This is a genomic window from Actinomadura sp. 7K507 (assembly GCF_004348425.1).
In the GTDB taxonomy this organism is placed as follows: domain Bacteria; phylum Actinomycetota; class Actinomycetes; order Streptosporangiales; family Streptosporangiaceae; genus Spirillospora.
Genome location: NZ_SMKK01000038.1, coordinates 1 through 47,626 on the forward strand (window position 1 = coordinate 1; position 47,626 = coordinate 47,626).

General features: G+C 71.4%; 41 protein-coding genes, 3 tRNA genes and 3 pseudogenes. 33 read left to right on the plus strand and 14 right to left on the minus strand.

Translation table 11 applies throughout. The features are described from left to right. From E1285_RS11370 to E1285_RS11385, 4 genes and pseudogenes are all read left to right on the plus strand, one after another. Positions 1–315, plus strand: a pseudogene (locus E1285_RS11370) (CHAP domain-containing protein); the annotation flags it as partial. A 43-nt stretch (positions 316–358) separates the two neighbouring features. Then, positions 359–431, plus strand: a tRNA-Gly gene (locus tag E1285_RS11375). Positions 432–458: 27 nt separating this feature from the next. Beyond that, a tRNA-Cys gene (locus E1285_RS11380) sits at positions 459–529 on the plus strand. A 5-nt stretch (positions 530–534) separates the two neighbouring features. Then, positions 535–609 (plus strand) — tRNA-Val (locus tag E1285_RS11385). Positions 610–768: 159 nt separating this feature from the next. Here E1285_RS11385 and E1285_RS11390 read toward each other — a convergent pair. The 3 genes from E1285_RS11390 to E1285_RS11400 are packed head-to-tail and all read right to left on the minus strand — an operon-like array spanning position 769 to position 3,135. Next, entirely contained in the window at positions 769–1,185 is a 417-nt protein-coding gene (locus E1285_RS11390; protein ID WP_207946533.1) for a hypothetical protein, read from the minus strand. Positions 1,186–1,235: 50 nt separating this feature from the next. Further along, a complete protein-coding gene (locus E1285_RS11395; protein ID WP_207946534.1) occupies positions 1,236–1,772 on the minus strand; it encodes an RNA polymerase sigma factor in 537 nt (178 codons plus the stop codon). Beyond that, positions 1,762–3,135, minus strand: coding sequence for an alpha/beta fold hydrolase (locus E1285_RS11400; RefSeq protein WP_132150954.1), 1,374 nt, complete (start codon positions 3,133–3,135; stop codon positions 1,762–1,764). The genes E1285_RS11395 and E1285_RS11400 overlap by 11 nt, the downstream gene beginning before the upstream one ends. A gap of 668 nt (positions 3,136–3,803) precedes the next feature. On the opposite strand from E1285_RS11400, the gene E1285_RS11405 reads away from it, so the two are divergent. The 4 genes from E1285_RS11405 to E1285_RS11420 all read left to right on the plus strand — a co-directional run bounded on the left by E1285_RS11405 (position 3,804) and on the right by E1285_RS11420 (position 5,763). Beyond that, the gene (locus E1285_RS11405; protein WP_132150956.1) at positions 3,804–4,073 is read left to right on the plus strand and encodes a hypothetical protein; all 270 of its coding nucleotides are present in this window, start codon (positions 3,804–3,806) and stop codon (positions 4,071–4,073) included. A gap of 114 nt (positions 4,074–4,187) precedes the next feature. Further along, positions 4,188–4,787: a sulfite oxidase-like oxidoreductase gene (locus E1285_RS11410; RefSeq protein ID WP_132150958.1), complete on the plus strand. Its 600-nt coding sequence runs from the start codon at positions 4,188–4,190 to the stop codon at positions 4,785–4,787. Then, the gene (locus tag E1285_RS11415) at positions 4,757–5,497 is read left to right on the plus strand and encodes a ferredoxin reductase (protein ID WP_132150960.1); all 741 of its coding nucleotides are present in this window, start codon (positions 4,757–4,759) and stop codon (positions 5,495–5,497) included. The genes E1285_RS11410 and E1285_RS11415 overlap by 31 nt, the downstream gene beginning before the upstream one ends. Before the next feature lie 2 nt (positions 5,498–5,499). Continuing rightward, positions 5,500–5,763 (plus strand): DUF6510 family protein, encoded by a 264-nt coding sequence (locus E1285_RS11420; protein WP_132150962.1) that lies wholly within the window; start codon positions 5,500–5,502, stop codon positions 5,761–5,763. Positions 5,764–6,906: 1,143 nt separating this feature from the next. Here E1285_RS11420 and E1285_RS11425 read toward each other — a convergent pair. After that, positions 6,907–8,946, minus strand: a complete 2,040-nt coding sequence (locus E1285_RS11425) for a SpoIIE family protein phosphatase (RefSeq protein ID WP_132150964.1) — start codon at positions 8,944–8,946, stop codon at positions 6,907–6,909. Between the two features lie 823 nt (positions 8,947–9,769). Here E1285_RS11425 and E1285_RS11430 point away from each other — a divergent pair. From E1285_RS11430 to E1285_RS11455, 6 genes and pseudogenes are all read left to right on the plus strand, one after another. Continuing rightward, a complete protein-coding gene (locus E1285_RS11430; RefSeq protein WP_132150966.1) occupies positions 9,770–10,591 on the plus strand; it encodes an alpha/beta hydrolase in 822 nt (273 codons plus the stop codon). A gap of 633 nt (positions 10,592–11,224) precedes the next feature. Beyond that, complete coding sequence (locus E1285_RS11435) at positions 11,225–11,665, plus strand: VOC family protein (protein WP_132151026.1); 441 nt, start codon at positions 11,225–11,227, stop codon at positions 11,663–11,665. 741 nt (positions 11,666–12,406) lie between these two features. After that, the gene (locus E1285_RS11440; protein ID WP_132150968.1) at positions 12,407–12,694 is read left to right on the plus strand and encodes a DUF3303 family protein; all 288 of its coding nucleotides are present in this window, start codon (positions 12,407–12,409) and stop codon (positions 12,692–12,694) included. A 189-nt stretch (positions 12,695–12,883) separates the two neighbouring features. Continuing rightward, positions 12,884–13,090: pseudogene (locus E1285_RS47250) on the plus strand (transposase family protein); the annotation flags it as partial. 514 nt (positions 13,091–13,604) lie between these two features. Beyond that, on the plus strand, positions 13,605–15,467 hold the full coding sequence (locus tag E1285_RS11450; protein WP_132150970.1) for a sulfatase-like hydrolase/transferase: 1,863 nt from the start codon (positions 13,605–13,607) through the stop codon (positions 15,465–15,467). A gap of 90 nt (positions 15,468–15,557) precedes the next feature. Beyond that, entirely contained in the window at positions 15,558–16,484 is a 927-nt protein-coding gene (locus E1285_RS11455; protein ID WP_132150972.1) for a formylglycine-generating enzyme family protein, read from the plus strand. Positions 16,485–16,587: 103 nt separating this feature from the next. On the opposite strand, the gene E1285_RS11460 is transcribed toward E1285_RS11455, so the two are convergent. Next, a complete protein-coding gene (locus tag E1285_RS11460; RefSeq protein ID WP_132150974.1) occupies positions 16,588–18,135 on the minus strand; it encodes an APC family permease in 1,548 nt (515 codons plus the stop codon). A gap of 147 nt (positions 18,136–18,282) precedes the next feature. Between E1285_RS11460 and E1285_RS11465 the strand changes: the two genes are divergently transcribed. After that, a complete protein-coding gene (locus tag E1285_RS11465) occupies positions 18,283–18,987 on the plus strand; it encodes a type 1 glutamine amidotransferase (RefSeq protein ID WP_132150982.1) in 705 nt (234 codons plus the stop codon). Here E1285_RS11465 and E1285_RS11470 read toward each other — a convergent pair. The 3 genes from E1285_RS11470 to E1285_RS11480 all read right to left on the minus strand — a co-directional run bounded on the left by E1285_RS11470 (position 18,964) and on the right by E1285_RS11480 (position 22,196). After that, the gene (locus E1285_RS11470; RefSeq protein WP_207946536.1) at positions 18,964–19,689 is read right to left on the minus strand and encodes a gamma-glutamyl-gamma-aminobutyrate hydrolase family protein; all 726 of its coding nucleotides are present in this window, start codon (positions 19,687–19,689) and stop codon (positions 18,964–18,966) included. The two genes, E1285_RS11465 and E1285_RS11470, sit on opposite strands and share 24 nt — an antisense overlap. Beyond that, positions 19,686–21,173 (minus strand): aldehyde dehydrogenase family protein, encoded by a 1,488-nt coding sequence (locus tag E1285_RS11475; protein WP_132150986.1) that lies wholly within the window; start codon positions 21,171–21,173, stop codon positions 19,686–19,688. Before E1285_RS11475 ends, E1285_RS11470 begins: the two co-directional genes overlap by 4 nt. Positions 21,174–21,239: 66 nt before the next feature. Continuing rightward, the gene (locus E1285_RS11480; RefSeq protein ID WP_207946537.1) at positions 21,240–22,196 is read right to left on the minus strand and encodes a TIGR03619 family F420-dependent LLM class oxidoreductase; all 957 of its coding nucleotides are present in this window, start codon (positions 22,194–22,196) and stop codon (positions 21,240–21,242) included. A gap of 129 nt (positions 22,197–22,325) precedes the next feature. Between E1285_RS11480 and E1285_RS11485 the strand changes: the two genes are divergently transcribed. The 5 genes from E1285_RS11485 to E1285_RS11505 are packed head-to-tail and all read left to right on the plus strand — an operon-like array spanning position 22,326 to position 26,908. After that, positions 22,326–23,774, plus strand: a complete 1,449-nt coding sequence (locus tag E1285_RS11485; protein WP_132150988.1) for an aldehyde dehydrogenase family protein — start codon at positions 22,326–22,328, stop codon at positions 23,772–23,774. Continuing rightward, a complete protein-coding gene (locus tag E1285_RS11490) occupies positions 23,762–24,667 on the plus strand; it encodes a 3,4-dihydroxyphenylacetate 2,3-dioxygenase (RefSeq protein WP_132150990.1) in 906 nt (301 codons plus the stop codon). The genes E1285_RS11485 and E1285_RS11490 overlap by 13 nt, the downstream gene beginning before the upstream one ends. Next, a complete protein-coding gene (locus E1285_RS11495; RefSeq protein WP_132150992.1) occupies positions 24,667–25,536 on the plus strand; it encodes a fumarylacetoacetate hydrolase family protein in 870 nt (289 codons plus the stop codon). Before E1285_RS11490 ends, E1285_RS11495 begins: the two co-directional genes overlap by 1 nt. A 4-nt stretch (positions 25,537–25,540) precedes the next feature. Further along, complete coding sequence (locus E1285_RS11500) at positions 25,541–25,729, plus strand: ferredoxin (protein ID WP_132150994.1); 189 nt, start codon at positions 25,541–25,543, stop codon at positions 25,727–25,729. 3 nt (positions 25,730–25,732) lie between these two features. Further along, a complete protein-coding gene (locus tag E1285_RS11505) occupies positions 25,733–26,908 on the plus strand; it encodes an FAD/NAD(P)-binding oxidoreductase (RefSeq protein ID WP_207946538.1) in 1,176 nt (391 codons plus the stop codon). 63 nt (positions 26,909–26,971) lie between these two features. Here the strand turns inward: E1285_RS11505 and E1285_RS11510 are convergent, their stop codons facing one another. The 4 genes from E1285_RS11510 to E1285_RS11525 form a co-directional block, all read right to left on the minus strand. Beyond that, positions 26,972–28,831 (minus strand): amidohydrolase, encoded by a 1,860-nt coding sequence (locus E1285_RS11510; RefSeq protein ID WP_132150996.1) that lies wholly within the window; start codon positions 28,829–28,831, stop codon positions 26,972–26,974. A gap of 32 nt (positions 28,832–28,863) precedes the next feature. Then, positions 28,864–30,741: an amidohydrolase gene (locus E1285_RS11515; protein WP_132150998.1), complete on the minus strand. Its 1,878-nt coding sequence runs from the start codon at positions 30,739–30,741 to the stop codon at positions 28,864–28,866. 173 nt (positions 30,742–30,914) lie between these two features. Next, complete coding sequence (locus E1285_RS11520; protein WP_132151000.1) at positions 30,915–31,487, minus strand: MarR family transcriptional regulator; 573 nt, start codon at positions 31,485–31,487, stop codon at positions 30,915–30,917. A gap of 120 nt (positions 31,488–31,607) precedes the next feature. Then, positions 31,608–32,411 (minus strand): acetoacetate decarboxylase family protein, encoded by an 804-nt coding sequence (locus E1285_RS11525; protein ID WP_132151002.1) that lies wholly within the window; start codon positions 32,409–32,411, stop codon positions 31,608–31,610. 163 nt (positions 32,412–32,574) lie between these two features. Between E1285_RS11525 and E1285_RS11530 the strand changes: the two genes are divergently transcribed. Both E1285_RS11530 and E1285_RS11535 read left to right on the plus strand, forming a co-directional pair. Beyond that, complete coding sequence (locus tag E1285_RS11530; protein WP_132151004.1) at positions 32,575–33,930, plus strand: glutamine synthetase family protein; 1,356 nt, start codon at positions 32,575–32,577, stop codon at positions 33,928–33,930. A 10-nt stretch (positions 33,931–33,940) separates the two neighbouring features. Further along, entirely contained in the window at positions 33,941–35,194 is a 1,254-nt protein-coding gene (locus E1285_RS11535) for a cytochrome P450 (protein WP_243722720.1), read from the plus strand. A gap of 43 nt (positions 35,195–35,237) precedes the next feature. Here E1285_RS11535 and gabT read toward each other — a convergent pair whose 3' ends face one another. Beyond that, positions 35,238–36,602: a 4-aminobutyrate--2-oxoglutarate transaminase gene (gene gabT, locus E1285_RS11540; RefSeq protein ID WP_132151006.1), complete on the minus strand. Its 1,365-nt coding sequence runs from the start codon at positions 36,600–36,602 to the stop codon at positions 35,238–35,240. 113 nt (positions 36,603–36,715) lie between these two features. Then, complete coding sequence (locus E1285_RS11545; RefSeq protein WP_132151008.1) at positions 36,716–37,219, minus strand: Lrp/AsnC family transcriptional regulator; 504 nt, start codon at positions 37,217–37,219, stop codon at positions 36,716–36,718. Positions 37,220–37,341: 122 nt separating this feature from the next. On the opposite strand from E1285_RS11545, the gene pdhA reads away from it, so the two are divergent. The 11 genes and pseudogenes from pdhA to E1285_RS11600 form a co-directional block, all read left to right on the plus strand. After that, positions 37,342–38,442, plus strand: a complete 1,101-nt coding sequence (gene pdhA, locus E1285_RS11550) for a pyruvate dehydrogenase (acetyl-transferring) E1 component subunit alpha (RefSeq protein WP_132151010.1) — start codon at positions 37,342–37,344, stop codon at positions 38,440–38,442. A 5-nt stretch (positions 38,443–38,447) separates the two neighbouring features. Continuing rightward, positions 38,448–39,473 carry an alpha-ketoacid dehydrogenase subunit beta gene (locus E1285_RS11555; RefSeq protein ID WP_132151034.1) on the plus strand — a complete coding sequence of 342 codons (1,026 nt, stop codon included), beginning with the start codon at positions 38,448–38,450 and terminating at the stop codon, positions 39,471–39,473. Then, positions 39,470–40,798, plus strand: coding sequence for a dihydrolipoamide acetyltransferase family protein (locus tag E1285_RS11560; RefSeq protein ID WP_132151012.1), 1,329 nt, complete (start codon positions 39,470–39,472; stop codon positions 40,796–40,798). The genes E1285_RS11555 and E1285_RS11560 overlap by 4 nt, the downstream gene beginning before the upstream one ends. A 256-nt stretch (positions 40,799–41,054) precedes the next feature. Beyond that, positions 41,055–42,044 (plus strand): sigma-70 family RNA polymerase sigma factor, encoded by a 990-nt coding sequence (locus tag E1285_RS11565; RefSeq protein WP_132151014.1) that lies wholly within the window; start codon positions 41,055–41,057, stop codon positions 42,042–42,044. A 129-nt stretch (positions 42,045–42,173) separates the two neighbouring features. Continuing rightward, positions 42,174–42,401 (plus strand): hypothetical protein, encoded by a 228-nt coding sequence (locus tag E1285_RS11570; RefSeq protein ID WP_132151016.1) that lies wholly within the window; start codon positions 42,174–42,176, stop codon positions 42,399–42,401. Continuing rightward, the gene (locus E1285_RS11575) at positions 42,398–43,471 is read left to right on the plus strand and encodes a MoxR family ATPase (protein WP_243722721.1); all 1,074 of its coding nucleotides are present in this window, start codon (positions 42,398–42,400) and stop codon (positions 43,469–43,471) included. Before E1285_RS11570 ends, E1285_RS11575 begins: the two co-directional genes overlap by 4 nt. Then, entirely contained in the window at positions 43,468–44,427 is a 960-nt protein-coding gene (locus E1285_RS11580) for a DUF58 domain-containing protein (RefSeq protein ID WP_132151018.1), read from the plus strand. The genes E1285_RS11575 and E1285_RS11580 overlap by 4 nt, the downstream gene beginning before the upstream one ends. Next, a complete protein-coding gene (locus tag E1285_RS11585; RefSeq protein ID WP_132151020.1) occupies positions 44,424–45,386 on the plus strand; it encodes a VWA domain-containing protein in 963 nt (320 codons plus the stop codon). The genes E1285_RS11580 and E1285_RS11585 overlap by 4 nt, the downstream gene beginning before the upstream one ends. 55 nt (positions 45,387–45,441) lie before the next feature. Beyond that, a complete protein-coding gene (locus E1285_RS11590; RefSeq protein WP_207946539.1) occupies positions 45,442–46,416 on the plus strand; it encodes a trypsin-like peptidase domain-containing protein in 975 nt (324 codons plus the stop codon). Between the two features lie 77 nt (positions 46,417–46,493). Next, positions 46,494–47,171 (plus strand): annotated as a pseudogene (locus tag E1285_RS11595) (response regulator transcription factor); the annotation flags it as partial. A gap of 149 nt (positions 47,172–47,320) precedes the next feature. After that, positions 47,321–47,626 (plus strand): hypothetical protein (locus E1285_RS11600; RefSeq protein ID WP_207946540.1); only part of this gene is annotated, 306 nt, incomplete at its 3' end.

Below are 47,626 nucleotides of genomic sequence, written 5' to 3' on the forward strand. Positions count from 1 at the left end.
ACACCGCCCATCCGCGTCCGCAAGCGCGGCAAGCACCACCGCCCCTCCACCCCGGTCGCGCTGCCCGCCGACGTCACCCCCGCCGACCTGGAGTCCGCGGACGCCGGCACCGCCGTCATGCCCGCCCTCTCCCTCGCAGCCGCCCACCAGGCCGAGGACCGCGAGTTCTGGGGCCGCATCGCCCACCTCGAGGAGGACAGCGAGCTCGCCTTCTGGAACTCCCTGCACGACGAAGTCAGCGACGACGAAGTCGACCACGGGGAATTCAGCGGGGCCGCACCCGCCTCGTACGCAAGCACGCCAGGATTCCGCTAGAGTTGTCGGTGCAAGCCCGGAGGCCGACACCTCCGGTCCGCACGCGGACGTGGCTCAGTTGGTAGAGCATCACCTTGCCAAGGTGAGGGTCGCGGGTTCGAATCCCGTCGTCCGCTCTGAGGCCCCCGAACAGGCCTCGCTCTGGTGGAGTGGCCGAGAGGCGAGGCAACGGCCTGCAAAGCCGTGTACACGGGTTCAAATCCCGTCTCCACCTCGCAAGGGCGATTAGCTCAGTGGGAGAGCGCTACCTTGACACGGTAGAGGCCACTGGTTCAATCCCAGTATCGCCCACCATCGAATCCCCAGGTCAGGCACCATACCCGGCCTGGGGATCTTGCGTTCCGGGGGCCGTTGGACGCGGAATCGGGAGCACATCGGGAGCAGACCGCTCCCCCGGCACGGGGAGGCCTGATACGCCGCCGGGGGCCCCGCCTGTGCCGGGCCGTTTCGCCATCACCCATCGGATCGGGCAACGAGCCCCTCGAGCCGCTCAAGAGACCTGCGTGACTCGCGCCTGACCCCGACCGGCACGACGGCGGCCATCGTCGGTACCCGTACACCTCCGGTGAGGGCTACGCGTGTGCGCCCGTCGGGCTGGGCGGCCGCCGCCATGCCGATGATCAGGAACCGGCTCTGCAGCCAGCACCATCCGGGGCGGACGATCCCGCGCAGATGGGCGCGCTGACCGAGCCTGCCACGGGCGTGGAGCTCGACCCGGTCGCCGGCTCGGGTGAGCACGCGAACGCGGTGCATGTCCGGCTGCACCGTGGTGAACCCGTTCTCGAAGTCGGTGAGGATCTCCCAGACCTGGTCCAGTGGGGCATTGACGACGCGTTCGCTCACCGCGGCGCCGGGCACGCCGGCGGCCATGGCACGGAGTCGGCGCACGGGGTCGACCGCGGCAGAAGGCCAAGTCGGGGTCATGCGATCCACGCCTTCCTGAAGGACTCTCGGGCTCGGTGAAGTTGGGATTTCACGGTCCCGACCGGCACGTCGAGCAGGGCAGCCGCATCGTCCTCGGTGAAGCCGTGCAGGTCACGCAGGACGAGCACGGCGCGATGCCGGGGACTCAGGCGCAAGAGCACATCCCGTATGTCGGCGGCGAGCTGCGGGTCGCCGCGTGCCGGTACCCGGTTCAGCGTCTCGTCGCCGGTGGGACGAGTCCGGGCATCTCGTTCGGCGTGGCGGACCGCTTCGCGGACCGCGATGGTGCGCACCCAGCCGAACAGCGCAGCGGGCTCACGCAACGACCGCAACGACCTCATCACCACGATCAGGGTGTCCTGAGCGGCGTCGGAGCCACTGTGGAGGGCGATCGACCCGCACACTCGTGCGACGTAGGGCGTGAGCATGTCGAGCAGGTCGCCCATCGCCAGGGTGTCACCCCTCTGCGCCGTCCGGACCAGGGTGACCGTGTCGATCGGGTCCTGTGCGGGATGGGGCCGATCAGTACCCACGCAGGAACTCTCTCATGTGCGCGTTCACCTGGGACGGGCAATCGAGCGGCAGCCCGTGGCCGCAGCCGTCGAGGACGTGGAGCCGCACCGCCGGGAGCCGCTGTTCGAACGTCGCCGCGTACTCGACCGGGAGGATCGAGTCCTGGCTGCCCCACAGCACCAGCGTCGGTGTCGTCGTCCGCGGCATGGCGCGCTGGGTTTCGCTCCAGTCCAGCCGGGCTTCGAGCTCGTGGGTGGCTCGCACGTTGTCGGGGAACGTGCTCGGGACGGCGAGAGCGTTGATCAACGCTTGGCTGACCTTATCGGGGTTCACGAGGAGGCCGCGGACGGCGCTTTCCAGCGAGGGGAGGCTTGATGACCCGAGCTGCGCCATGGCGAGGCCGACGACCGGGAGCTTGAGGATCTCCCATTCGACGGGGTCGGGGCGGTCCGCTCCCGACGGGGCGAGCAGCATCAGGCGGTCGACCCGGTCTGGGTGGGACTGGGCGTAGGCCAGCGCCCATCCGCCGCTCCAGGAGTTGCCGGCCAGGACGGTACGGGGGAGGCCGACCGCGTCGAGGTAGGTGTCGATCGCCCGGGTCATGCCGTTCAGGTCGAAGGTGAACTCCCGGTCGTGGAGCTCTGTGTAGCCCTGTCCGGGCAGGTCCACGACGTAGACGGTGTGCTCCGCCGAGAGTTCCGTGAGCTGCGGCGTCCATGCCGCGGCCCACGACGAGCCCGGCGACAGGAACACCACCGGCGACCCGGAGCCCTGTTTGACATGGTGGAACCGGGCCAACGGGGTGTCGACGAACGCCGATGCGGCCTGGCCGAGAATCGCTGTCGGGACGTCCCGGCTCCGGGCCGTCGGCGAGAACGCGAAGGCCCCGAGCAGTGCCAGGGTCACCACGGCCACGGGCGCCCCGGCGGCTGCCGTCCGCGACCAGCGGGCCCCAGGACGGCAAGCCGCGGAGCGACCGGCCCCGGCGCCGAGGAGCCGGAGGCCGCAGCCGGCGAGGCCCAGACACATCGGCGTGTAGACGAGAAGGTTCATCCAGTAGAAGACACCTGGCGTATGGCCGAGGGCAGGCACGCACCACAGCAACCCGAGCAGGCCGCGGGTGAGCAGCCCGGCGGTGATGGCGAGCGTGCCCAGTTGCCAGAGCCACCCCAGCCGGTGTGCCCGTCCCAGACGCCCACGAGCCAGAACCAGCCCCGCCGCGACGATGAGCAGCCCGGCGAGCGGCAAGACGAGTCCGGGCCTGAAGTCGGAACCGAAGCCGAGGACGGCGCGGGAAAGGTCGTAGGAGTCGTCCGCAGGCCACACCGCTCCGGTGGCCCAGTACACGTGGACTGCGGCGTCGCAGAGAAGAACCGATGCCATGATCGTCGCCCAGAACGCGGCCCGGGCTCGCCACGGTGGCGAGCCCGGCGATCGACGGACCGCGGTGAACTGATCATCAGTGGTGAGCGCCATACCCGACAGAGGACGTGGACGCCGCAAACGTTCCACTCGGTTCTAAGAACGCGACAGCCGCGTATCGGGTCAGGGGGCCGGTGCCCATGACAAGGGCCTCATCCAGCCCAACAGCTGAACCGAGGAACCGGGAGTCCTGATCGAGGTGCTCATCGGCTCGATCGGTGCCCTGCTGGTGCGGGCGTTCTGGTCGCTGCCGCTGCCCATGAGGAGGCGACGGGACTGGGTTTCGGAATCCTGCTGGACGCCACGATTCAGCCGGTACCAGGACGGCCCCAGTTTCATCCCGTACGCGAGCGGCGCCCCCGCGATGCTTGAGCCGGACTCACCGTCCTTCACATAAGCGGATGCCGACGCACTCGTGCTCGGCGCTGACATCGTTAGGCGCCCGCCGACGCCCAGGTGAGTTCGGCGTTCTGTTCAGCGAACCCGGCACCGGCCGCAACCGGTCATTACCTGAGGTGCGAGGGAGCCGGCGTGACGCCCGGCCGCCTTCGCGTTGTGTTGGCATCGCTGACCTGTGCGTCCCGGTGGGCGAACCGCGTCGATTTGCGCGGCACCGTAGCCGTTCGACGATGAGGCCCAACGTCTACTACGAGACCGTCGCGGACGGGGACACGCAGTTCATCCCTGCCTGCACTCCCGGCCCGGACAACCCGACCTGCGACCCGCGCGGGGCAGGGAGCAAGCTCATCTCGACCGGTTCCCTCTCCTACACCCAGGGCGGTGCCACCATCGGCTCCGTGCACACCGAGTGCACCACGACCAGGAAGGTGGGAGCCGACTGCTGCCTCGTAGCAACCCGGCGGCTCACCCGTCCCACTTTCGCTGTTCAGGCAGGTTGATCATCCCGCGACCGGTGGGCCCGAGGTGCGTGTGCGGACTGGTTTCGGTGACGACGCCTGCGGGAATGGCGTCATCCGTCGCTTTCCTCGAATGCCCCTGGGAGGGGGTTGGTGATGGGCATTGTGTCACCGGGTTTCCATGGCCGACGGCCCGGGACGGGTGTCAAGCTCCCTCCCGGCCAATACCTGACTGAGGACTTCCCGGTCCTGTCGGCCGGTCCAACGCCGCGCGTCGGCAAGGAAGACTGGAAGTTCACCGTCACGACCGAGACCGGGCGGGAGTACAGCTGGGACTGGCAGCAGTTCATGGAGCTGCCCAGCGAGACACCGACCGTCGATATCCACTGCGTCACCAAGTGGTCCAAGCTCGGCACCCAGTGGGAAGGCGTGTCGCTGGACACCCTGCTGGCCGATGTGGACACCGCCGCCGACTACGCGCTCGCCCACTCCTATGGCGGCTACACCACCAACCTTCCGCTGGAGGACGTCCTGGACGGGCAGGCGTGGGTCGCCTACCGCTTCGACGGAGAAGATCTCCCCGCTGAGCATGGGGGCCCGGCCCGGCTGCTGGTACCGCACCTGTACTTCTGGAAGTCGGCCAAGTGGGTGCGCGGCATCCGCCTGCTCGATCAGGACGAGCCGGGCTTTTGGGAGACGGCCGGTTACCACGACTACGGGGACCCATGGCGCGAACAGCGGTACCAAGGCGACTGACCTGGCGCGTCGCCCGGCTCGCCGGGACGCGGATCGAGACGCCCACCGCCGAGACGCTGGTCTTCGACGTGCCGGGCTGGCCGGGCCACACGGCGGGCCAGCATGTCGACGTGCGGCTCACCGCCGAGGACGGCTACAGCACCCAGCGCAGCTACTCGATCGCCGCGCCGGCCGACGGCGACCGGGTCGAGCTGACCGTGCAACGCGTGCCGGACGGCGAGGTTTCCTCCTACCTGGTCGGGGGCCTTTCGCACGGCGACCCGGTGGAGATCCGCGGGCCGGTGGGCGGCTGGTTCGTCTGGCGTCCCGCCGCCACGGCGCCGGTGTTGCTGGTCGCCGGCGGATCGGGGATCGTGCCGCTGATGGCGATGATCCGCGCCCGCGGGCAGGCCGGCAGCCGCACGCCGTTTCGGCTCGTCTACTCGGTGCGGACGCCCGCCGACCGGTACTACGCCGCCGAACTGCGCCGTGGAGCCCCCGGACTGGACGTCACCCACCTCTATACCCGCGAGGCGCCCGAAGGCCGGCGGCCACCCGGGCGGCTCATGGCCGCCGACCTGAACGCCCACGGCTGGCCCGCCGACTTCGAGCCGGACTGCTACGTCTGCGGCCCGACCGGTTTCGTGGAAACGGCCGCCGACGTGCTGCTGGCCCTCGGCCACGCCGCCCGCAAGATCAAGACCGAGCGATTCGGCCCGACAGGAGGCTGACGATGATCGACGACTACGAGGACGGGAACGCGCTGGCCGGCCCGCTGAGCGAGATCCTCGCCTTCGACGTCACCACCGCCGACGCCCGCTGCGCGTGCTGCGCCCGCACCGGCCCGGTCGCGACCCTGCGTCTCTACACCCGCGCCCCGGGACTCGTCGCCCGCTGCCCCGCCTGCGAAGAGGTCGTCCTACGCATGGTCCGGACACCGGAGGCCGCCTGGCTCGACATGCGCGGCATCACCGCACTGCGCATTCCCCTTCCCTGATCTTGGGAACGCGGAAGCGAACAAGGCCATACCGCTGCGCTGAAAGGCCGGGAGCCGGAAGTCGGGCGGCGGCATGCCCCGCCGATCGTCTGCCTGACTTCTGCACACGCCGACACCGGCCGGATCAGGACATCGACGGCGGTCATGACGCGTCGGGGGTTCAGGAAATGAGTACCCTCTCTGCAAGGATCCAGGCATCGCTCCCCGCCTGGGCTGAAAGACCGAGCCACGCACCGCCGCCCCCTGCGTGCTCCCGTTGCTCCCGCCCGGAGCGGGGGGTGGCGGGAGCACGCAGGGTTCCCGGACCGTCCTGAACGGGACCCTTCGGCAACCAAGTCTCCAGCACGTACCGCGCGAATGACTGCCTGCCGCGACGCAGGTCCACGCCACGCCCGCAGGATGTCAGTGCCCGCGCATAGCGTCGGCTCACCCCTGAAAGCCAACGACGACCCAGTTTCGGGCGGATCGACACCACGCTCACCGACCTGGGTCAGGGGTTGGAGTGGGAGAGTGTCTACCGGACACGACCCCGGATCAGGCTCACCTGCCCCGAGTGTGGCCACGGGCGTGCACGCCAAGCTGTCCCGGCGGCGGACACGGTACTTCACGCACAACCCGGCCGCTCGCCGCACTGCCACCTGTCGGCCGAATCAGCCGATCACCACCTGCTCAAGCACGTGCTGGCCGAGGCGATCCGCCGCGCGGGCTGGTCGGCCGAATTAGAACTGCCGGCATCCGACGGATCCTGGCGGGCCGACGTGATGGCCACCTCCGCAGACGGCGACCGGATGGCATGGCGTGGGAGGCGCAGCTCTCACCGATCACCGACGCCGATATCCAGATGCGCACCGACCACTACTACGACGACGACATCGACGTCTGCTGGGTCAGCCCCCGTGACCGCGTGCCGTGGATGTGCACGGTTCCCACGATCGCCGTGACCCGGCCGACCCGCCAACGGACGCCGAGCGGTGGATGGTGCACGACGGACCGACAAGGTTCGACTACACCCGCGGCAGTTGGGTCCAGGTCGACGACGTCACCCTGCCCACCTTCGTGCGGTGGGTACTGGACCGCAACCTAGCCTTCCACCCCATCGGCCGCCGTTACCGCGAATCCTGTGTGGCCGGTGATGGACGCCGACTATTGGTCGCGGGGTGCGGGCCGGTTTTGGGAGTCCTTGACGCGCAGGGCGATGACGGCGATGTCGTCGGTGCCGTTCGGTGGGGGGTGCTCCAGGAGGCCGTCGCAGAAGTGTTCCAGGGGTCGGGTTGCGAGGGCTGCTGCTCGGCGGCGGAGCCGGTCCAGGCTCGTGTCGGGGTCCTCGTCGGGGCGTTCGATGAGGCCGTCGGTGTAGAGCAGCAGGGTGGAGCCGGGTGGCAGTGGTTCTGTCGCGGTGCGGTAGGGCTGGTTGATCGAGACGCCCAGCAGGGGGTTGGCGGCGTCGTTCAGGAAGCGGCAGTGGCCGCCGGGGGTGATCAGGAGTGGTGGGGGGTGTCCGGCGGTGGCGTGGTTGCACTGCCATCGGCCGGGTTCGGGTTGTTCGATGCTGGACAGGATGCAGGTCGCGGTGGTGTCGGGGGCGACCGTTTCCATGGCGGTGTTGAGGCGGCGCAGGATCTCGCCGGGCGGGGCGGCGCGGTCGGCGGTCAGGGCCCGCAGCATGTTGCGCAGCCGGCTCATCTCGACGGCGGCGGCCAGGTCGTGGCCGGCCACGTCGCCGATGACCAGCACCATCGCGCCGCCGGGCAGGACGAACGAGTCGTACCAGTCGCCGCCCACCTCGCCCGCCGCGGGGCTGGCCCGGTACCGGGCGACGATATCCAGGCCGGCGAGTTCGGGCGGGTCGGCGAGCTGGCCGTACTGCATGGCCAGGGCTACCTGCTGGGCGCGTTGGAACCGGACGGCGCCGCTCAGCGAGTCGTGGGTGTACTCGAAGACCTGCCCCATGAGGGCGATGTCGTCCGGCCCGAGGGGCGCGCGGTCCTCGCGCCGGGACGCGGTGACCGCCGCCGCCACGGTGCCGTCCACGATGACCGGTATCAGCACGACGCTGGTGGCCTTGTTCTCGGCCAGCCAGGTGGCGGTGCGCTCGGGCAGCAGATCGGCCGGTGGCTGGCCCGGCGGGAACGTGCGGTACAGCGGACGGCGCTGCCGCAGCGCGCGGGCGAACCCGCTGTCGGGGGCGAACCGCTCCTCACCGGACGGGGGTTGGCGGCCCAGGCCGTCCCGTGCGGCGGTGGCGATGCGCCGGACGGTGATCGGGGCGCCCCGGGGACGGTCGACCAGATCGGGGAGCAGGTGCACGGCGCAGCCGTCGGCCAGCGCGGGGACGAGTACGCCGGCGAGCGCGGCGAACATCTGGTCCAGTCCGGCCTGCTCCATGGCCACCGCGGCGGCGCGGTCGAGCAGCCGCTGGCGCTGCCGCTGCCGCCACTGCTGCTCGACATCGCTGCAGGTGCCGATCCATTCCACCACGGCGCCGTCCTCGAACACAGGCGCGGAACGGATCTCGAAGTGCCGGTACTCGCCGTCCCACGTCCGCACCCGGTAGGTGTAATGCCAGGGGAGGGCCTGCCGGCACGTCTCCTTCCACGACCGGAGCGCCGGCCGGCGGTCGTCCGGATGCAGCGCCTGCGACCAGCCGTCGCCGCTGAAGTCCTCCCGGCTCTGCCCGGTCAACCGCTCCCAGCTCGCGCTCGCCTCGAACACCCCACCCGCCGGATCCGCCACCCACACGATCTGCGCGCTCATCCACACCAGGCTCTCGAACCGGCGGCGCCAGCGCCGCTGCTCCTCGGCCGCCCGCTTCGCCCGCAGCGACGCCGCGGCCTGTTCGGTGACGTCCGCCGCGATCACCAGCACCCCCGGCCTTTCGTGGGTGAACCGGGACAGGCTGAAGGAGAAGGACCGCTCCTCGACGCCCCCGCCCGCGGGGGCCAGCTTCACCGGCGCCTCGACCAGGTTGACCGGCTCCCCGGTGGCCAGCACATGGTCGAACAGGGCGCCGTAGTCCCGCTGCGATCGATTGTCGAACGCGTCTGCGATCGGCCTGCCGAGCGGACGGCCTCCGACGTAGGCCTGGTAGGCGAGGTTGGTGTACACCAGCCGGTGCTCGGGCCCGATGGTCAGCGCGACCGCGACCGGCGCCGGATCGAACGCCTCCAGCGCAAGCCATCCCATCGCATACTCGCTAGCGTCGTGCACCAGACATCCCCCCGTTGGCCCGCCGCACCCGTAATGCCTAGGCCTACCCCGCAACGCTGGGGCATAGCTTGGTCACCGACCCGAATTCAGTGACCGTGTGTTTCGTGTGCGCACTACAAGTGAAGGCGTGGAACCCTCAAGCCGCGCAACCGCCGGATCAGGGAGAACAGGTCGGGGTCCACGCTGCAGAACTGCGCTTCGATGTTGATCCACCGCAGCCCCGGTCGCTGAAACACAGGGTGCCGTCGGCGTTTCTGCCTCGATGTCCTCGCCCTCGGCGATCTCCGGGGAGAACCCGATGCCCACGAACCCGTCGGTCACCACGGTGGCGCAGTCACCGGCGACGTGAGACCACAGGCGTTCAGGCGAGTCGCCGCTATCACCAGCAACGACTCTGAGACCTTCGCTCCTTAGAGTGGCCGGTCACCTACGCTACGTCTGAGGCGTGGAACGGTTCGAAGACGGCGCCGCTCGATACCCCAGCATCGGAGGCTGGCCATCAGCCTCGAACCGACGACCACGGTTTCAGCAAAGTGCCAACAAAGTTTCGACATCGACTGGCGGAGAGATTTCGGTGACGCATTGCTGGCCTCGGCGCGCACGGCCCCATCGGCGGGCCGACTGGCAATGGTAAAGCCGCTGTGACCGGACCTCGCCGACCTCTTTGCGTCACTGCTCGGGCCAGATTAGGGACATGAGGTGGCGGGCACAGGAGGAGGACATTCCACGGACTCGACCGGCATCGCGTCGGCGCCTGCGGTCGGCCGTGTGAGCACATCGTCCGCAAAGAGGAGACGCCATGAGCACCATAACGGCCAAGGACGGCACCGAGATCTACTACAAGGACTGGGGTGAGGGTCCCGTCGTGACGTTCTCTCACGGCTGGCCGCTGAATTCCGACGCGTGGGACGGGCAGATGCTGTTTCTCCTGCAGCACGGTTTCCGCGTGGTCGCGCACGACCGGCGCGGTCATGGCCGGTCCAGCCAGGCAACCTCGGGCAACGACATGGACGGCTATGCCGACGACCTCGCAGCCTTGATCGAGTCGCTCGATCTTGATGATGTCAGCCTGATCGGCCACTCCACGGGCGGCGGCGAGGTCGCGCGCTACATCGGGCGTTACGGAACGGGACGAGTCGCCAAGGCAGTCCTGATAGCCGCAGTGCCTCCGATCATGTTGAAGACCGAGGCCAATCCCGAAGGCCTGCCGATCGAAGTCTTCGATGGCCTGCGCGAATCCCTTGTCAAAGACCGCTCGCAGTTCTATCAGGATCTAGCCCTCCAATTCTACGGCGCCAACAGGCCCGGCGCCGATGTCTCACGAGGAATCCTCGACCAGTTCTGGCTCTGGAGCATGCAGTCCGGCCTCCTCAATGCCTACTACAGCATCAAGGCATTCTCAGAGACCGATTTCACCGAAGACCTCGCCAAGTTCGACGTTCCGACCCTGGTGCTGCACGGCGAGGACGACCAAATCGTCCCCGTCAAGGATTCGGCGAGGAAGTCCGCCCAGCTCATCAAGGGCGCGAAAGATATCTACTACCCGGGCGCTCCGCATGGCATCACCGCCACGCATCAGGACCAGGTCAACACCGAACTGCTGAACTTCCTGAAAGGCTAGCCTCGATCTTTCGTGTGCTGGTTGGGGGGCGTAGCGGCCCCAACCAGTTCGTGTTTTCTGTGGGTAGTCAGGCCGATGGCCCGGATGTCGCTTCGGGTGGGCGGGGCTCCACGGGCCCTGGTGGTTTCCTTTCGGCCCTGGCGGTGGCCTCCTTGCAGATGGCGGCCACCACCAAAGACGGGAATGTGGACGGGGTGATCTTTATACCGACCGCGGGTCGGAGTACACCGCGGCGGCCTGGACAACGCCGCCGCCGAGGCGTTCAACAGCACCCTGAAGGTCAAGTTCGTCCGCGGGCAGCGCTTCGCTTCGAGTCACACGTGACTCACCCGTCTTGAAAAGGGCAAACACAGAAGTCCCGGTTCACCCCTCGCCGGAAACGCCCCGGTTCGTCCCCCTGGCTGCCCGATGGCTGCTCGACGGCCCGAGCCGCGCCACCGGTGGACGCTCGCTGAGCGGCCCGTGTCACCAGCCGCGGCGGAGCAGATCTTGCCGATCGGTTTGGGCTGGCTTTGTGAACTTCGCCCATGGGCGATGCGAACGTGAAGTTGCTGATCAGAGCCCGGTCTCCCGGCTGCGATGGATGCCTGACCGGCCACCGGCGCCGCACTGGAAGGGAACGACATCGTGGACATGAAGCTGGAGGTCGTCGTGCTCCCCGTCGCCGACGCCGACCGGGCCAAGGACTTCTACACCGCGCTGGGCTGGCGCAAGGACGCTGACGTCGGCACCAACGAGGACTTCCGAGTGGTGCAGCTGACGCCGCCCGGTTCGGCGTGCTCGGTGATCTTCGGCACCGGGCTCACCGACGCCGCGCCAGGTTCGGCACAGGGCCTGCACCTGGTCGTGAGCGACATCGACGCGGCGCGGGCCGACCTCGCAGAGCGCGGCGTCGAGGTCGGCGAGGTGTTCCACGACTCGGGCGGCGTCTTCCACCACGCCGGCGCCCGGGAAAGGGTTGCCGGCCCGGCCCCCGACCGCGCGAGCTACGGCTCGTTCGCCTCCTTCCGCGACCCCGACGGCAATGCCTGGTTCCTACAGGAGATCACCACCCGGCTGCCGGGACGGGACTGAACGACCCGACTCACGGCCATCCGGCGAGGACTGAAAGACCACGCCACGCACCGCCGCCCCTGGGTGCTGAACGGGCGTCAACAAGCGCCAACGACCTCCCCTGACCTGCGGCATTTCGATAATGCGCAGGTCGGGGGGTGGTCGGGACGACCTTGACACCGCGGTCATGGCCGGTTGCTCGTCAGGGCGGTCCATCGCTGCTGGAGCCGCTCTCGCAGACCCTGCCGCATCGGTTCGGTGGCGTGGCTGTAGACGCCGGCGATGCCGGGCATCCGGTGTCCCATCCGCTCGGACTTCAGTGCTGTGCCTGCCGAAAAATTACGTCCGTGCAGGTGGGAGGTGCGGAGGGTGACGGGCTCCGACGCAGGCTTGATCAGTCGCAGAGCAGACAACGGCAACGGCGTTCGCCACGGAATGATGAACGGTTGTGCTCGCGCGACTGGCTTACTCGACCGCGGTGCAGGGACGGCTACCGCCGGACGTATCGACCGCCCGCCAACGGGACGCCCCGCTCTGTCCCGGGGGGCGATGGAACACCAGAGGCCTGCGTCTGCCGCCCGGTGGCCGGTTGGCTCTTGGTGGCGGGTCCGCCGCGTGAGCCCTCCCAGCCGCGTGGGCCTGGCGGGACGCGATGTTTGCCCCGAGGATCCGGGGTGATTAATGGAGACAGCGTCGGGTCTGGGGGAGCGCGGACAGGGCCGCGTCGGCCCGGAACGCGTGGGGGCAACTGCGATGAGAGTCATGCTGAGAGCGCGACTGGACACCGAGGTCTCGAACGAAGCGCTCAAGAACGGCAAACTGCCGGAGGTCATGGAGTCGATGCTGGAACGCCTCCAGCCCGAGGCGGCCTACTTCGGCCCCAGCGAGGGCGGACGATCCTGCACCTTCGTCTTCGACATGCAGGACAGTTCAACCCTTCCGGCGATCGCGGAGCCTCTTTTCCAAGAACTCGGCGCGAAGATCGACATTGAGCCCGTGATGAACCCAGAAGACATGCGGAAGGGCCTCGCCGCCTTGCGGCAAAGCTGAGAACAAGCACCGGGCCAGGCACGGGTGTGCCGCTGCCCTGCAACCTCGGCGCACGCCTCAAAGGCTGTTCCCGTAGCGTGGATTGAGCGAGATCCTTGATCTTGTTCTATCCGCCATGCCCGACCCGGACCGAACGCCTTGTTCTGGCCGCCGCCGGCCTGCGCGGCGCCGCTGCCGGCGCCCGGCACCGGCCGGAGGTGGAGCCTGCCGCTGGTCGGCCGGGTGCTGCTGATCGCGGTGTACTAGCGCACCAACCTCACGCTGCGGCAGGTCGCACTGCTGTTAGGGGTGCCCGAATCTGCCGCGCACCGGGTGGTCGACCACCTGGCGCCACTGCTCGCGCTCGCCCCGGTCACCCGCCGGCACGGCCCCGACACGGTCCTGATCGTGGACGGCCGCTCGTCCCCGTCCACACCGGACGGTCACCGCCTCGTCCAGGTAGCCGAACTTCGAACTCGACGTGCCCGAGCGGCTGTTCGCCCGCAGTTACCAGGACCGCGCCGGCATGCTCCACGACGGGCGGCACGGCTGGCTCCGCCTCACGTCGGCAGCCCGCCCTTCAGCGGCCGAGCGCAGCGAATCCCCAGGTCAGGCACCATGCCCGGCCTGGGGATCTTGCGTTTCGGGGGCCGTTGGACGCGGAATCGGGAGCCACCGGCGCTCAAGTTCTCGCACCGCCCGGCCGGCGCACGGTACGGCTACGGGCGACGGCTTGCGAGCGGGGAGGGTCTGAAGGAGATCGGCTCAGCGCGTCCCGTAGGCGGTCCCCGGACGACGGCGGCAGGCATGGATCGGCGGCGGTCCGGCAATCGGTGCACGCAATCGCCGCTCGACTGTAGACGCTGCCGCCGTCGGCCGGGATTGTGGGGTCATCGCCTTCGCAATTCCATTTGTTAAAGGTAGGGATAGTATGGTCGCACGCGAGGTGCCCCGTCGACGGATGCTGGCCGCGGGAGCGGGCGGAGTGCTCGCGGCGGCCCTGCCCGCCCGGCCGGCCGCCGCACAGCAGGCCGGACCGAACATCCTGTGGCTGGTAAGCGAGGACAACAACCCCTTCATCGGCGCCTACGGGGACCCGCTGGCACGCACCCCCGCCCTCGATCGCCTCGCCCGCGAGGGAGTGCGGTACGACAACTCCTTCTCCAGCGCGCCGGTCTGCGCCCCGTCCCGGTTCGCGATCCTCACCGGCGTCCCACCGGAGAGCTGCGGTCCCGCCGAGCACATGCGGGCCGAGGGCAAGATCCCCTCGTTCCTGCGGGGGTTCCCCGAGTACCTGCGCGAGGCGGGCTACTTCTGCACCAACAACAGCAAGACCGACTACAACGCACCGTTCGATCCGGCGCAGGTGTGGGACCAGTCCGGCATCTTCGCGCACTGGCGGTGGCGGCCGAAGGGCAGGCCCTTCTTCTCGGTGTTCAACTACATGACCACGCACGAGAACGCACTGTTCTACGCGGGCCCGGGTAAGACCCGCCCCGAGGACGTCCGGGTACCGGCCTACCTGCCGGACACTCCGCACATCCGCACCGACAGAGCCCGTTACTACGACCTCATGGCGAGGATGGACACCGAAGTCGCCGCGCGCCTGGCGGAACTGGAACGGGACGGGCTCGCCGAGGACACGATCGTCTTCTACTACTCCGACAACGGCGGCGTGCTGCCGCGCAGCAAGCGCTACTGCTACGACAGCGGCCTGCGCACCGCCCTGATCGTCCGCTTCCCCCGAAGATGGGCACACCTGGCGCCCGCGGCGCCCGGGTCGGTCATCGATTCGCCCGTGACCTCTCTGGACCTGGCACCGACAGTGCTATCGCTGGCCGGCCTGAAAGTACCGGACCACATGTCCGGCGCCCCTTTGACCGGGCGGCGCCGGCCGGCACCGGCGTTCGGCGTCCGCAACCGCATGGACGAGCGGTACGACATGGTGCGCACCGTCCGGGACGAGCGCTACCGCTACATCCGCAACTACAGCCCGCACCGCCCGTACGGTCAGCACCTGGCGTACGCCTGGCAGCAGAAGGGCTACCAGGACTGGGAGAAGGCGCACGTCGACGGCACTCTGACCGAGATCCAGGACCGGTTCTGGCGGACCAAGCCCGCAGAAGAGCTCTATGACCTGCGCTCCGATCCCGATGAGGTGCACGACCTGACGGGCGACCCCGGCCACCGCGCCGTCCTGGAGCGCTTGCGGACGGCCCTGGACGACCACATCCTCCAGGTCAACGACAACGGCTTCATCCCGGAGGGCTCGCCGCTGGAAGGCTACGACCAGAGCCGCGCACCAGGCGCCTATCCCCTGCGCCGTGTTCTTCGCCTGGCCGCCGTCGCCATCCAGCGCGATCCCGCCCGGATCGCCCTGCTCACCCGCGACCTGGACGACGGCAACGAGGTGATCCGCTACTGGGCCGCCTCCGGCCTGCTCATGCTCGAGAGCGGCGCGGGCCCGGCCGTGGGAAGGCTGGCCGACCGGCTGGAGGCCGAACCGTCCGTGCGGGTGCGCATCGTGCTGGCGGAGGCACTGGCCCGCTTGGGGCGCACCGACCCCGCAGTGCCCTTCCTGGCCGACACCTTGCGCGACCACCGCGACCCGAGAGTGCGGCTGCAGGCCGTCAACGCTCTGACCTACATCGGCAAGGCCGCCGCGCCCGCCCTGCCCGCGATCTCCCGCTCGACGCTGTCGAGCGATGAGTACGTGCGCAACGCCGCGCGCTATCTGTGGCTCGTACTGACAGGCATCTATCGTCCCGGTACACCGGTCTATCTGCCCTTCTAGGCCTTCCCGGCCAGAACAGAGGCAGCCGCGGAGGCACTTCTCGCGGCCATTCGGCCTCGTCCCCGTCCGATCGAGATGTAGGGGTGGAGCATGAGTCATTCCAGCGGCCGGGCTTGCTGTGCCGCGGCACGGGACGCGAACGGGACGCCGCCGGTGGCGCCCTCGCCGGTCCCTCCGTCCAGGCGCGACCGCGGCCCGGGACCCCGGCCGCCCGGCACCAAAGGCATGATCCGCCTGCCCGGCGGCACGTTCCGGATGGGCAACGAGGACGAGACGGCCAACCCCGGGGACGGTGAGGGCCCGGTCCGCGAGGTCGCCGTCGGCCCTTTCCTGATCGACGCGCACGCGGTGACCACCGCGCGGTTCGCCGCGTTCGTCAAGGCCACCGGGTACGTCACCGAGGCCGAACGGTTCGGCTGGTCCTACGTCTTCGCCGGTGCCCTGCCGCCGCAGATCGCGCGAGCCAGCCCTGCCCCCGCCGGGACTCCATGGTGGAGGGCCGTCGAAGGCGCCTGCTGGCGTGCACCCGAAGGTCCCGGCAGCACGGTCGACGGCAGGCGGCGGCACCCGGTGGTCCACGTCTCGTGGAACGACGCCGCCGCCTACGCCGGCTGGGCGGGGCGCAGGCTCCCCACCGAAGCGGAATGGGAGTACGCGGCACGCGGAGGCCTGGATCAGGCCCGCTACCCGTGGGGCGATGACCTGACACCACGTGGCCACTGGCGGTGCAACATCTGGCAGGGCGAGTTCCCCCGATACGACACCGCCGAGGACGGGCACGCCGGAACGGCTCCCGTCGACGCCTACCGGCCCAACGCCTTCGGCCTCTACAACACCGTCGGCAACGTCTGGGAATGGGCACAGGACCGGTGGTCCGAAGGACAGTCCCGAGTGATGCGCGGCGGCTCGTACCTCTGCCACGACTCGTACTGCAACCGCTACCGCGTCGCGGCCCGCACCTCCAACACCCCCGACTCCTCCACCGGCAACATCGGTTTCCGCTGCGCCGCCGGCTGAAGGCACCATGGCGCCTGAGCAAGCATGGACCTGGACGGCCCGCACCGGCGGCGGACGCGGAACCCCGCACGCGGTTGCCGCGTGCGGGGCGGGGCGAACGGTGTCAGGTCACCAGGTCGGCCATCGCTTCGGCGTTCCTGTTGCGCCGCAGCGCGCCTACCACGGCCCCGGCGGCGAGGACGATGAACGGCAGCGCCACCAGGAGCCAGCCGAGCATGGACAGGCCCCACGACTGGGTCGCGGGGTCGACGCCCTCGGCCGCGGTCCCGGCCAGCAGGCCGAAGCGGGACACGAGGAGGTACATCCCGAGCACGAGGCCGACGATGGCGACGATGGGCGCGACCAGGGTGCTCCACACGCGGCGGGCGCCGGCGTCGGGCTGCCGGCGGAAGTATGCGATCACGGCGACGGACACGAGGACCTCCACCAGCACGATCGCCAGTACCGCCAGGGCGCTGAACCAGGAGAACATGTGCAGCACCGGGTCACGGTCGGTGAGCCGGAACGCCACAATGACGATCAGCGAGGTCGCCGCGACGGCGGCGGTGCCGAACACCGGTGCGCCGCGCCGGTTGACGCGGCCGAGTACGGCGGGCAGCACGCCGCCGCGCGCCATCGAGAAGAAGTAGCGCGCCGCGCTGTTCTGGAAGGCGAGCAGTCCGGCGAAGAGGCTGGACAGGACGAGCCAGCTCATCACCGTCGCCAGCCAGCCGCCGACGTACTCGGTGGCGACGCCGAAGATGACCGCGGCGGGGTCGGCGAGCGGGGTTCCGTCCACGGCCGAGATCTCGGCGACGCGGTCGCGGACCGCGCCGCTGCCGAGGCCGCTGACCACCGCCCACGAGGTAAACGCGAACAGGACCGCGATCAGGGAGACGGCGATGTAGGTCGCGATGGGGACGTTGCGCTTGGGGTCCTTGGTCTCCTCGCCGTAGATGGCGGTCGCCTCGAAGCCGATGTAGGAGGCGAAGGCGAAGGTGAGCGCGATGCCCGCCGAGCCGGCGAAGCCGCCCTCGAAGACGCTGCCGGGTGAGAACGAGGCGCCGAGCGACATGCCGTCCGGGCCGCCGCCGTGGAGCAGGACCGCCACGGCCACGATCGCGAGCGACAGCACTTCGAGCAGCATGAGCAGGCCCAGCACCTTGGCTCCGACGTCCACGCTGAGCGCGGACATGGCCAGCACCAGGGCCCAGGCGATCAGGGCCCACACCCACCACGCCAGGTCGATGCCCAGTTCGGCGTTCATCTGGCCCGCCATGACGGCGCCGAAGAACCCGTAGACCGCGAGCTGGATCGTCAGGTAGGCGAGCAGGGAGACGAAGGAGGAGGCCACGCCCGGGACGATGCCGAGCCCTCGTCCGACGTAGGCGAAGAACGCCCCGGTGTTGGTCACCTGTTGGCTCATCGCGGAGTACCCGACGCTGAAGACGAGCAGGATGAGGCCCACGACGAGGTAGGCGCCGGGCACCCCGGCGCCGTTGCCGAGGACGATGGCGATGGGAACCGCCCCGGTCATGCCTACGAGGGGGGCGGCCGCGGCGACGACGAAGAAGACGATGCCCGCGATTCCGAGCTTGTTCCTTGCGAGGCGGCTTCCGTCTCCGTCGATCGGGCCGGCGTCCCGCAGGCCCGTTCCGCTCTGCTCGCTCATACCCCTCACAGTCCTTTCGATCGGCCGCGCACGGCGTATGCGTGACGGGGATCATACGGGGCCAAACGACTTTTGGAAATACCTCGCCCGCTCGCGATCGGATATTGTTTGGGAGCAAATGAACGACGGCGGTGGATGGAGGGTCGCATGCGTGCGCTGGTGATCGAGCACGACGCGTTCTCCCCGATCGGGCCGGTCGGGGAGAGCCTGCTCCAGCATGGGTTCGACGTCACCGAGATGGTCGTCGTGCCGCCCGAGCGTCATCAGGACCCCGGCGTGCAGATCACCTTCCCCGAGCCGTCCGAGTGGGACCTCGTCGTGACGATGGGCGCGCCGTGGTCGGTGGACGACGAGGCGGCGATCGGCAGCTGGATCTCCGGGGAGCTGGCCATGCTGCGCAAGGCGCAGGCTATCGGCGTGCCCGTTCTCGGGATCTGTTTCGGAGGCCAGGCCCTGGCGACGGCACTCGGCGGCAGGGTCGAGCGCGCACCGCGTCCCGAGATCGGATGGGTCGGCATCGAGACGGAGGAGCCCTCGCTGGTCGGGCCGGGACCGTGGTTCCAGTACCACTTCGACCGCTGGATCACGCCGCCCGGCGGCGTCGAGATCGCCCGGAACGATGTGGCCCCGCAGGCGTTCCGGATCGGGCGGAGCCTGGGCGTCCAGTTCCATCCCGAGCTCACCGTGCGCGAACTGGAGTCGTGGCTCGCGAACGGCGGCGAGAAGGACATGCGGCGGCTGGGGCTCGACCCCGAATCGGTGCTCGGCCAGACCCGGGCGCTGGCCCCCGCCGCCGAGCGCCGCGCCCATCGCCTCATGGACGCCTTCCTACGCCACGCCCGCCTCCAGTGAGCGGGACTCCGCACCGCCGGACGCCCGCACGAGGGCGCCGAAGAGGCCCTGCTGGGCCGGGTCACGGGCCGCCGTGTCCTCCGGATGCCATTGGACGCCGAGGAACCATCCCGCCGCGCCCGGCAGTTCCATCGCCTCGATGGTGCCGTCGGCCGCCCGCGCGGTGACGACCAGCCCGGCACCGGAAGCTTCGATTCCTTGGTGGTGGTAGCAGGAGACGGCCGGCTCCCGGTCGTCGATCGTATTGTGCAGCAGCGAACCGTCCTCGACGGTGACCCGGTGCACGACGTGGCGGTGGTCGGGCTCCACGTGCTGGTGCAGCGTCCCGCCCGCCACGACGTTGACGACCTGGAGGCCCCGGCAGATCGCCAGCATCGGCAGCCCGGCGGCGAGGGCGTGCCGCGCGACGGCCAGATCGAAGGCGTCCTGCTCCTCGTCCACGTCGTACAGGGTCTCGTGCTCGCCTGCCGCGCCGTAGTGGCGCGGGTGCAGGTCGCCGCCGCCCGGCAGCAGGACGCCGTCGCAGCGGGCCAGGCGTCCGGCGACGTGCCTCGGATCGGCCGGGTGCATGACGAACGGCTCGCCGCCGCCGCGCCAGACCGCCTCGACCAGCGCACGCGCGGCGACCTCGGCGGCGTGGCGCAGCGCCGAAGCACTCGCGGAGAAACGCGCCGGGACGGCGATCAGCGGGCGTGCCGTCACAGCGCGATCCAGGTGGTCTTGAGGTCGAGGTACTTGTCCAAAGCGTGCAGGGACTTGTCACGGCCGTTGCCGGACTGCCCGACGCCCCCGAACGGGACGCTCATATCGCCTTCCTCGTAGCAGTTGACCCAGACGGTGCCCGCCCGGAGCGCACGGGAGACGCGGTGCGCGGTCGTCAGGTCGGAGGTCCAGAGCGCGGCGGCCAGGCCGTAGTCGGTGTCGTTGGCCAGGCGCACGGCCTCGTCGGTGTCGTCGAACTCCAGCACGGCCAGCACCGGGCCGAAGATCTCCTCCCGGGCGATTCTCATGCCGGGTTTCACCCGGTCGAAGACGGACGGGCGCAGGTAGTACCCGTTCCGGTCGACCGGTGTGCCCCCTGCGCGCAGGCGGGCGCCCTCGGCGCCGCCGACCTCGAGATACGACAGGACGCGGTCGCGCTGGCGGGCCGAGACCAGGGGGCCCATCTCGGTCGCGGGGTCCAGCGGGTCTCCGACCGTGAGGGACCGCGCGCGGGCGACGATCCGGTCGAGGACCCGGTCGGCGACGGAGCGGTGGACGAGCAGGCGGGACGGGGCCGTGCACATCTCGCCGGCGTTGAAGAAGATCCCCCAGGCGGCGGTGTCGGCGGCGGCGTCCAGGTCGGGGGCGTCCGGCAGGATGATGTTGGGCGACTTGCCGCCCAGCTCCAGCCAGACCCGCTTGAGGTTGGAGTCCGCCGCGTACCGAAGGAAGCGGCGGCCGACCCCGGTGGAGCCGGTGAAGGCGATGACGTCGACGCCGGGGTGCTCGCCCAGCGCCCGCCCGGCGATCTCACCGCGTCCGTTGACGACGTTGAGGACCCCGTCCGGCAGGCCCGCCTCGGTGGCCAGCGCCGCCAGGTGCAGGGCCGACAGCGGCGATTCCTCGGCCGGCTTGAGCACCACGGCGCAGCCCGCCGCGAGCGCGGGCGCGAGCTTCCAGGCGGCCATGGTGAGCGGGAAGTTCCACGGGACGACGGCGCCGACCACGCCCACCGGCTCGCGGGTGACCAGGGCGAGGGAGCCCGCGCCGGTGCGGGGCGACTCGTCGATGAGCTTGTCGGCGGTCTCGGCGTACCAGCGCAGGCAGCCGAGCAGGGCGCGCAGTTCGATGCCGTCCGCCTCGCTGACCGGTTTGCCCATCTCCAGGGAGATCAGCAGGGCCAAGGTCAGGCGGTCACGCTCGACGAGGTCGGCCAGCCGCAGGAGAGCGGCCTTGCGGTCGGCGGGGGCGAGCCTTGGCCAGGGCCCGTCGTCGAACGCGTGCCGCGCCGCGGCCACCGCCCGGTCCACGTCCGCGGCTCCGGCCGCGGCCGCGTCGGCGATCGTGCGGCCGTCCCGTGGGGAGACGACCGGGAACGTCGCACCGTCGCGGCTCGGCACGAAGGCACCGCCGATGTGGTGCAGGGTTTGCGGTGCGAGCCGGGCCGCCCGCGCCCGCCACTCGTCGTACGAGACGTCGGTCATGGGCTCTCCCTCCGGGAATCGAGCAGGGTCATGGGAATCGAGCTGGGTCGTGGGAATCGAGCAGGGTCATGAACTGAGAAGGGCGTCGGTGCGCTTGATGACGTCGCGGCAGAAGGCGCCGACGCCGTCCGGGTCGTCGATGAACTGCGAAGGCTTGATGCAGAAGGTGGTGAATCCTTGGGCGCGCTGTTCCGGGATGCTCTCCAGCGCGGGCGCGAGCGGGGCGCAGGAGTGGTCGTCGGGGAAGGTGGGACGGGTTCCGCCGATCATCTCCAGGCCGGCCGCGTCCCGGTCCGCGGCGGCCATCGCCGTCCGCAGGCGGGCGAGCTCCCCGGGGGACGGCCTGCCGAGGGGGTGGAAGCCGTGCCCGTACCGCACCAGGCGATCGAGGAGCCTGTCGTGCAGGCGCTGCCCTCCGAACCACATGCGCGGGCCGTCGGGCCGGTGGGCGCGCGGCTCGAAGTAGACGTCCTCGAAGCCGAAGTGGCGCCCCCGGTAGGAGACCGGGGACCCCCGCCACAGCAGGTTCCAGATTTCGAGTTGCTCGTCCAGGAGGGCGCCCCGCTTTTCGAACGGCACGCCTAGGGCGGCGTACTCGTCGCGGCTCCAGCTCACCGTCGGCTGCACGACCAGGCGTCCTTCGGAGATCAGGTCGAGCGTTCCGAGGTCGCGTGCGAGCGCGAGCGGATGCCGGAGCGGGGCCAGGACCGCCGCGGCGGCGAGCCGCAGCCGGGAGGTGACCGAGGCGATCGCCGAGAGGAGCACCAGCGAGGACGGCCACGGCATGCGGGGATCCTGGTTGCCCGGCAGCGCGTACTCGCGCGGGTTCCCCATGATGCCGCCGGCGACGGCGTCCGGGCCGAGCACGACGTGCTCGCTGATCATGACCGCGTCGAAGCCCGCGTCCTCGGCCTCACGGGCCCAGCGGACCAGGACGGGCAGGTCCCGCCCGGCGGTCATCGTCCAGTTCTCGCTCAACACGAGCACGAAGCGCGGAGGCTGCACTCCCCGTTCCCCTCTCACAGCCGGACTCTGGATGACACCCAAGAATGTTCGGGCTCAAACGAACTGTCAAGGAGACCTCCGCCGAGTTGACCCCGCGGGCCGCGCTCTTCTATTTTATTTGGGACCAAACGAACTGGAGGTGCCGCTATGGCAGAGGTCGCGGGCGTCACCGTCGACACCGGCCACTGGATCGGCGGCGAACGGGTCGCCTCGGCCGCCGCGTTCACCGACGTCTCCCCCATCGACGAGCAGCCGCTCGCCGAGGTCGCGCGGGGCGGGGCCGCCGAGGCGGAGGCCGCCGTGACCGCCGCCGCCCGGGCGTTCCCGGGCTGGGCCCGCACCGACAGGGAGGAGCGGGCACGGCTCCTGCACGCGATAGCCGACGGCGTCGACGAACGCGTCGAAGAGCTCGCACAGGTCGAGACGGCCGACAACGGCGCGCTCATCCGCTCCCACCGGCGCGGCGTGATGCCGCGCGTGGCGCACAACTTCCGGTTCTTCGCCGACCGGCTGCTGCGGCTCGGCCACGACGACTTCGAGACCAGGGGCCACCGCAACCACGTCGACTGGGACCCGGCCGGGGTCTGCGCGCTGATCACCCCGTGGAACGCGCCGCTCATGCTGGCCACCTGGAAGGTCGCCCCCGCACTGGCCGCCGGGAACACCGTCGTGCTCAAACCGGCCGAGTGGACCCCGCTCACCGCGTCCCTGCTGGCCGGCATCGCCGCCGAGGCCGGATTGCCCGACGGCGTCCTCAACGTCGTGCAGGGATTCGGCGCGGAAGCGGGCGCGGCGCTCGTCGCGCACCCCGGCGTGCGAAGGATCAGCTTCACCGGGTCGGTGGCCACCGCGCGGAGCATCGCCGCCGCCGCGGCGCCCAACCTCACCCCGCTGTCGCTGGAACTCGGCGGCAAGTCCCCGCTGCTGGTGTTCGCCGACGCGGACCTCGACCTCGCCGCCGACCTGGCCGTGGAGCAGTACGACAACGCCGGGCAGGTCTGCCTGGCCGCGACGCGGCTGCTGGTGGACGCGAGCGTGGCCGACGAGTTCACCGAGCGCTTCCTCGCCCGCGCTGGGCGGCTCGTCCAGGGCGACCCCCGGAAGGAGAGCACCGACATCGGGCCGCAGATCCACCGCCGGCACTTCGAACGCGTGGACGGATTCGTGCGCCGCGCGGCCGGCGACGGCGCGCGGGCCCTGGCCGGCGGCGGCCCCAACACCGGCCTCGGCGGCCTGTACTACCGGCCGACGCTGTTCGCCGGGGCCCCCGAGGGCAGCGAGATCCTGACCGAGGAGGTCTTCGGGCCCGTCCTGACCCTCCAGACGTTCGAGACCGAGGACCAGGCCGTCGCCATGGCCAACGGCACCCGGTTCGGCCTCGCCGCGACCGTCGTCACCGGCGACCCCGACCGCGCGGCCCGCGTCTCCGAGCGCCTGGTCGCCGGGACGGTGTGGGTCAACTGCTTCTTCGTCCGCGACCTGCGGGCGCCCTTCGGCGGTTCCCGCGAGTCCGGCATCGGGCGCGAGGGCGGCGACTGGAGCTTCGATTTCTACTGCGACCTGAAGAATACGGTGATGGCCCCATGGGCGAAGTAGTCGGCGCGGGACTGCTGGCGCACGTCCCCACGATCGTGCTGCCCGAGGTCACTCGGCGGGAACTCAACGACGGCGACGACTTCACCCTCGTCGACGGCCTGAAGCGGCTGCGGACCGAGGTGTTCGACCGGGAGGACGACTACGACACCGTCGTCGTCCTCGACTCCCACTGGGCCACCACGGTCGAGTTCGTGACCACGGCCCACGACCGGAGAGCGGGGCTGTTCACCTCCGAGGAACTGCCGCGCGGCATGTGCCGCATCCCCTACGACTTCCCCGGAGACCCCGAACTGGCCCGGGCCGTCGCGCGCTACGCCGACGAGCACGGCACCTGGATCACGCCCATCGACGACCCGTACCTGCCGATCCACTACGCCACCGTCAACCTCTGGACCTACCTGGGCGTGCGCGACGACCCGTACCTGGAGAAGCCGGGGAAGCGGTGGATATCGATCGGCGTGTGCCAGACCGCCGGCACCGAGGATTTCCTGCGGCTCGGCGGGGCCCTGCGCGCCGCGATCGCCGCCACCGACCGCCGGGTCCTGCTCATCGCCTCGGGCGCGATGTCGCACACGTTCTGGCCGCTGCGGCAGATCCGCGACCACGAGGGCGCCGACCCGTCGCACATCTTCACCCCCGAGGCCCGCGCCGCCGACGAGGAGCGGATCGGGTGGCTGGCGCGCGGGGACCACGCCCGCGTCCTCGACACGATGCCGGAATTCCTGCGCTTCAAGCCGGAGGCGCAGTTCGGCCACTACCTGATGATGGCCGGCGCCCTGGGCGGGCGGGCCTGCACCGCACCGGGCCGCCTGTACAGCGACTACGAGAACTCCGTCGGAACCGGCCAGGTGCACATCTGGTTCGACCGGCCCGAGAACGGATGGACCGCCTGATGACCGACCATCGGGCCGAGCGGCCCACCGAGTACCGCAGGATCCTGCTGGACGGCGCCGACGTCCAGACCGTCCGGGACGGCGACGACCTGGTCGCCGCCGACGGGCGCCGGGTGCGCGCCGAGGACGCCGTGCACCTGCCGCCGTGCAGGCCGACCAAGGTCGTCGCGGTGCACCTCAACCACCGCAGCCGCGTGACGGAGTTCCAGGCCAGGCTGCCCGCCGCGCCCACCTTCTTCCACAAGCCGATCTCGGCGCTGAACGCCCACGGCGGCGCGGTCGTCCGCCCGCAGCGGTGCAAGTACCTCAACTACGAGGGCGAGATCGCCATCGTCATCGGCCGGACCTGCCGCAACATCGCGCCCGCGGACGCGGGCGCCCACATCGCCGGCTACACGGTCGCCAACGACTACGGCCTGCACGACTTCCGCGACACCGACGCCGGCTCGATGCTGCGGGTCAAGGGTTCCGACACGCTGTGCCCGCTCGGCCCCGGTCTCGTCACCGGCTGGGACTTCCGCGGCAAGTACCTGCGGACCTACGTCAACGGGGAGCTGGTCCAGGACGGCGACACCGACGAGATGGAGTGGGACATGCACTACCTCGTCGCCGACATCGCCCGCACCATCACCCTCTACCCCGGGGACGTGCTGCTGTCGGGCACACCCGCCGGCTCGCGGCCCGTGCAGCCGGGAGACGTGGTCGAGGTCGAGGCCGAAGGCCTGGGGCGGCTGCGCAACCACATCGTCGAAGGCCCGGTCCCCGTCCGGGACGACGTCGGCGCGCAGCCCACGGAGTCCGAAGAGGTCATCTCCACCGCGTTCGGCGGTGACTGGGAACTGCGCGGCGTCCGCGCCCCGAGGAGGTAGTGACATGAAGGTCATCGTCGACATGGACAAGTGCCAGGACCACGGGCAGTGCGTGTTCTCCGCGCCCGAGGTCTTCAGCCTCAACGACGAGGGGCACCTGGAGTACGAGAGCGCGCCCGACGACTCCCTGCGCGACGCGGTGGAGGAGGCGGCCGACGTCTGCCCGCTCCAGGCCATCACCGTCGAGGACTGAACGGTGCCCGACGGAGCGGGGGGACGGATCGTGGTGGTCGGTGCGTCACTCGGCGGCCTGCGCGCCGCCGAGCAGTTGCGCGCCGCGGGCCACACCGGCGAACTCGTGGTCATCGGCGACGAGCCGCACCGGCCCTACAACCGGCCGCCCCTGTCCAAGGAGGTCCTCGCCGGGGAGGTCTCCTTCGACCGGGTGGCGTTCCGGATGCGGTCCAGTACCGCGGGCGTCGACTGGCGTCTCGGGACCGCCGTCACGCGGGCCGTCCTCGCCGCACGCACCGTGCGCCTGGCCGACGGGACGGAGATCTCCTACGACGGCCTGGTGATCGCCACCGGGCTGCGCCCGCGGCGGCTGGACGCCCCGGGTTCGGGGCCGTCGCGGCACGTCGTGCGGACGCTGGGCGACGCCGCCGCCCTGCGCGAGCGCCTGCGCCCGGGGGCGCGGGTGACCGTGGTCGGGGCGGGCTTCATCGGGTGCGAGGTCGCCGCGACCGCCCGCACGCTGGGCGCGGACGTCACCGTGGTCGCGCCCGAGAGCGAGCCGATGCTCCGGCCGCTCGGTCCCGCTCTCGGGGCCGAGCTTCGCCGTCGCCACCGGGAGCGAGGCGTGCGGTTCCTGCTCGGCCGCACGGTCGCGCGCTTCACCGAGACCGGGCTGGAGCTGTCGGACGGTGCGGCGGTGCCCGCCGACGTCGTCGTCGAGGCGGTCGGGTCGGTCCCGTGCACGGAATGGCTGGAGGGCAACGGGCTCGACCTGTCCGACGGCGTGCTCTGCGACGGCGCGCTCCGCGTCGAGGGGCGTCCGGACGTGGTGGCCGTCGGCGACGTCGCCCGGTTCCCCAACCCCCGGTACGACGACGTCGCCCGCCGGGTGGAGCACTGGAGCATCCCGGCCGACACCGCCAAGCGGGCGGCCCGCTCGCTGCTCGGGCGGGAGGAGGGGCCGTTCATGCCGCTCCCCTTCTTCTGGAGCGACCAGTACGACATGCGGCTGCAGTCGTTCGGTGCGCCGGGCCTCGGCTGCGACGACATCCGCGTGCTGGAAGGCGGCCTCGGCGGCGAGGCGGTGCTGGGATACCACCGCGGCGGGCTGGTCGGCGTGGTGATGCTCGGTTGCACCCGCCGCCAGGCCCACTACCGGAAGCTGCTGCTGGACGACGTCCGGGTCGCGGCGTCCTGACAGGACGAACGTGCCCCCGGCGCCGGATCCGGCCGGCGTCGGGGGCACTTCGCGTCGCGGACCTCAGATCTCGGCGAGCCGGCAGCAGCACCGTCCCGCCTGCAGGCAGGCGGCGCCGTGGGCCTGCTTCCCGGCGGACATGCCGGCGTTCACGATCTTCTTCGTCCGGGCGTCGGCCTTGCCGTCGTACACCACCCGGCCGCCCTGGACGGTCGCGGCGATGGGGAGGTCGACCAGGTCGTGCGGGGCGGCGCCCAGGAGGTCGGCGTCGACGACGCACACGTCGGCCGCGTTCCCGGGCTCCAGCGTGCCCTTCCAGCGCTCGGCGTGGTCCTGCCAGGCGGGCGTCCGGGTGTACGTCACGAGCGCCTCCTTCACCGTGATGCGCTCCGCCTCGCCCGCCACGCCGCCGAACCTGCCTTCGCGCAGGACGGCCGACTGCACGCCCTGGAGCCAGCTCGGGAACGTCACCGACGCGTCCGACGCGCTGCTCACCCGCACGCCGAGGTCGAGCGCGCTGCGGTACGGCCACTGGTAGTCCGTGCGCTCGGGGCCGAGGACCGGGTCGAGCGTCCGGCCCAGCAGGTACTTGATCGTCGCGTTCATGTTGACGCCGATGTCGTTGCGCGCCATCTTCCGCAGCGTCTCGCGCGGCGTCAGGTCGCCGTGGATGACGTAGTGCCGCAGGTCGCGGCGGCGCCGGTTGCGCCGCATCGCCGCGAGGTAGCCGGCGACCACCGCGTCGATGGTGGCGTCCCCGGTCGCGTGCGTCCCGATCTGGAGCCCGGCGTCGTGGGCGGTCCGGATCAGCTCGTGCAGGTTCGCGACCTGCTCCGCGGAGGTGTCCCCCTCCATCATGAGACGGCCGTTGCTGCCGTCGAGGTAGGGCTCGTGCAGCCACGCGGTCTGCGCCGCGGTCGGGACGCCGTCACCGAAGACCTTGACGCCCGCGACGCGCAGGATGCGGGGGTCCACGCCGCGCAGCGGCTCGTACGCGTCGAGCATGTCCCGCAGCTCGTCCAGGGTCGTCCCCGCGGACAGCAGCGCGTTGACCCGCAGGCCGAGGGCCCCCGAACGCGCCTTCCGCTCGTACAGGGCGAGCCGGCCGAGGCCGATCCCCGGATCGGTGACGCTCGTGATGCCCAGGCTGTGCAGGAGGTCGATCGCCCGGTCGAGGGCGTCCGAGACCTCCTCGTCGGTGAACGGCGGGACGTGCCGGCCGATGAGGTCCCGCGCCGTCTCGCGCAGGACGCCGGTGGGCTCGCCGTCGGCGTCCTTCTCGATCACCCCGCCGGTCGGCGGCACGGTGTCGCGGGTGATCCCGGCCATCCGCAGCACGACGGAGTTGACCGCGACCGCGTGGGCGGAGAAGTCCCTCAGGACCACGGGGTGGTCGCCGGAGACGGGGTCGAGGTCGGTCCTGCGCGGCGGGCGGGGCAGCCGGTTGTCGTTCCAGCCCTGCCCGCGGATCCAGGCGCCGGGCGCCGCGTCCTCAGCCGCGGTGCGCACGGCCGCGACGAGCTCCTCGATCGTGGCCGTGTCGACGTCGATGGTGAACGGCGGGTAGTCGAGCCCGAAACCGCCGAGATGCAGGTGGGAGTCGTTGATGCCGGGCAGCACCGTCCCGCCGCCCGCGTCGAGCGTCTGCGTGCCCCGGCCCGTGAACCGGCGCATGTCCTTGTCGCGTCCGGCGGCGACCACGACGCCGTCGCGGATCGCGATCGCCTCGGCGGTGCGGAAGTGCCTGTCCAGGAGAAGGACCTTGCCGTTACGGATGATCAGGTCGGCGGGGCCTCGCCCCGGCCCGCGCCCGCCGGGGTCGGCCATGGCGGCGTGCGCGGGCAGGGTTCCGGCGATCGCGGCACCGGCCGCCGCGGCGGCCGATCCCTGCAGGAACCGGCGTCGGTCGAGTCGGTTTCCCATCTACGGGCTCCGTTTCATGAGCAGTGGGAGGTTCATGAGCAGTGGGCGCACATCTGGCGGGGGTCGGGACGGCGCGCCCAGCCGGCCGCCTGGGCGCGGGCGGCGGGGGCACGCTGGGATGCGTTCGCGGCGTCGTAGGCGATCTCGCCGTTGACCACCGTGAGCGCGACGGGGACGTCGGTGATGGCGTGCGCGTCATGGGTCAGGCGGCCGCGCGCGTCGAACAGGGTGCCTTCGAGGACGCACAGATCGGCGGCCATTCCGCGGGCGAGAGCGCCCTTCCATCGGTCGGCGTGGTCCTGCCAGGCTCCGGCGGTGGTGTAGGTGCGCAGCGCCGGGCGGACGCCGATGATCTGGTCCGGGCCGGAGACCTCTCCTGAGCCGCCCTCGCGCAGGAGCATGGTCTCCAGGCCCTGCCGCCAGTCCGGCGCGACGTTCGGCGCGTCGGAGGCGCTCGTCACGGCGACCCCCGCGCGCAGGGCCGACCGGTAGGGCGTCTGGTACGCCGCGCGCTCGGCGCCCACGACGTCCGGCTGGGAGTCGGCGATCAGGTGCTTGATGTTGGGGTTCAAGCTCACTCCGCAGCGGTTCTCCGCCAGGAGGCGCAGCGTCTCGGGCCAGGCGAAGTCGCCGTGGATGAGGTAGTGCCGCGGGTGGGTGCGCGGCCGCCGCCGGAGCGCCCTGGCGTACGCCGCGGTGACGGCGTCGATGGCGGCGTCGCCCGTGGCGTGGGTCCCGATCTGCATTCCGTGCCGGTGCACCAGGCCGACCATGGCCGTGAGCTCGTCGACCTTGTCCTGATCGGTCCCGCCGTCGGTGACGAGGCCGCCCCGGCCGCCGCCGACGTAGGGTTCGCGCATCCAGGCCGTCCGGCTGGCGATGGGCACCCCGTCGGCCCGCAGCTTCACGCCCGTGATGTTGAACCAGCGTGGGTCCACGTCTTCGGGCGGGCGGTGGCCGCCGAGTATCTCGCGCACATGGTCGGCGGAGGTCGGGTACGTGTCGTCGGGTCTGCTGAGCAGGGCCGTGACCCGGATGCCGAGCGCGCCGCGGCCGGCCTTGCGGGCGTAGACCCGCTGGGCCTCGGCGCCGATGCCGGGCTCGGTGAAGCTGGTGATGCCGTGGCTCAGTAGCAGGGCGACGGCGGTGTCGACGGCATCGGCCTGTTCCTGTTCGGTGTAGGGCGGTACGTGCCTGTTCACCAGGTCCATGGCGGTCTCGCGGAGGAGGCCGGTCGGTTCGCCCGAGGAGTCCCGCACGATGACCCCGCCGCTGGGGTCGGGCGTGTCCCGGTCGATGCCGGCCAGTTCGAGGGCCTTGCCGTTCACCCACAGCACGTGGTTCGACCAGTCGAGCAGTACGACGGGGTGGTCGGGCGACACCGGGTCGAGATCCTGGCGGGTGGGCGGCCGTCCCTCGGCGAAGGCGTTCTCGTTCCATCCCTTGCCGCGGATCCACGTGCCCTGGTCCGCCTGCCGCACGGCCTCACCAACCGCGGCGACGGCGTCGGCGATGGAGCGGACGGCGGGCTCGCCGACGTCGACGGTGTACGGCGGCAGCGCCAGACCCGTCCGCAGGCCGTGCAGGTGCGAGTCGTTGATGCCGGGCAGGACCGTGCGGCCCCGGAGGTTCACGACCTGCGTCCGGCGGCCGACGAGGCGGCGCACCGAAGGGTCGGGGCCGGCGTGGACGATCCGGCCCGCCTTGACCGCCAGGGCGGAGACGATGCGGAATCCGCGGTCCATGGTCAGTATCTGGCCGTTGTGCAGGACGAGGTCGGCCGCCTTCGAGGACGGGTCCGCGTCCTGAGCCCAGGCGTTCGCGTGGATCAGGGGCTGAGCGGCCGCGCCGGCGGCCAGGCCGGCGCCTCCCCGCAGCAGTCCCCGGCGGCTCAGCGGGCTGTGCTCCATGAAGGCTCCTCTCCGGCGGCATCCCAAGAAGTTCGGGCCCAAACGGCTTTTAGAATGTTCGGGCTCAAACGATCTGTCAAGGGTGCCGGAGAAGAGTCAGGGGCCGGGAACGCGGCGACCCCGCCTCGAAACGAGGAGGCGGGGTCGTCCGGGGTCGCCGTGCGAGGCGGGCTTCAGCCGCGCGCGCGGCGGCCCGAGCGGCGGGGCGGGAGGGGTGCGTCGCCGCGCAGCGCGTCGCGTCGCGTCTCGCCCTCGCCCTCCAGGTGCTCGACGATCGTGCCGAGGATCTGTGCCAGCGACGCGTTCTGCGCCTGGTCGAGCCCCTCGACGACGAACGCCTCCTCGGCGTTGAACTGCGGGAACAGGTGCTCCATCAGCTCCTGGCCCTTGTCGGTGAGCCGGAGCACGACCAGCCGGCCGTCGGTGTCGTGCGGGCCGCGCTCCATGAGCCCGCGCCCCTCCAGCGTCTTGGCCACCCCGGTGAGGGTCCCCTTGGAGATGCCGGCCTCCTCCGCGACGTGGCGGGTCTCCATCTCGCCCCAGATCCACACCACCCACAGGACGACGAACGACGTCCAGGTGAGGTCGGCCGCGCGCAGCACGGAGCTTTCGAAATGCTGGCGGATCGCGGCGGCGGCCCGGTAGATGTTGGAGACCGCCATCATCGCGTCGTGGCGCAGGGGAACGTCGCCGAGCCGCCGCTGGATGGCCTGCTCGGTCTCGCGCAGTGTGTGGTGGCCGGTCACGTGTGTCCTCTCGCGGGCCCCGGCACCGGGCCCGGAGCCCGGCCCCGGCGGGTGGGGCGGTACCGAATCTACCGCCGCCACATATCGTTCACGCCCGTACGACCACCGTGATCCGCGTCATCAGCCGCCTGTGCCGTCCCAGAGGCGCCTGCCCCCGTTCCAGACGACGCCGACCTGGCGGTAGTAGGCGCCGATCACCTCGCCGACTTCGAGGCGGGCGAGTTCCTCGGTCGGCGTGTCGAAAAGCCGCAGCTCGGCGTCGCCCGCCCAGGCGGGGCCGGCCTCGAAGCCCGCCCCGCCCGACTCGATCAGCTCGTTGAGCGCCGGGGCGCCGTCCGGCTCGATCGAAGGCAGGAAGCGGTGGTGGGCCATCGGATGGCCGTTGACGAAGCCGTTGCCCTCGGACGGTTCGCGCAGGGTGACCACGGCCTCGGCCAGCCGCCGGTCGGCGGCGGCCAGGGTGGCGCCGAAACGTCCGCCCGCGTCGATGCGCGGAGCCGCGCGCCCGTACGGGTGGGGACGGGTCTGGTGGATCGATCCGAGCTTCTTCGGGTAGCCCTGGTGCAGTCCCCGCGCGACGGCGAAGTCCTTGTCGACCCAGATGTAGACGCAGCGGCTGTAGGTGCGCCCCTGGAAGGAGCAGCGCACCACGACGAAGCACTCCTTGTACTGGGCGCGCACCGGGTCGAGCAGTTCCTCGGCCGACTCCGAGCAGGACTGCCAGTCGGCCCAGATGATCGCGACCGCCCCGGGGTCCCCGGCCGCGGGTTCGAGGGGGGCCGGGAGCAGTTCGGCGACGCGCGCCGGATCGGTGCGGTACTCCACGGTGAGCAGGTCCCCGGAGTAGTGCCAGGGCGGACTCGGAATCAGCGACGAGCGGCCGGTCGCCGTCTTCGGATACAGGAATCCCCGGACCTGTGCCATGAGCCCTCCTCGATATCGTTTGGGACCGTACGATATGCGGGGGTTGCACTCCTGTCACCTCGCGGGCGAAGGTTCACCCCAAGTCGCTTCCGACTCTTGCCAGGCCAGAGCGCCACCCATATTGTTTGTGCCCAAACGAAGCTTCGCGGCTGAGGGGAGCCCCATGCCACAGCAGCCCGTGGACGTCCACGACATAGTGGAACGGCTGACGGCGGACGGAATCGACGTCGTCCGGGTCTCCTACCCCGACCTGATCGGCGTCGACCGAGGCCGCGACGTCCTCGTGGACCGGCTGCCAGCCGTGATGGAACACGGCCTGGCGTTCTGCCGCGCGGTCTACCACACGAGTCCTCAGGGCGATGTCGTCGACGTCGCCGGCGGCATCGACGCAGGCCTGCCCGACATCTGCGTCCGGCCCGACCTGTCCACGCTGGCCGCGATCCCGTGGGAGCCGGGCGTCGCGCAATGCCTCGGCGAGGCCTACGAGCCGGACGGCGCCGCACCGTGTGCGGAGGGCCCCCGGGAGGTCCTGCGGCACGCCGTCGGGCGCCTGGCCGAACTCGGGCTCGTCCCCGTCGCCGGCCCGGAACTGGAGTACTTCCTGTGCGAGGCCGACACCCTCTCCCCCAACGGGTGGCGCCGCTACGGCGAGGGTCCGGGCAACGTCTACACCGTCGGCCGCAGGACCGACCCCGACGGGCACCTGCTGCGCACTCTGCGGCACCTGCGCGACTTCGGACTCGGCGTGACCATGGGCAACCACGAGTTCTCCTGCGGCCAGTTCGAGGTCAACCTGCACCACTCCGAAGCACTCGACGCCGCCGACCGGGCCTTCCGGCTGAAGTCGGCGGTCAAGGAGATCGCCCGCACCGAGGGACGGATGGCCACATTCATGGCCAAGCCGTTCAACGATGACGGCGGTTCGGGGTTCCACGTCCACCTCTCGTGCGTGGACGAGAACGGCCACAACGTCTTCGACGGGCCGGACACCGGCCCCCACAGGCTGTCGCAGACCGCGCACCAGGCGATCGCCGGCATCATCGCGCACGCCCCCGCCCTCGCCGCGATCTTCAACCCGACCGTCAACTCCTACAAGCGCTTCGGCCCCGACACGCTCGCCCCCTGGCTGATCGACTGGGGGCTGGACAACCGCAGCGCCATGGTGCGGGTGCCCCCCGAACGCGGCGGCGCCACCCGCCTGGAGGTACGGCTCGGCGACGGCGGCGCCAACCCCTACCTCGGCATCGCGGCCCTCGTGACCGCCGCCTACCTGGGCATCCGCGACAAGCTCACCGCGCCACCGCCGCTGGAGGGCTACGGCTACGACACCGCCAAGGCCACCCTGCTGCCCGGCACCCTGACGGCCGCGCTCGACGCCCTGGCCGCCGACGAGGACCTCATCGACGCGCTCGGCGAGCGGTTCGTCGGCTCCTACCTGACCTACAAGCGCGACGAGGTCGCCCGATTCCAGCGGCACGTCACCGACTGGGAGTTCCGCGAGTACGCCCAGCACCTGTAAGGAGACAGCATTGGCAGCCGACACCCTCCCGGTCGATCTCGCCGACCTCGACAACTTCATGGACGGCCGCACGCCGTGGCGGATGTTCGACGAGCTGCGCCGCGAGGACCCGGTGCACTGGAACCCCGAGACCGACGGCGGCAGCGGTTTCTGGGCCCTCACCCGGCACGCCGACATCGTGGCGGTGGACCGGGACGCGGAGACCTTCACCTCCACCCGTTTCGTCAACCTGGAAGAGGTGGACGACCGTCAAGCGGCCATCCGCCGCTCCCTGCTGGAGACCGACGGGTCCCGGCACATGGCGCTGCGGCGCCTGCTGCAACGCGAGTTCACCCCCCGGGCGGTCGCGGGCTACGCCACGTTCCTGCGCGGGCTGACCGCCCGCACACTGGACGCCGCGCTGGCCAAGGGAACCTTCGACTTCGTCCAGGAGGTCGCGGCCGACTTCCCGATCAACGTGCTCGCCCGGATGCTGGACGTCCCCGAGGGCGACACCGAGCGGCTCATCGACTGGGGCAACCGGATCATCGCCAACACCGACCCCGACTACGCCGACGTCCTGCTGCACAGCGAGGAGAGCGAACAGTACCGCGACCTGCCCTTCCGCAGCCCCGCCTCGCTCGAGGTCTTCGAGTACGGCCGGGAACTGGGCGCCCGGCGGCGCGGCGGAACCGGCACCGATCTGATCAGCAAGCTGGTCAACCAGGTCCCGCGCGACGGCGAGCCGCTGTCGGACCGCGACTTCGACAACTACTTCCTGCTGCTCGTGGTGGCGGGCAACGAGACCACCCGGCACGCCATCACCCACTCCATGCAGGCGCTCATAGACCACCCCGCCGAGGCCGGCCGGCTACGCGAGAACCTCGACCTGATGCCCACCGCCGTGGAGGAGTTCCTGCGCTGGGCCTCGCCCGTCTACCACTTCCGCCGCACCGCCACCCGCGACGTCGAAATGCGCGGCAAGCAGATCAAGGAGGGCGACAAGGTCGTGCTCTGGTTCGCCTCCGGCAACCGCGACGAGGACGTTTTCGCCGACCCCTACCGCTTCGACGTCACACGCACCCCCAACGACCACGTCACCTTCGGCAAGGGCAGCCCCCACTTCTGCCTGGGCAACGCGTTGGCCCGCCTGGAGATGCGCATCATGTTCGAGGAGCTCCTGCCACGGCTCTCCGACATCCGCCTGGCCGGGGACGTCCGGCGCGTCCGCTCCAACTTCGTCCACGGCGTCAAGGAAATGCCGGTCACGGTCACGCTCGCCTGAACCCGCCGTCCGCCGCGGACGCCGCCGGTCCGGGCCGGGCGGATCAGCCGGCGAACGCCTCCTCGATGACGTCCAGGCCCTCGGTCAGCAGATGGCCGGGGATGACCAGCGGCGGCAGGAAGCGCAGCACGTTCCCGTACGTCCCCGCGGTCAGGACGAGCAGGCCGCGCGCGTGGCAGCGGCGCGCGATCTCCGCGGTCAGCTCGGAGTCGGGCTCCTTCGTGCCCGGCCGCACCAGCTCGACCGCGGTCATCGCGCCGCGCCCGCGCACGTCCCCGATCGCCGGGAACCGCCCGGCCATCGCCCGCAGCCGAGGCAGCATGACCTCGCCGATCCGGCGGGCCCGCCCGGCCAGATCGTGCTCGCGGATCTCCTCCAGGACGGCCAGGGCCGCCTCACAGGCGAGCGGGTTGCCGCCATAGGTGCCGCCGAGACCGCCACCGTGCACCGCGTCCATCACCTCGGCGCGGCCCGTGACGGCCGCGAGCGGCAGCCCGCCCGCGATGCCCTTCGCGGTGGCGACCAGGTCGGGAACGATCCCTTCGTGCTCGCACGCGAACAGGTCACCGGTCCGGGCGAAGCCGGTCTGGACCTCGTCGGCGATGAACAGGGCACCGCTCGCACGGCAGAACTCGGCGAGCGCGGGCAGGAAGCCCGGCGCGGGCTCGATGAACCCGCCCTCGCCCAGGATCGGCTCGACCAGCACGGCCGCGATGTTCTCCGGCCCGATCTGCTTGGTGATCTGGTCGATCGCCAGTGCCGCCGCCTCGGGCCCGCAGTTGTCCGGACCGGTCGGCCAGCGGTACGGATAGGCCAGCGGCATCCGGTACACCTCGGGTGCGTACGGGCCGAAACCGTGCTTGTACGGCATGTTCTTCGCGGTCAGCGTCATCGTGAGCAGCGTCCGGCCGTGATAGCCGTGGTCGAACACCACGACGGCCTGCCGTCCGGTGGCGTACCGGGCGATCTTCACCGCGTTCTCCACGGCCTCGGCGCCGCTGTTGAGCAGGATCGAGCGCTTCTCGTGGTCGCCGGGCGTGACCCGGTTGAGGTTCTCGCAGACCGCCACGTACGACTCGTACGGCGCGACCATGAAGCACGTGTGGGTGAACCGTTCGACCTGCGCCTTCACCCGCCGGGCGACGCGCGGATTGGCGTTGCCGACGCTCGTCACGGCGATGCCGGACGCGAAGTCGATGAACGAGTTGCCGTCGGCGTCCACGATCACGCCGCCGTCGGCGTCGGTCACTCGCACCGGCAGGACGCTGCTGACGCCCGGGGCGACGGCGGCCTTCCGGCGCTCGGCGAGCGCCCGCGAGTTCGGCCCCGGGATCTCGGTGACGACACGTCGTTCCTGCGGAAGGCGTCCGTCTCCCACCGCGGGGAGGCTCTCGTTCTGACTGTTCATATGCCCGAACATAGGCGCGCCCGACAGCATGGAGAAGCTCCAGGGCGGCGAACCGCACCGCGCCGGCTGGACGCCGTGCACATTGACCAAGCGCGAACCACCGGCACGTGTTCTCAGGTAGGGCGCGGGGTGGGCGGGGTTTCGTCGAAGATCAGCCAGGTTCGGGTCGAGCGGACGCCCTCCACCGCGTGGACTCGGGAGAGGACGACGTCGCGGAGTGACGCGTTGTCCGGGGTGCGGACCAGCATGACCAGGTCGACGTCACCGCCGACGAACGCCAGGTGCTCGATGCAGGGGACCTCGCGGAGCCGGGCGGACACCTTGCGCCAGGAGTTCTGCTCGATGTTGACCAGAACGTAGGCCGCCGTTCCGAGTCCCGCGCGGACGGGGTCCACCCGGGCGGTGAAGCCGGCGATGACGCCCTCGCCGACGAGGCGTTCCACGCGCGTGTAGGCGTTGGAGCGGGAGACGCTGACCCGCTCGGCGAGGGCGCGCATGGAGAGGCGGCCGTCCGCCTGGAGTTCTCGGAGGATCTCGCGGTCGACGTCGTCGAGAGGGGCGGCCGATCGTCCGGAGGGATCGGGGGGCGGCGCGCCCCCGGGCGACAGTTGGTCCATGGCGGGCCTTCAGTTCGGCCAGATGTCCTGGCTTTTGATCGTCTATTGAGACTTATGGATGGATTGGTTCATATTTCTAGCACCGATTGAGTACGGAGGTACCGAGCGCGGAGGTGGGTCCTATGACGGGTCCGGTGGAGGCGCTGCTTCCCTCGGCGGAACCCGTGCGGTTCCTGACCGACGACGGGGCGGCCGTGCGCGGGCGCCGTCCCGGCTACCCGGTGCCGGATCCGGAGCTGCTGCGCCGGGCACACCGGGCGATGGTCGTCGGGCGGCGGTTCGACGCGCAGGCGACCGCGCTGACCAAGCAGGGGCGCCTGGCCGTCTACCCGTCCAGCCATGGGCAGGAGGCGTGCCAGGTCGGTTCGGTGCTGGCCCTGGAGGACGGCGACTGGTTCTTCCCCACCTACCGGGAGTCGGTCGCGCTGGTGACGCGCGGCATCGACCCGGTGGAGGTGCTCGCTCTGCTGAGGGGGGACGCGCACTGCGGCTACGACCCGGGGCGTCACCGCGTGGCGCCGCAGTGCACGCCGCTGGCGACCCAGACCGTCCACGCGGCGGGGCTCGCGTACGCGGAGCGGCGCAAGGGGACGGGACGGGTCGCGCTGGCCTGCGTGGGCGACGGCGCGACCAGCGAGGGCGACTTCCACGAGGCGCTCAACTTCGCGGCGGTCTTCAAGGCGCCCGTGGTGTTCCTGGTGCAGAACAATCAGTACGCCATTTCGGTACCGCTGGAACGGCAGACCGCCGCGCCCTCCCTGGCCTACAAGGGAATCGGGTACGGGGTGCGTTCCGAGCGGGTCGACGGAAACGATCCGGTCGCGGTGCTGGCCGTGCTGGCGGCGGCGGTCGAGCACGCCAGGTCGGGTCGCGGGCCGTTCCTGGTCGAGGCCCACACGTACCGGCTCGAATCGCACACGAACGCCGATGACGCGTCCCGGTATCGCACGGACGCGGAGGCCGGGCAGTGGCGGCGGCGCGATCCGGTCGCACGGCTGAAGACCTATCTGCGGCGGCGCGGCCACCTTTCGAAAGCGGACATCGCCGCGTCGTCCGCCGAGGCCGAGGAGTTCGCCGGACGGCTGCGGGACCGGATGAACACCGATCCCGAACTCGCCCCGCTGGGCATGTTCGACCACGTCTACAGCACCCCGACCCCGCAGCTGGACGAGCAGCGGGCGCTGCTGCGGGCCGAGATCGAGGCCGAGGAGGCGCTGCCGTGATCACGATGGCGCAGGCGCTGAACACCGCGCTGCGCGAGGCCATGGGCGAGGACGAGCGGGTCGTGGTCTTCGGTGAGGACGTGGGCGCGCTCGGCGGCGTCTTCCGCATCACCGACGGGCTGACCGCCGAATTCGGAGACGACCGGTGCTTCGACACTCCGCTCGCCGAAGCGGGAATCGTGGGATTCGCCGTCGGGATGGCGATGGGCGGTTTCCGGCCCGTCGTCGAGATGCAGTTCGACGCCTTCGCCTATCCCGCCTTCGAGCAGATCGCCTCCCACGTGGCGAAGATGCGCAACCGCACTCGCGGGCACGTCGCGCTGCCGCTCGTCATCCGCATTCCCTACGCGGGCGGGATCGGCGGCGTCGAGCACCATTGCGATTCCAGCGAGGCCTACTACGCCCACACGCCGGGCCTGAAGGTCGTCACTCCGGCGACGGTGGAGGACGCGTACTCGCTGCTGCGGGAGGCGATCGACGATCCGGACCCGGTCGTCTTCATGGAGCCGAAGAAGCTCTACTGGTCGAAGTCGGACGGCTCGAGATCCGGCGGTTCGAAGCCGGACACCGGGCGGCTCGCGCGCACGGGGCCGTTCGGCCGCGCGGCCGTCCGGCGCTCCGGCGGCGACGCGACGCTCGTCGCGTACGGCCCGAGCGTCCAGGTCGCCCTGGACGCCGCCCAGGCCGCCGCGGAAGAGGGCTGGGACCTCGAAGTCGTCGACCTCCGGACGATCGTCCCCTTCGACGACGCGACCGTGGCCGCGTCCGTCCGCCGGACGGGGCGCTGCGTCGTGGTCAGCGAGGCCGCGGGGTTCGCCGGGGTCGGAGCGGAGATCGCCGCGCGGGTCCAGGAGCGCTGCTTCCACAGCCTGCACGCGCCCGTGCTGCGGGTGACCGGCCTGGACATCCCGTATCCGCCGCCAATGCTGGAGCACCGCCACCTGCCGGACGTCGACCGGATCCTCGACACGCTCGACCGCCTCCAGCGCGGCGACCGTCCCGACACCCGTTTCCTGGACGGTGCGGCATGAGCGAGGCGACGGTGTTCCGCCTGCCGGACCTGGGCGAGGGCCTCACCGAGGCCGAGATCATCGAGTGGAAGGTGGCGGTCGGCGACGTCGTGGCGGTCGACCAGACCGTCGTCGAGGTCGAGACCGCCAAGGCGGCCGTCGAGGTCCCCTGCCCGGTCGCCGGCACCGTGACGGCGCTCTACTGCGAAGCGGGGTCCGTCGTGGACGTGGGCGCGCCCCTCCTCGCCGTGGACGGCGGGCAGGAGCAGGCCCCGGAGCGGGAACGGTACCGGGAGGAGGAGCGGGCCGGGTCGGGGAATGTGCTCGTCGGGTACGGGACGGGCACGGCTCGCCGGTCCCGGAGGGCCGCCGCACGGGCGGCGCGACCGTCCCCGGCGCCGGTGAGTGAGGCGCCGGTGAGTGACGTGCCGGCGGGTGAGGCGCCGGTGGGTGAGGCGCCGGTGGGTGAGGCGCCGCGGGTCATCTCGCCCGTGGTGCGGCGGCTGGCCGGCGACAACGGAATCGATGTCGGCGCGATCACGCCCAGCGGGCCCGGCGGCGTCGTGCTGCGGCGGGACGTCGAGACCGCGATCGCCGCCGCGTCCCGGACGGCCGCGTCCCGGGCACCGGAAACGTCCCGGCCGGACGAGGGCGACTCGGTTCGCGTGCCGCTTCGGGGAGTGCGGCGTACGACGGCCGACAAGCTGGCCCGCAGCCGCCGCGAGATCCCGGACGCGAGTACGTGGGTCGATGCGGACGCCACGGCGCTGGTACGGCTCAGGAAGGACATCGGGCGCGCCGATCCCGGCGCGCGGGTCGGGATGCTGGCGCTGTTCGCCCGGATCTGCGTGGCGGGGCTCCGCCGGTTCCCCGAGCTGAACTCCTACGTGGACACCCAGCGGCAGGAGATCGTGCAGATGCCGCGGGTGCATCTCGGATTCGCGGCGCAGACGGAGCGAGGTCTCGTCGTGCCGGTCGTCCGCGACGCGCAGCGGATGACGCTGGCCGAACTCGCCGCCGGGCTCAAAGAGCGTGCGGACGAGGCGCGGGAGGGACGGTCGGCCCCGGGAGACCTCACCGGGGGCACGTTCACCCTCAACAACTACGGCGTCTTCGGGGTGGACGGGTCCACCCCGATCATCAACCATCCCGAGGCGGCGATGCTCGGGGTCGGGCGGATCATCGAAAGGCCGTGGGCGTTCAAGGGGAAGGTCAGGCTGCGCAAGGTGACGCAGCTTTCGCTCACGTTCGACCACCGGGTCTGCGACGGGGGTGTCGCCGGAGGTTTCCTGCGGTTCGTCGCCGACTGCGTGGAGCGTCCGGAAGTCCTGGTCACTCATCTGTAGCGGCGCGGCGGTCACGAACAGGTCAGCAGGCCGCGGCGGAGCCGTCGCAGGGGCTTCGCCAGCAGGCGGGACACGCCCGCTGAAGCGGGACCGCGGCCCCGCCGGCGGCGGCGCCCGAGCCGGTGGGCGTGATTGCCGCCGGTCCTGGCGGGTATGTGGCCTGTCCGCCGGACTGTTCCGCCGAACGCACTCCGCCGAACGCACGGGCCGGAGGGGGGAGGCCATGCTTCCGAAGAGACATCGGGGCGGCTGAGGTATGCGAAACCGCCGGTCCGAGCCCTACGGGCCTGATGACGAGCCTGATCTGGTCGGGCAGTACCTCACACAGATCGGCCGTATCGACCTGCTGACCGCAGAGGACGAGGTCGAACTCTCCAAGCGGATCGAGGCCGGCGTATACGCACGCCATGTGCTGGACACCGGGGAGAGGCCGCGCACCCCGGCCCGCAGCGGCAAGGCCCGTCGCGAGAACGCCCGTCGCGAGAACGCGGAGCCTGAGGAGCTTGAGGCGATCGCGCGGGACGGGGAACGGGCCAAGGATCACATGATCCGGGCGAATCTGCGGCTCGTCGTGTCGGCCGCCCGCAAGTTCCCCCATCGCGGGCTGTCGCTCCTCGACCTCATCCAGGAGGGCAACCTCGGGCTGATCCATGCGGTCGAGAAGTTCGACTACGCCAAGGGCTACAAGTTCTCCACGTACGCGATGTGGTGGATCCGGCAGTCGATCGGGCGCGGCCTCGCCGAGAAGGCCCGCACCGTGCGGCTTCCCGCGCACGTCGTCGAGGACCTCGCCAAGATCGCCCGGATCGAGCGCGGGCTGGAGCGCGCGGGCGCCGAACCGACCGACGAGCGGGTCGCGGCCGAGGCCGGCGAGTCCGTCGAGAAGATCATCGCGCTGCGGCGGGTGGGCCGCGACGTCCTCAGCCTGGACAGCGTCGTCGGGGACGACGAGGACACCCGGGTCGGGGACCTGATCGCCGACACCTCCGAGGTCGCGGCGCCGGACCTGGTGGAGTTCCAGCAGCTGGCCGAGGAGCTCCGGTCGATGGTCGACCGGCTCCCGCCCCGGGAGTCGATGATCCTCACGCTCCGGTACGGCCTCAACGACGGCCGTCCGCACACGCTCCAGGACATCGCCGACCGCATCGGCCTCACCCGCGAGCGGGTTCGCCAGCTCGAGAAGCAGGCACTGGTGCAGTTGCGGGATCCGCGGCACGGCGAGCCGCTGCTCACGTGGGTCGGCTGACAGCCCCCCGCAGACCTGATCCTTAAGTCCGCTTTCGCTCCTGCTTGTTGTGATCGGCACGACGCACACCACGGGTCACCACACCACGCGTCACCACACAACGGTCACAACGAGCAGGGGGAACCGAGCATGGCTCTCAGCCGGCGTACGAAGATCTTCATCGCGGCGGCGGGACTGGCCGGGGCGGGCACGGTCGCCGGAGGCGGCGCGGCGCTCGCCCATACCGGGCCCGAACCGGTCCAGACGCGGCTTCAGATCGTCGATCACAAGGTGTCCCACGCGGACGCACCGGGCCGGGACTGCCCGGACAAGCAGGGTGAGCAGGACGGCCGGGGCGCGGCCGAGGGCACGCAGTGAGCGGCGGGCTCGACGCCGCCCGCGTCCGGCCGCCGGGCACCGCGCTCGGGGAGCGGGCCCTGTTCGAGGTCAAGCGGGTCATCGTCGGCCAGGACCGGATGATCGAGCGGATGCTCGTGGCGGTCCTGGCCGGGGGCCACTGCCTGCTGGAGGGCGTGCCGGGCGTGGCCAAGACGCTGGCGGCGCAGACGCTCGCCACGGTCGTCGGCGGCTCGTTCACCCGGCTGCAGTTCACCCCGGACCTGGTGCCCGCCGACATCGTGGGCACCCGCGTCTACCGTCCGTCCACCGAGAGCTTCGACGTCGAGCCCGGCCCGGTGATGGCGAACGTGGTGCTCGTGGACGAGATCAACCGCGCCCCGGCGAAGGTGCAGTCGGCGCTGCTGGAGGTGATGGCGGAGCACCAGGTCAGCATCGCCGGCCGCACGTTCCCGGTGCCGTCGCCGTTCCTGGTGATGGCGACCCAGAACCCGATCGAGTCGGAGGGCGTCTACCAGCTGCCCGAGGCCCAGCGCGACCGGTTCCTGCTGAAGATCGACGTCGGGTATCCGACCGAGGAGCAGGAGCTGGCGATCGTCTACCGGATGGGGGTGCGGCCGCCCGAGGCGGGCCGGGTCCTGGACGCCGGGGAGGTGACCGCGCTGCGGGACGCCGCGAAGGCCGTCTTCGTCCACGACGAGGTGGCGCGGTACGCGGTGCGGCTCGTCGCGGCCACCCGTGACCCGGCGGGCCACGGCGTCCCGGAGGTGGCGGGCATGCTCGCCTACGGGGCGGGGCCGCGCGCGTCGCTCGGGCTGATCGCGGCCGGGCGGGCGCTGGCCCTGCTGCGCGGGCGGGAGTACGCGCTGCCCGGTGACGTGCGCGACCTGGCCGGGGACGTGATCGCGCACCGGCTGGTGCCGTCGTTCGACGCGCTCGCCGACGGTGTCGGGGCCCGGTCGGTCGTGGACAGGATCGTGGCGGCGGTCCCCCCGCCGCAGGTCGCTCCCGCGGAAGCCGACACGGGGACCGGCGCCGAGGCGGCCCCGGGGGGCGCCGCGGCGCCCGGCACGGGGGTGGACGCCGCATGAACGGCGCCCGCCTTCGTGATCTGGCGCCCGAGCAGGCGCTGCGACGACTGGAACTGACCATCACGCACCGCCTGGACGGGTTGCTGCAGGGAGACCATCTGGGCCTGCTCCCCGGTCCGGGGTCGGAACCCGCCGAGGGCCGCGAGTACGTCCCCGGCGACGACGTGCGCGCCATGGACTGGAACCTCACCGCCCGCATGACCACGCCCCACGTGCGGGACCGGGTCGCCGACCGGGAGCTGGAGACCTGGGTGCTGGTGGACGCGACCGCCAGCATGGACTTCGGCACCGGGCGGATCGAGAAGCGCGACCTGGCGGTGTTCGCGGTGGCGGCGGTCGGGTTCCTGACCGAGCGGACCGGCAACCGCCTGGGCGCGCAGATCGTCCATGACGCCGGGACGCGCCGTGTTCCGGCGCGCACGGGGCGGCCGCACCTGCTCGGCCTGCTGGGAACGCTGCTGTCGGCGCCGCGCGGCCAGGGAGGGCGGGGGGACGGCTCGCTCGGCGCGGCCGCCGACCTGCTGCATCGCACCGGGGCCGGGCGACGCGGCCTGGCCGTGGTCGTCTCCGACTTCCTGGAGCCGGTGGACACGTGGGAGCGCCCGCTCCGGCTGCTGGGCGCGCGCCACCAGCTCCTGGCCGTCGAGGTCGTCGATCCCCGCGAGCTGACGCTGCCGGACGTCGGCATGCTGACGCTCGTCGACCCGGAGACGGGGCGCAAGCGCGACGTTCCCACGGGCCGCCGGCTGCGCGAGCGGTACGCGGCCGCCGCCGCGGGGCAGCGCCGGGAGATCGCGGCCGGGCTGCGGCGGGCGGGCGCGGCGCGGCTGCGGCTGCGGACCGACGGCGACTGGGTGCGCGACCTCGTCCAGCACGTCCTGGCGCAGCGTCGCGTCGCGGCGGCGGCGCCCGCGCGGCCGACCGCGGCGCCGCCCGCTCCGGGAGGTGTGGCGTGAGCTTCCTCGACCCCGTCCGGCTGCTGCTGTTGCTGGCGCTGCCCGTCCTGGTCGCCGCGTACGTCGTGATGCAGGTGCGGCGCGGCAGGTACGCGGTGCGGTTCACGAACCTGGCCCTGCTCGACAAGGTCGCCCCCGCCCGGCCGGGCTGGCGCCGCCACCTGCCCGCGGCGGCGTTCCTGCTGATGGTGGGGTTGTTCGTCACCGGTTTCGCCCGCCCGGCCGCGGACGTGCGGGTGCCGCGCGAGCAGGCGACCATCATGCTGGCGGTCGACGTCTCGCACTCCATGCAGGCCACCGACGTCGAGCCGACCCGGCTGGAGGGCGCCAAGCGGGCCGCCAGGACGTTCCTGGACCGGGTGCCCGGCCGCTTCAACGTCGGCCTCGTGTCGTTCTCGGGGACGGCGGCCGTCGTGGTCCCGCCGACCACCGACCGCCGGGCGATGGCCGCCGGCATCGACGGGCTGCGGCTCGGCCCCCGCACCGGGATCGGCGAGGGGGTGATCGCCTCGCTGGACGCCATCGCCGGGTTCGGGGCGCAGTTCGGCCCGGGTGGTGGTGACAGGGAGGCGCCGCCGGCGCGGATCGTGCTGCTGTCGGACGGCACCAACACCGCCGGGCGGGAGCCCGGGGAGGCGGCCCGGCGCGCCACGCAGGCCCGCGTCCCGGTGTCGACGATCGCCTACGGCACGCCCGAAGGCGCCATGTTCCAGAACGGGTACATGGTCCCGGTGCCCGTCGACGGCCCCGCGCTGCGGCGCCTCGCGCAGGACACCGGCGGCAGCCACTACCAGGCCGCCTCCGGCGCCGAACTCCGCGGCGTCTACGAGGACATCGGCAGCAGCGTCGGCTACCGCACGGAGCAGCGGGAGATCTGGGCCTGGTTCATCGGCGCGGGGCTGCTGCTGTCGTGCGCGGTCGCCGCCGCGTCCCTGGTGTGGTTCTCCCGCCTGCCTTGAACGGCGAGCCCAGGAGCGGAGTACTGACTAGTGAGAGATGAGCGTGAGGAGCCTCATGAGTTATCCACCGCAGGCGGACTCCCGGTACGGCATGGGCCACGACACCACCCAGTACGATCGCCGCGACGACGTCCGGTACGGCTTGGGCGACCCACGCGGTCCAGATTTCCTGTCCCCTCCGCCCCCTCGTACGTGGCCCCAGGACGATCCGTTCAGGCGCCCCCCGCCGTCCGAACCGTGGGCGCTGCCCGCCTACGACGAGCCCCGCCGGAACCGCAGGGGCGGCCCAGGCCGGGCGGTCGCCGCGGCCGTGATCGCGGCGCTGCTCGCCGGCGGCGTCGCGGGTGGCGTGGCCGGGCGGGTGACCGCCGGGGAGCCGTTCACGGGACTTTCGCAGTCCGAGGCCGGGCCGGTGAGCGCCGGGACCGGCAGCCTCAGCGACGTGGCGGCGCGGGTCCAGGCGAGCGTGGTGTCGGTCGAGGTGCGGGCGGCGGGCGCGCGGGGCACCGGGTCCGGGTTCGTGATCGACCGGCAGGGGCACGTGCTGACCAACGCGCACGTCGTCGAGGGCGGCGGCCGCGTCACCGTGGTCCTGGCCGACCAGCGCCGCGTCGCGGCGCGCGTGGTGGGCTCCGACCAGGCCCTCGACCTGGCGGTGCTGGCGATCCCCGCGCAGCAGAGCCCGCAGCCGCTGACGTTCGGCCGCTTCTCCGCCGTGCGGGTCGGGGACCCGGTCATCGCGCTCGGCTCCCCGCTGGGCCTGCAGGGCACCGTCACCGGCGGCATCGTCAGCGCGCTGAACCGGCAGGTCCGGCTGGGCGAGGGCGGCGCGGGGACCGCCCTGCAGACCGACGCGTCCATCAACCCCGGCAACTCCGGCGGCCCGCTCGTCAACGCGCGCGGCGAGGTCATCGGGGTGAACACGGCGATCGCGACGCTGATGCGCGGCGGGAGCGGGGGCTCGATCGGGATCGGGTTCGCGATTCCGGCGGACCGGGCGCGGCAGGGGGCGCAGCGGCTCGTACGCTGACCCGCCCCGTCCGGACGCCCCCGCGCGGGTGCCTGATCCGCGTACTTTAACGAAATGGGAGAAAGGGGGCGTCCCGGATGCGGGTGCTGGTGGTGGAGGACGAGGAGGACCTGGTCGAGGCGCTGCGGTACGGGCTCGTCCGCGCCGACTACGCCGTCGACGTCGCCTACGACCTGGAGGAGGCCACGCAGAAGCTCTACGCCTCCGCCTACGACCTGATGGTCCTGGACCTCGCCCTGCCCGACGGCGACGGGTTCGACCTGTGCCGCGCGATCCGCAGCGGCGGCCTGGACGGGGAGAGCGGCCCCGACCTGCGGATCCTGATGCTCACCGCGCGGGACCGGCTCGCCGACCGGGTGCGCGGCCTGGACGAGGGCGCCGACGACTACCTGGTCAAGCCGTTCGCGTTCCCCGAGCTGCTGGCACGCGTCCGGGCCCTGCTGCGCCGCGACAGCGGCGGCGGGTCGGCGGTGCTGGCGTTCGGCGACCTGCGGCTGGACACGGCGCGGCGCGAGGCGTTCCGCGGCGAGCGGCCCCTGCGGCTCACGCCCAAGGAGTTCGCCGTCCTGCGCTACCTGATGAGCCGCCCCGGGAAGGTCGTCTCGGCGGAGGAGCTCCTGGAGCACGTGTGGGACGAGAACGCCGACCCGTTCACCAACACCGTCCGCGTCACCGTCGGGACCCTGCGCCGCAAGCTCGCCGCGCCGGACGAGACGCAGGTCATCGAGACCGTCGTGGGACACGGCTACCGCCTGCTCGAAACCGGCCCCGAAAAGGGAACGGGCCCCGGGAACGGAACGGGCACCGTCACCGCCGGGAACGGGGGGCCGGCGTGACCACTCCCCCGGAGCAGCCGCGGAACCCGTCCGGCCGGCCGCGGATATGGACGCGGGGAAGGCGCGGCTTGAGCCTGGTCCATTCGATCCGGTTCCGGCTCACGGTCATGTACTCGACGCTGCTGTTCGTCCTCACGGCCGTGGTGCTGGGCGCGGTCTACCTGGCGGTGGCGCGCAGCACCGAAGCCCAGCCGATCACCAAGACGTTCAACGCGGAGAAGATCGTCCAGATGCCGGACGGCACGCAGCAGCGGCTGGGGCAGGTCGAGGTCGTCAAGGTGCAGCAAGTCGAGCAGGCCGTCAACTACGAGACGCGGCAGACCCTCGGGCGCTACTCGATGATCATGCTGGGCGGGCTGTTCGTGGCGAGCCTC

Excerpts from the sequence above, each read along its gene's own strand:
- E1285_RS11390 (WP_207946533.1), bottom strand. The coding sequence starts at position 1,185 with ATGGCCGCCGGCGTGCCCGGCGCCGCGGTGAGCGAACGCGTCGTCAAT.
- E1285_RS11400 (WP_132150954.1), bottom strand. The coding sequence starts at position 3,135 with ATGGCATCGGTTCTTCTCTGCGACGCCGCAGTCCACGTGTACTGGGCC.
- E1285_RS11405 (WP_132150956.1), top strand. The coding sequence starts at position 3,804 with ATGAGGCCCAACGTCTACTACGAGACCGTCGCGGACGGGGACACGCAG.
- E1285_RS11410 (WP_132150958.1), top strand. The coding sequence starts at position 4,188 with ATGGGCATTGTGTCACCGGGTTTCCATGGCCGACGGCCCGGGACGGGT.
- E1285_RS11415 (WP_132150960.1), top strand. The coding sequence starts at position 4,757 with ATGGCGCGAACAGCGGTACCAAGGCGACTGACCTGGCGCGTCGCCCGG.
- E1285_RS11420 (WP_132150962.1), top strand. The coding sequence starts at position 5,500 with ATGATCGACGACTACGAGGACGGGAACGCGCTGGCCGGCCCGCTGAGC.
- E1285_RS11425 (WP_132150964.1), bottom strand. The coding sequence starts at position 8,946 with ATGGGATGGCTTGCGCTGGAGGCGTTCGATCCGGCGCCGGTCGCGGTC.
- E1285_RS11430 (WP_132150966.1), top strand. The coding sequence starts at position 9,770 with ATGAGCACCATAACGGCCAAGGACGGCACCGAGATCTACTACAAGGAC.
- E1285_RS11435 (WP_132151026.1), top strand. The coding sequence starts at position 11,225 with ATGAAGCTGGAGGTCGTCGTGCTCCCCGTCGCCGACGCCGACCGGGCC.
- E1285_RS11440 (WP_132150968.1), top strand. The coding sequence starts at position 12,407 with ATGCTGAGAGCGCGACTGGACACCGAGGTCTCGAACGAAGCGCTCAAG.
- E1285_RS11450 (WP_132150970.1), top strand. The coding sequence starts at position 13,605 with ATGGTCGCACGCGAGGTGCCCCGTCGACGGATGCTGGCCGCGGGAGCG.
- E1285_RS11455 (WP_132150972.1), top strand. The coding sequence starts at position 15,558 with ATGAGTCATTCCAGCGGCCGGGCTTGCTGTGCCGCGGCACGGGACGCG.
- E1285_RS11460 (WP_132150974.1), bottom strand. The coding sequence starts at position 18,135 with ATGAGCGAGCAGAGCGGAACGGGCCTGCGGGACGCCGGCCCGATCGAC.
- E1285_RS11465 (WP_132150982.1), top strand. The coding sequence starts at position 18,283 with ATGCGTGCGCTGGTGATCGAGCACGACGCGTTCTCCCCGATCGGGCCG.
- E1285_RS11475 (WP_132150986.1), bottom strand. The coding sequence starts at position 21,173 with ATGACCGACGTCTCGTACGACGAGTGGCGGGCGCGGGCGGCCCGGCTC.
- E1285_RS11485 (WP_132150988.1), top strand. The coding sequence starts at position 22,326 with ATGGCAGAGGTCGCGGGCGTCACCGTCGACACCGGCCACTGGATCGGC.
- E1285_RS11490 (WP_132150990.1), top strand. The coding sequence starts at position 23,762 with ATGGGCGAAGTAGTCGGCGCGGGACTGCTGGCGCACGTCCCCACGATC.
- E1285_RS11495 (WP_132150992.1), top strand. The coding sequence starts at position 24,667 with ATGACCGACCATCGGGCCGAGCGGCCCACCGAGTACCGCAGGATCCTG.
- E1285_RS11500 (WP_132150994.1), top strand. The coding sequence starts at position 25,541 with ATGAAGGTCATCGTCGACATGGACAAGTGCCAGGACCACGGGCAGTGC.
- E1285_RS11510 (WP_132150996.1), bottom strand. The coding sequence starts at position 28,831 with ATGGGAAACCGACTCGACCGACGCCGGTTCCTGCAGGGATCGGCCGCC.
- E1285_RS11515 (WP_132150998.1), bottom strand. The coding sequence starts at position 30,741 with ATGGAGCACAGCCCGCTGAGCCGCCGGGGACTGCTGCGGGGAGGCGCC.
- E1285_RS11525 (WP_132151002.1), bottom strand. The coding sequence starts at position 32,411 with ATGGCACAGGTCCGGGGATTCCTGTATCCGAAGACGGCGACCGGCCGC.
- E1285_RS11530 (WP_132151004.1), top strand. The coding sequence starts at position 32,575 with ATGCCACAGCAGCCCGTGGACGTCCACGACATAGTGGAACGGCTGACG.
- gabT (WP_132151006.1), bottom strand. The coding sequence starts at position 36,602 with ATGAACAGTCAGAACGAGAGCCTCCCCGCGGTGGGAGACGGACGCCTT.
- E1285_RS11545 (WP_132151008.1), bottom strand. The coding sequence starts at position 37,219 with ATGGACCAACTGTCGCCCGGGGGCGCGCCGCCCCCCGATCCCTCCGGA.
- pdhA (WP_132151010.1), top strand. The coding sequence starts at position 37,342 with ATGACGGGTCCGGTGGAGGCGCTGCTTCCCTCGGCGGAACCCGTGCGG.
- E1285_RS11555 (WP_132151034.1), top strand. The coding sequence starts at position 38,448 with ATGGCGCAGGCGCTGAACACCGCGCTGCGCGAGGCCATGGGCGAGGAC.
- E1285_RS11560 (WP_132151012.1), top strand. The coding sequence starts at position 39,470 with ATGAGCGAGGCGACGGTGTTCCGCCTGCCGGACCTGGGCGAGGGCCTC.
- E1285_RS11565 (WP_132151014.1), top strand. The coding sequence starts at position 41,055 with ATGCGAAACCGCCGGTCCGAGCCCTACGGGCCTGATGACGAGCCTGAT.
- E1285_RS11570 (WP_132151016.1), top strand. The coding sequence starts at position 42,174 with ATGGCTCTCAGCCGGCGTACGAAGATCTTCATCGCGGCGGCGGGACTG.
- E1285_RS11580 (WP_132151018.1), top strand. The coding sequence starts at position 43,468 with ATGAACGGCGCCCGCCTTCGTGATCTGGCGCCCGAGCAGGCGCTGCGA.
- E1285_RS11590 (WP_207946539.1), top strand. The coding sequence starts at position 45,442 with ATGAGTTATCCACCGCAGGCGGACTCCCGGTACGGCATGGGCCACGAC.